At 64.4% G+C, this 56,983-nt stretch carries 49 protein-coding genes and 1 pseudogene (1 of these 50 running past the window's edge); 33 read left to right on the forward strand and 17 right to left on the reverse strand.

What is annotated here, in order from left to right:
- Window positions 1-799, reverse strand: partial view of an NAD-dependent succinate-semialdehyde dehydrogenase gene (locus F474_RS01020; protein WP_097086566.1) — the 5' portion only. Its footprint begins 635 nt before the window's first position; 799 of the gene's 1,434 nt are visible here — the first part of the coding sequence; it begins with the start codon at window positions 797-799; its stop codon lies beyond the left edge, outside the window.
- A 158-nt stretch (window positions 800-957) separates the two neighbouring features.
- Here F474_RS01020 and F474_RS01025 point away from each other — a divergent pair, with 158 nt between their 5' ends.
- Genes F474_RS01025 through hisN form a run of 4 tightly spaced genes read left to right on the forward strand, consistent with a single transcriptional unit; the run spans window position 958 to window position 4,173 of the window.
- A complete protein-coding gene (locus F474_RS01025) occupies window positions 958-1,590 on the forward strand; it encodes a metal ABC transporter ATP-binding protein (RefSeq protein ID WP_097086568.1) in 633 nt (210 codons plus the stop codon).
- Window positions 1,590-2,450 (forward strand): metal ABC transporter permease, encoded by an 861-nt coding sequence (locus F474_RS01030; protein ID WP_097086570.1) that lies wholly within the window; start codon window positions 1,590-1,592, stop codon window positions 2,448-2,450. The genes F474_RS01025 and F474_RS01030 overlap by 1 nt, the downstream gene beginning before the upstream one ends.
- Before the next feature lie 12 nt (window positions 2,451-2,462).
- Complete coding sequence (locus tag F474_RS01035; protein ID WP_097086572.1) at window positions 2,463-3,335, forward strand: metal ABC transporter substrate-binding protein; 873 nt, start codon at window positions 2,463-2,465, stop codon at window positions 3,333-3,335.
- Window positions 3,336-3,381: 46 nt separating this feature from the next.
- Entirely contained in the window at window positions 3,382-4,173 is a 792-nt protein-coding gene (gene hisN / locus F474_RS01040; protein ID WP_097086574.1) for a histidinol-phosphatase, read from the forward strand.
- Between the two features lie 15 nt (window positions 4,174-4,188).
- Here the strand turns inward: hisN and F474_RS01045 are convergent, their stop codons facing one another.
- The 4 genes from F474_RS01045 to F474_RS01060 form a co-directional block, all read right to left on the reverse strand.
- Window positions 4,189-4,701 carry a methylated-DNA--[protein]-cysteine S-methyltransferase gene (locus F474_RS01045; protein WP_097086576.1) on the reverse strand — a complete coding sequence of 171 codons (513 nt, stop codon included), beginning with the start codon at window positions 4,699-4,701 and terminating at the stop codon, window positions 4,189-4,191.
- A 77-nt stretch (window positions 4,702-4,778) separates the two neighbouring features.
- A complete protein-coding gene (locus F474_RS01050; RefSeq protein ID WP_097086578.1) occupies window positions 4,779-5,630 on the reverse strand; it encodes a cytochrome c in 852 nt (283 codons plus the stop codon).
- 1 nt (window position 5,631) lies between these two features.
- Window positions 5,632-7,215: a GMC family oxidoreductase gene (locus F474_RS01055; protein WP_256577798.1), complete on the reverse strand. Its 1,584-nt coding sequence runs from the start codon at window positions 7,213-7,215 to the stop codon at window positions 5,632-5,634.
- On the reverse strand, window positions 7,205-7,687 hold the full coding sequence (locus tag F474_RS01060; protein WP_097086580.1) for a sugar dehydrogenase complex small subunit: 483 nt from the start codon (window positions 7,685-7,687) through the stop codon (window positions 7,205-7,207). The genes F474_RS01055 and F474_RS01060 overlap by 11 nt, the downstream gene beginning before the upstream one ends.
- Window positions 7,688-7,942: 255 nt before the next feature.
- Here F474_RS01060 and tssB point away from each other — a divergent pair, with 255 nt between their 5' ends.
- From tssB to F474_RS22510, 16 genes are all read left to right on the forward strand, one after another.
- Window positions 7,943-8,440, forward strand: a complete 498-nt coding sequence (tssB, locus tag F474_RS01065; RefSeq protein ID WP_097086582.1) for a type VI secretion system contractile sheath small subunit — start codon at window positions 7,943-7,945, stop codon at window positions 8,438-8,440.
- Between the two features lie 23 nt (window positions 8,441-8,463).
- A complete protein-coding gene (gene tssC, locus F474_RS01070; protein WP_097086584.1) occupies window positions 8,464-9,990 on the forward strand; it encodes a type VI secretion system contractile sheath large subunit in 1,527 nt (508 codons plus the stop codon).
- Window positions 9,991-10,005: 15 nt separating this feature from the next.
- Window positions 10,006-11,352: a type VI secretion system baseplate subunit TssK gene (gene tssK, locus F474_RS01075; protein ID WP_097086585.1), complete on the forward strand. Its 1,347-nt coding sequence runs from the start codon at window positions 10,006-10,008 to the stop codon at window positions 11,350-11,352.
- Window positions 11,349-12,023: a type VI secretion system protein TssL, short form gene (tssL, locus tag F474_RS01080; protein ID WP_097086587.1), complete on the forward strand. Its 675-nt coding sequence runs from the start codon at window positions 11,349-11,351 to the stop codon at window positions 12,021-12,023. Before tssK ends, tssL begins: the two co-directional genes overlap by 4 nt.
- A complete protein-coding gene (locus F474_RS01085) occupies window positions 12,020-13,636 on the forward strand; it encodes an OmpA family protein (RefSeq protein WP_097086589.1) in 1,617 nt (538 codons plus the stop codon). Before tssL ends, F474_RS01085 begins: the two co-directional genes overlap by 4 nt.
- 21 nt (window positions 13,637-13,657) lie before the next feature.
- The gene (tssD, locus tag F474_RS01090) at window positions 13,658-14,149 is read left to right on the forward strand and encodes a type VI secretion system tube protein TssD (RefSeq protein ID WP_097086591.1); all 492 of its coding nucleotides are present in this window, start codon (window positions 13,658-13,660) and stop codon (window positions 14,147-14,149) included.
- A gap of 128 nt (window positions 14,150-14,277) precedes the next feature.
- Entirely contained in the window at window positions 14,278-16,749 is a 2,472-nt protein-coding gene (locus F474_RS01095) for a type VI secretion system Vgr family protein (RefSeq protein ID WP_097086593.1), read from the forward strand.
- 134 nt (window positions 16,750-16,883) lie between these two features.
- Complete coding sequence (locus tag F474_RS01100; RefSeq protein ID WP_256577799.1) at window positions 16,884-17,150, forward strand: PAAR domain-containing protein; 267 nt, start codon at window positions 16,884-16,886, stop codon at window positions 17,148-17,150.
- Window positions 17,102-18,319 (forward strand): hypothetical protein, encoded by a 1,218-nt coding sequence (locus tag F474_RS01105; protein WP_125483356.1) that lies wholly within the window; start codon window positions 17,102-17,104, stop codon window positions 18,317-18,319. The genes F474_RS01100 and F474_RS01105 overlap by 49 nt, the downstream gene beginning before the upstream one ends.
- On the forward strand, window positions 18,316-21,552 hold the full coding sequence (locus tag F474_RS01110) for an ImcF-related family protein (protein WP_097086599.1): 3,237 nt from the start codon (window positions 18,316-18,318) through the stop codon (window positions 21,550-21,552). The genes F474_RS01105 and F474_RS01110 overlap by 4 nt, the downstream gene beginning before the upstream one ends.
- Window positions 21,549-23,111 carry a type VI secretion system protein TssA gene (tssA, locus tag F474_RS01115; protein WP_097086601.1) on the forward strand — a complete coding sequence of 521 codons (1,563 nt, stop codon included), beginning with the start codon at window positions 21,549-21,551 and terminating at the stop codon, window positions 23,109-23,111. Before F474_RS01110 ends, tssA begins: the two co-directional genes overlap by 4 nt.
- Before the next feature lie 13 nt (window positions 23,112-23,124).
- Window positions 23,125-24,861 (forward strand): type VI secretion system baseplate subunit TssF, encoded by a 1,737-nt coding sequence (gene tssF, locus F474_RS01120; RefSeq protein ID WP_097086603.1) that lies wholly within the window; start codon window positions 23,125-23,127, stop codon window positions 24,859-24,861.
- The gene (tssG, locus tag F474_RS01125) at window positions 24,858-25,901 is read left to right on the forward strand and encodes a type VI secretion system baseplate subunit TssG (RefSeq protein ID WP_097086605.1); all 1,044 of its coding nucleotides are present in this window, start codon (window positions 24,858-24,860) and stop codon (window positions 25,899-25,901) included. The genes tssF and tssG overlap by 4 nt, the downstream gene beginning before the upstream one ends.
- Window positions 25,879-26,415, forward strand: coding sequence for a type VI secretion system lipoprotein TssJ (gene tssJ / locus F474_RS01130; RefSeq protein WP_097086607.1), 537 nt, complete (start codon window positions 25,879-25,881; stop codon window positions 26,413-26,415). Before tssG ends, tssJ begins: the two co-directional genes overlap by 23 nt.
- A gap of 3 nt (window positions 26,416-26,418) precedes the next feature.
- Window positions 26,419-26,871, forward strand: a complete 453-nt coding sequence (gene tssE, locus F474_RS01135) for a type VI secretion system baseplate subunit TssE (protein ID WP_097086609.1) — start codon at window positions 26,419-26,421, stop codon at window positions 26,869-26,871.
- On the forward strand, window positions 26,868-27,968 hold the full coding sequence (locus tag F474_RS22510; protein WP_165830247.1) for an OmpA family protein: 1,101 nt from the start codon (window positions 26,868-26,870) through the stop codon (window positions 27,966-27,968). Before tssE ends, F474_RS22510 begins: the two co-directional genes overlap by 4 nt.
- Here F474_RS22510 and F474_RS01155 read toward each other — a convergent pair.
- Window positions 27,877-29,340 carry an MFS transporter gene (locus tag F474_RS01155; protein WP_097086614.1) on the reverse strand — a complete coding sequence of 488 codons (1,464 nt, stop codon included), beginning with the start codon at window positions 29,338-29,340 and terminating at the stop codon, window positions 27,877-27,879. The genes F474_RS22510 and F474_RS01155 overlap by 92 nt on opposite strands.
- 162 nt (window positions 29,341-29,502) lie before the next feature.
- Between F474_RS01155 and F474_RS01160 the strand changes: the two genes are divergently transcribed.
- The gene (locus F474_RS01160; RefSeq protein WP_097086616.1) at window positions 29,503-30,720 is read left to right on the forward strand and encodes a carbohydrate porin; all 1,218 of its coding nucleotides are present in this window, start codon (window positions 29,503-29,505) and stop codon (window positions 30,718-30,720) included.
- A gap of 109 nt (window positions 30,721-30,829) precedes the next feature.
- Here the strand turns inward: F474_RS01160 and F474_RS01165 are convergent, their stop codons facing one another.
- From F474_RS01165 to F474_RS01175, 3 genes are read right to left on the reverse strand one after another with little or no spacing between them, the layout of a single operon-like run.
- Entirely contained in the window at window positions 30,830-32,749 is a 1,920-nt protein-coding gene (locus tag F474_RS01165; RefSeq protein ID WP_097086618.1) for a hypothetical protein, read from the reverse strand.
- A gap of 37 nt (window positions 32,750-32,786) precedes the next feature.
- Window positions 32,787-33,113: a DUF202 domain-containing protein gene (locus F474_RS01170; protein ID WP_097086620.1), complete on the reverse strand. Its 327-nt coding sequence runs from the start codon at window positions 33,111-33,113 to the stop codon at window positions 32,787-32,789.
- Between the two features lie 3 nt (window positions 33,114-33,116).
- Window positions 33,117-33,491, reverse strand: a complete 375-nt coding sequence (locus tag F474_RS01175) for a YidH family protein (protein ID WP_097086622.1) — start codon at window positions 33,489-33,491, stop codon at window positions 33,117-33,119.
- 167 nt (window positions 33,492-33,658) lie between these two features.
- Between F474_RS01175 and F474_RS01180 the strand changes: the two genes are divergently transcribed.
- Window positions 33,659-34,441 (forward strand): acetoin reductase, encoded by a 783-nt coding sequence (locus F474_RS01180; protein ID WP_097086624.1) that lies wholly within the window; start codon window positions 33,659-33,661, stop codon window positions 34,439-34,441.
- Window positions 34,442-34,487: 46 nt separating this feature from the next.
- On the opposite strand, the gene pseH is transcribed toward F474_RS01180, so the two are convergent.
- Both pseH and F474_RS01190 read right to left on the reverse strand, forming a co-directional pair.
- Window positions 34,488-35,042, reverse strand: a complete 555-nt coding sequence (pseH, locus tag F474_RS01185; protein WP_097086626.1) for a UDP-4-amino-4,6-dideoxy-N-acetyl-beta-L-altrosamine N-acetyltransferase — start codon at window positions 35,040-35,042, stop codon at window positions 34,488-34,490.
- Window positions 35,043-35,261: 219 nt separating this feature from the next.
- The gene (locus tag F474_RS01190; RefSeq protein ID WP_125483357.1) at window positions 35,262-35,735 is read right to left on the reverse strand and encodes a hypothetical protein; all 474 of its coding nucleotides are present in this window, start codon (window positions 35,733-35,735) and stop codon (window positions 35,262-35,264) included.
- Between the two features lie 249 nt (window positions 35,736-35,984).
- Here F474_RS01190 and F474_RS01195 point away from each other — a divergent pair, with 249 nt between their 5' ends.
- The 6 genes and pseudogenes from F474_RS01195 to F474_RS01220 all read left to right on the forward strand — a co-directional run bounded on the left by F474_RS01195 (window position 35,985) and on the right by F474_RS01220 (window position 44,711).
- Window positions 35,985-36,407, forward strand: a complete 423-nt coding sequence (locus tag F474_RS01195) for a pilin (protein ID WP_097086631.1) — start codon at window positions 35,985-35,987, stop codon at window positions 36,405-36,407.
- A gap of 184 nt (window positions 36,408-36,591) precedes the next feature.
- Complete coding sequence (locus F474_RS01200) at window positions 36,592-39,486, forward strand: autotransporter outer membrane beta-barrel domain-containing protein (protein WP_097086633.1); 2,895 nt, start codon at window positions 36,592-36,594, stop codon at window positions 39,484-39,486.
- A gap of 303 nt (window positions 39,487-39,789) precedes the next feature.
- Window positions 39,790-40,785, forward strand: a complete 996-nt coding sequence (locus F474_RS01205; protein ID WP_097086635.1) for a DNA-binding protein — start codon at window positions 39,790-39,792, stop codon at window positions 40,783-40,785.
- A gap of 168 nt (window positions 40,786-40,953) precedes the next feature.
- Window positions 40,954-41,199 (forward strand): annotated as a pseudogene (locus F474_RS23110) (bacteriocin immunity protein); the annotation flags it as partial.
- A gap of 459 nt (window positions 41,200-41,658) precedes the next feature.
- Window positions 41,659-42,378 carry a response regulator transcription factor gene (locus tag F474_RS01215; RefSeq protein ID WP_097086639.1) on the forward strand — a complete coding sequence of 240 codons (720 nt, stop codon included), beginning with the start codon at window positions 41,659-41,661 and terminating at the stop codon, window positions 42,376-42,378.
- Window positions 42,366-44,711: an ATP-binding protein gene (locus tag F474_RS01220; RefSeq protein WP_097086641.1), complete on the forward strand. Its 2,346-nt coding sequence runs from the start codon at window positions 42,366-42,368 to the stop codon at window positions 44,709-44,711. The genes F474_RS01215 and F474_RS01220 overlap by 13 nt, the downstream gene beginning before the upstream one ends.
- Here F474_RS01220 and F474_RS01225 read toward each other — a convergent pair.
- A complete protein-coding gene (locus tag F474_RS01225) occupies window positions 44,682-45,611 on the reverse strand; it encodes an AEC family transporter (protein ID WP_097086643.1) in 930 nt (309 codons plus the stop codon). The genes F474_RS01220 and F474_RS01225 overlap by 30 nt on opposite strands.
- 106 nt (window positions 45,612-45,717) lie before the next feature.
- Between F474_RS01225 and F474_RS01230 the strand changes: the two genes are divergently transcribed.
- Window positions 45,718-46,623 (forward strand): LysR family transcriptional regulator, encoded by a 906-nt coding sequence (locus tag F474_RS01230; protein WP_097086645.1) that lies wholly within the window; start codon window positions 45,718-45,720, stop codon window positions 46,621-46,623.
- Here the strand turns inward: F474_RS01230 and F474_RS01235 are convergent.
- Window positions 46,582-47,712 (reverse strand): HPP family protein, encoded by a 1,131-nt coding sequence (locus F474_RS01235; protein ID WP_097086647.1) that lies wholly within the window; start codon window positions 47,710-47,712, stop codon window positions 46,582-46,584. The genes F474_RS01230 and F474_RS01235 overlap by 42 nt on opposite strands.
- A gap of 194 nt (window positions 47,713-47,906) precedes the next feature.
- On the opposite strand from F474_RS01235, the gene F474_RS01240 reads away from it, so the two are divergent.
- On the forward strand, window positions 47,907-48,470 hold the full coding sequence (locus F474_RS01240; protein ID WP_097086648.1) for a cupin domain-containing protein: 564 nt from the start codon (window positions 47,907-47,909) through the stop codon (window positions 48,468-48,470).
- On the opposite strand, the gene F474_RS01245 is transcribed toward F474_RS01240, so the two are convergent.
- Window positions 48,451-49,353, reverse strand: coding sequence for a LysR family transcriptional regulator (locus tag F474_RS01245; protein WP_097086650.1), 903 nt, complete (start codon window positions 49,351-49,353; stop codon window positions 48,451-48,453). The two genes, F474_RS01240 and F474_RS01245, sit on opposite strands and share 20 nt — an antisense overlap.
- Window positions 49,354-49,452: 99 nt before the next feature.
- Between F474_RS01245 and F474_RS01250 the strand changes: the two genes are divergently transcribed.
- Together F474_RS01250 and F474_RS01255 are read left to right on the forward strand one after the other, a co-directional pair.
- Entirely contained in the window at window positions 49,453-50,325 is an 873-nt protein-coding gene (locus F474_RS01250) for an aldo/keto reductase family oxidoreductase (protein ID WP_097086652.1), read from the forward strand.
- 104 nt (window positions 50,326-50,429) lie between these two features.
- Complete coding sequence (locus tag F474_RS01255) at window positions 50,430-51,407, forward strand: YeiH family protein (protein WP_097086654.1); 978 nt, start codon at window positions 50,430-50,432, stop codon at window positions 51,405-51,407.
- Window positions 51,408-51,413: 6 nt separating this feature from the next.
- On the opposite strand, the gene F474_RS01260 is transcribed toward F474_RS01255, so the two are convergent.
- Window positions 51,414-52,337, reverse strand: a complete 924-nt coding sequence (locus tag F474_RS01260; protein ID WP_097086656.1) for a DNA-3-methyladenine glycosylase — start codon at window positions 52,335-52,337, stop codon at window positions 51,414-51,416.
- A gap of 109 nt (window positions 52,338-52,446) precedes the next feature.
- Window positions 52,447-54,066 carry a tannase/feruloyl esterase family alpha/beta hydrolase gene (locus F474_RS01265; protein WP_097086658.1) on the reverse strand — a complete coding sequence of 540 codons (1,620 nt, stop codon included), beginning with the start codon at window positions 54,064-54,066 and terminating at the stop codon, window positions 52,447-52,449.
- A 171-nt stretch (window positions 54,067-54,237) separates the two neighbouring features.
- Here F474_RS01265 and F474_RS01270 point away from each other — a divergent pair, with 171 nt between their 5' ends.
- Complete coding sequence (locus tag F474_RS01270) at window positions 54,238-55,143, forward strand: LysR family transcriptional regulator (RefSeq protein WP_097086660.1); 906 nt, start codon at window positions 54,238-54,240, stop codon at window positions 55,141-55,143.
- A gap of 12 nt (window positions 55,144-55,155) precedes the next feature.
- Here F474_RS01270 and F474_RS01275 read toward each other — a convergent pair whose 3' ends face one another.
- On the reverse strand, window positions 55,156-56,889 hold the full coding sequence (locus tag F474_RS01275; protein ID WP_097086663.1) for an FAD-dependent oxidoreductase: 1,734 nt from the start codon (window positions 56,887-56,889) through the stop codon (window positions 55,156-55,158).
- Window positions 56,890-56,983 lie beyond the last annotated feature (94 nt).

The raw sequence follows: 56,983 nt of genomic DNA on the forward strand, positions 1-56,983 counted from the left end.
CGTCAAGGTCCGCATCGGCGAACACCAGGGCCGGAGCGTGGCCGCCCAGCTCCATGGTCACGCGCTTCATGTGCTGGCCGGCCAGCGCCGCCAGTTGCTTGCCCACTCCGGTTGAGCCGGTGAAAGTCACCTTGCGGATCACCGGATGCGGGATCAGATAGCTGGAGATTTGCCCCGGGTCGCCATAGACAAGGCCGATCACACCGTTGGGGACACCGGCGTCAACGAAGGCACGCACCAGCTCGGCAGGCGAGGCGGGGGTCTCTTCCGGTGCTTTGACGATGATCGAGCAACCGGTGGCCAGTGCTGCAGTGAGTTTGCGCACTACCTGGTTGATGGGGAAGTTCCAAGGGGTGAAGGCGGCCACCGGGCCAACCGGCTCGCGAATGACCTTCTGCTCCACGCCTGCGGCGCGGGCCGGAATGATGCGCCCGTAGCTGCGGCGGCCTTCTTCGGCAAGCCAATCGATGGTGTCGGCAGCGCCCAGCGTTTCGGCACGGGCCTCGGCCAGCGGCTTGCCTTGCTCAAGTGTCATTAGCCGGGCGATGCCTTCGGCGCGCTCGCGCAGCAGCACGGCGGCTTTGCGCAGAGTCTTGTAGCGTTCGAAGGCAGGCGTGCGGCGCCAGGTCTGGAAGCCGCGTTCGGCGGCAGCCAGGGCTGCGTCAAGGTCAGCCTGGTCGGCTTTGGCCAATTGCCCGATCACTTCGCCGTTTGCCGGGTTGACCACTGGCAGGGTTGAGCCGGCAAGGGCAGGGCGCCATTGGCCGTCGATGTGAAGCAGGATGTCAGGGTAGTTCACGGTAGCCTCCGCAACGGTTGTGGCAAAAAAGAGTTGGGCCGCACACCGGCGCACGGGTTCCCTGGCATGAGCAGGTGCAAGGTAAATGACAAAGGATTCATTTTGTTTTGCCACGTTATAGTGTAACAATTAATGCTCTTCCAGCCTGTAAGCTCGCCATGATCCACTGCACCGCTCTGCAATGGGGCCCAGTCAACCGGCCCCTGACCCCGCCGCTGGACCTGCACCTGCCCGCTGGCAGCCTCACTGCCATCACCGGCCCTAACGGGACCGGCAAGACAACGCTGCTGAAAGTGATCGCCGGGCTTCAGAAGCCCTTGGCCGGGCGGCTGGAAGTGGACCTGGGCCGCGGCGGCCGGTTGGGCTACCTGGTGCAGCAGCAGGCCATCGACCGTCAGTTCCCCGTCCAGCTCGGCGAGCTGGTGGCTGCGGGTTTCTGGGGCCGGCGCCTGTCACGGGCCTGCCGAGAGGCGCAACTGCAGCAGGCCTTGCTGACATGGCAGTTGGAAGGGCTGGCTGGCCTGAGCCTGCAGGCGATGTCTGGCGGGCAACTGCAGCGGGCGTTGCTTGCCCGCATGAGCCTGACCCAAGCCCGGTTACTGTTGCTTGACGAGCCCGACGCCAACCTAGACGAAGCGGGCCAGGCCGTGCTCTGGGAGCAGGTGCGCCGCTGGCACGCAGAAGGCCGCACGCTGGTGGTGGTGTGCCACGATCTGGCGAGCGTCCAGCGCCATGCCCAGCACCATGTGAGCCTGAGCCCCGAGGCCGTGCACCTGAGTCGGGTGGCCTGATGCTCGAGCACCTCTGGCAGCCCTTCGTCGAGTTCGCCTTCATGCGCCGGGCCCTGTTCGGCGGTGTGTTGCTGGCCATGAGCACTGCACCGCTTGGAGTATTTCTGATGTTGCGGCGCATGAGCCTGATGGGCGATGCGATTTCCCACGGCATTCTCCCTGGCGCCGCCCTGGCGTTCTGGGTCGCCGGCCTGTCGCTGCCGGCGCTGACCCTCGGAGGGCTGGGCGCAGGCCTGGGTGTGGCCGGGCTTTCAGCCTGGGTCACGCGCAACACCGGGCTGCGTGAGGATGCCAGCCTCGCCGCGCTGTACCCCATCTCCCTGGCCAGTGGTGTGCTGTTGCTGGGGCTGGCCGGCAAGCGCCTGGACCTGCTCGGGCTGCTGTTTGGCTCAGCGCTGGCGGTTGATGCCGCCACCCTGGAGGCGATGGCCTGGGTGGCAGTGCTCAGCCTGGCGCTGCTGGCAGTGCTGTACAGGCCCCTGTTGCTCGACTGCCTGGATCCGCTGTTCCTGCGCAGCGTCAGCCGCCTCGGCCCTTGGGCGCACGGGGTATTCCTGGGCCTGGTCGTGTTGAACCTGGTCGTGGGGTTTCAGGCCATCGGCGCGCTGATGATGGTTGGCCTGATGACCCTGCCAGCAGCCGCCGCGCGCTTCTGGACCCGCCGCCTGCCACCTCGGCTGCTATTGGCCTCGCTGCTTGGCGGCGTTGCGGTTGCGCTGGGGCTGCTGCTGTCGTTCTACGCCTCCCTGCCCAGCGGCCCTGCCATTGTGGTGGTTGCTGGGGCGTTCTACCTGGTGTCCGTGTTCGTTGGGCCGGTGCATGGGGTCATGCACCGGTCTCGCTTGCCCATCCCTCTGTAAAAGGACCTTGCCATGCGCCGTGCCCTCTTGTTGCTCGCCCTTGCATTACCCTTCAGTGCCCAAGCGGCAGAGCCGGTGAAGGTGCTGACCAGTTTCAGCATCCTGGCCGACATGACCCGCCAGATCGGTGGCGATCACATCATCCTGAATAACCTGGTAGGGCCTGATTCAGACGCCCACACCTATGAAACCACCCCCGCCGACGGCAAGCAGGTGCTGGCAGCGGACCTGATCGTGGAGAACGGTTTGCAGTTCGAGCCGTGGCTCGACCGCCTGGTGGCCAGCACCGAGACCCATGCCAAGGTGATCAAGGCCAGCGAGGGTGTGCTACCGCGCACACTGGAGGAAGACGGCCAGACCATCCCCGATCCGCACGCCTGGAACAGCCTGGCCAATGCGCGCATCTATGCTGCCAATATCCTCAAGGGCCTGGACGCCGTCGACCCGGCCCATGCCGCTGACTACCAACGCAACCACGACGCCTATGTCGCCAAGATTGATGAGCTGCTGAAAGTGGCTAGCAAGACCTTCGGCAGCCTGCCGCCTGGCAACAAGCGCATCGTTACATCCCACGATGCCTTCGGCTACCTGGGCCAGGCCTACGGCATCCAATTCATCGCCCCTCAGGGCCTGTCAACCGAACGTGAAGCCACCGCCGCCGATGTGGCCGGGCTGGTCAGGCAGATCCGCAATGAACACATCAAGGCCGTGTTCATGGAGAACATCTCCGACACCCGCCTGCTCAAACAGATCGCCGAGGAATCCGGGGCACGCATCGGCGGCACCCTGTATTCCGACGCCCTGAGCGCCGAAGGGCCCGCCAGCACCTACCTTGGTTTCTACCGCAGCAACATCGAAACCCTGGGCAAAGCGCTGGCCCAATAAAGCGCTTTCAGGCAGCATGCGCGCACGATTCCACGGAGACTTCGCCATGCCTGCCACCCCCTTGCCGCTTGTCGAGTTGCGCGCTTTCGCCGACAGCCTGGCGCAAGCCGCAGCCGATGCCGCGCTGCCTTACTTTCGCACTGCCCAGGCGGTGGAGAACAAGCTCGAGGCAGGCTTCGACCCGGTGACCCTGGCCGACCAGGGCGCCGAGCAGGCGATGCGCGCGCTGATCCATGCCCGTTATCCCGAGCACGGGATCTTCGGCGAGGAATACGGCCACGAGCCAGGCACATCCCCCCTGACCTGGGTGCTCGACCCCATCGACGGCACCCGCGCGTTCATCACCGGCCTGCCGCTGTGGGGCACGCTGATAGCCCTGAACGACGGCGAGCGCCCAGTGCTTGGGGTGATGAGCCAGCCGTTCACGGGCGAACGTTTCGTTGGCACACCCGAGGGCGCCTGGCTGGGCGACCGGCGGTTGCAGACCCGCGCCTGCGAGCGCCTGGCCGATGCCATCGTGATGAGCACCTCGCCGCAACTGTTCGATGTGCCCAGCCGCAAGGCGGCGTTCGAGCGCCTGAGTGGCCAGGCGCGCATGACCCGTTTCGGCGGCGACTGCTATGCCTACTGCATGTTGGCCATGGGCCTGGTGGATGTGGTGATTGAAGACAGCCTCAAGCCCTACGACGTGCAGGCGCTGATCCCGATCATCGAAGGTGCCGGCGGGCGCATGACTGCCTGGGACGGTAGCACCGCGCAACATGGCGGGGCGGTGGTCGCTGCCGGCGACCCGGCGCTGCATGCCTGGCTGGTAGAGCAGCTTACGCCCGCGCTTTGACGCCGGGCGTGGCCGTCAGCCGTTCGGGTTTGCGAGGCTGAACGGCTCGCTACTGCATTCATGGGCCAGCAACCAGCGTTTGGCTGCCAGGCCGCCGGCAAAACCTGTGAGGGTGCCGTTGCTACCCACTACGCGATGGCAGGGGGCGATGATCGACAGAGGGTTTCGCCCATTGGCAGCGCCCACCGCGCGCACGGCACTGGGCGCGCCGATCTGCTCGGCGATGCGTTGGTAGCTGCGGGTCTGGCCGAAGGGAATGCTCAGCAACGCCTCCCATACGCGGCGTTGGAACGGCGTACCGCTCAATGCCAGCGGCAAGTCGAAACGCTGGCGCCGGCCATCGAAGTACGCCTGCAATTGGCGCCGGGCCTCGCACAGCACCGGGTGGTCGCTGGCTGCTTCCAGTGGCCCAAGGCGCACCCGGCCTTTGCGTTCCTGCTCCCAAAGCACGGCGCACAGCCCTGTGCCTTGGGCGACCAAGGTCAGCTGGCCGACCGGCGAAGGCATCAGCAGGCAAGGTAGCGGCATGGCAGGCTCCTTTGAAGGGCAAACGGGCCGGGCACGGTAGCAGTTGCTCCTGGGGTTCGGCCAGCCGCCTGCTCAACTCAGGCTTTTCGAGCACCACCGCGGCGGCGGCGCCAGCGGTGGCCGAGCACTGCACCTGCCAGGGCCAACCCGGCCAGCGTGATCAGCCACCGGTGCGGCGCTGGCACAGGGGCCTCCTGGCGCTGGCGTTTGACCTCGGCAGCGCTGACTGGCGGTGCCCCGAGCGCTGCGATCAGGCGGCTGATCTGTTCGTCATTGAGCTCATCGGCAAAGCCTGGCATGCGCGGGCCCTCGGGCGAGTCGATACCGTCGAGAATCACGTTCACCAGGTTACCTCCAGCCACACGCTGAGCCAGCAGTGGGCCGGCCAGGCCGGGCATTGCGCCGCGCCCGCTGGCTTGAGGCTGATGGCAACTGGCGCACCAGGCATCGAACAGCTGCGCGCCGCTCCACAAAGCCGTGTCGGCTGGGCGCGCACCGCCGCGGGTCGGCGTCAGGGCTGGGGTGGCCAGCGTCACCGGTGCCACGGGAGGGCCTGGCACCTGCTTGAGGTACAAAGCGATGGCGGCAAGGTCAGCGTCAGTGAGATGGCTCAGGCTTTGTTCGATCACCTGGGCCATCGGCCCGGCTGCGGTGGGGTGGCCCTGCACGCGGCCACTGCGCAGGTAGTGCTGCAGATCGTCCAGTTGCCAGTGGGCCAGGGCCGGGCCGGTAATGGCCGGCGCCTGCCAACCTTCAGCCTGCCCGCCTTGCAGCCACAGGTCGTTGCGCTCGGCCTGCAGCGCATTGCGGGGGGTATGGCAGGCGCCGCAGTGGCCCAAACCGCGCACCAGGTATTCACCGCGTTGCAGGGATGCCTCGGCCAGCGCATCGCCAGCGAGCAACCCCAAAAGCAACAGCGCAGCGCGCATGTCAGGCCTGCCGCTGCGCGGGCAGCGGGCGAATATGGTTGGCGGTGCGCAAGGCCAGCGCCACGGCTGTTAGCGTCGCGTTCATGGTGCCTGAGGTCGGCATCACGCCGGTGCCGCAGAAGAACAGATTGGAGTGATCGTGCGCTCGCCCCCAGGCGTCGCACACCGACGTGGCCGGGTCTGCGCCCATGGCCAGGGTGCCGGTGATGTGATGGTTGGCGGAAAACTTGCCTTCGGCGCTGTACTTGAGCTGGTGGCCACCCAGGCGCGCGGCGATGCGCGCAAAGTCCTCCCGCGCGGCCAGGGCCCCCAGGCGCACGTAGTCGCTGACCTGGTAATGCACCTGTGGGGTCGGCAGCCCTAGGGCATCGGTGCGGCTGGACAGCACGATACGATTGGCCCGATCCGGCAGCACCTCCAGCACATTGCGCATCGACAGTTCATGAGCGGCGCGCAGGCGCAGTTGTTCGTCGAAGCCTGCGCCGAACACGCCTTTTTGCAGCAGGTCGCTGGTGACGCTTTCAACCCGCGAGATATTGCTGAAGTCCAGCCGGTAGGCCGAACGCTCGCCGCGCCAGGGGCCGTCGCGGAACGTGTTGATGGCACTCGGGCTCTGGGGCCCTCGGCCGGGCCAAAGGGCTTCGTCGGCCTGGAACGTAAGCGACGTGCTCAAGTGGTCCATCAGTTGCTGGCCTACGCGCCCGGAGCGGTTGGCGACGTCCGACATCAACAGCAGCTTGGGGCTTTCCACGCCGTTGGCGGCAAGTATGAAGGTGCTGCCGCGTGCCTGGTGTGCGCTGCCGTCTGGCGCCAGAAAGTGCGCCACACTCACTTCGCCTGCTGCGTTTGTTTGCAGCTTGTGCACCACCGCATGGGTCTGCAGGCGTACACCGGCGGCCAGTGCCGCCCGCACGGCGAGGCCGCCGTGGTACTGCGCATCCACCGGGCAGATCGGTTGGCAGCTGTTGTTGCCGCAGCAGGCCGGCCGCCCGTCGTATGGGCGGCTGTTGCGCGCGGCGGTGTTGGGCATCACGTGGTAGTCGGGGGCCAGGCGCTCGCGGATACGGCGCATGGCCCAGGGTTCTGCCACCGGCTGCATGGGAAAAGGCTGCTGGCGCGGCGAGCCGGTGCCCTCGCTGCCGGCCACACCCATCAGTGTCTCGGCTTCCTGATACCAAGGGTCGAGGTCTTCGTAACTCAGCGGCCAGTCCACCGCGATGCCGTAGAGGCTGTTCAGCCGCAGGTCGCTGGGGATCATCCGCCACGCCTGCGCCGCCCAGTGCCAACTGGTGCCGCCCACACCGCGCAGGTACTGCACCGGCCAAGGGTCTGGGCCGGCTTGCACCAGGTAACCGTTGTCGTTGGGCTGGAAGACGGGGTGCAGCGCCCAGGGGTGCACAGGGTAGGGCGCAAGCCAGTCGCTCTTGCGCGGTGAGTCGCGAAAGGCTGCCACCACCTTGGCACGCTCGATCGGGCCGCCGGCTTCGAGCATCAGCACGTCAGCGCCGGCCTGTGCCAACCGTCGCGCAGCCAGCGCCCCGCAGATGCCGGAGCCGATCACCACGATGTCGGCATCAAGCTTCAACCGGCGCACTCCAGCTGCCATGGGCGCCATAGGCGTAGCTCGGCGGCACCAATACATCTGCCACCACCTGAGCGTTGAGGGCTTGCTCGTAGGCCACGCAACGCGCTTGCGCACCTTGGCCTACCACGCCCTGCCACCAGGCTTTTGCGATCTGCCGGGGCAGGGCGGCCAAGGGCGAGCCCTCGTCACTGAGCTGCCGGTGCACCGTCGCGGGGTCCAGATGGCGGCCTTGAACGTCGAGCCACAAGGCCTGGCAGCGCGTTGGAAAATCACCAGACTGCGCCGTGAGCGCTTCGAACAAGGGGCGGCCTTGGGCAGGGTCGAGCCAATCGCGGCCGGTGAGCCAAGCGCTCAGGGTCATGAACGCCGCCAATGCCTGGGGCTCGGCGGGGCCGGCCAGTGCTGCGGGCAACCGGCCTGCCGCGTAGGCGAGCAGCAAGCCTTGGAGCAGGGTGCGGCGCGGGGTAGGCATAGTCGGCGTCCGAGTGCGTGAAGGTTAACGGGGTATGGATTCGGTGGATGAGCAAACGTTCCCGTCGGCGGTGAGGACATTTTGGACATTCAAGCGGTGTTTAATTCTTCAAAACCCGGAAGTTGCAATAACTCGCACGAATTAAGATTTCCCCCCATATCACCCTTGCCATTCTGGCGCCAAGATTGCGCCCACTTGAACACGCCGCTCATTCAACTTTCCAGACCAGCCCGACTACCGCGGCAGGGAGAAGTCATGTCTTCAAGAAGTTTCCAGCATGAAGTGCCAAAGGCGCGGGTTAATATCAAACTCGATGTGCACACCGGCGGGGCGCAACAGAAAGTAGAGTTGCCACTCAAACTGCTGATGCTTGCCGATTACAGCAATGGTCGCGAACACCGCCCCCTGGCCGAGCGGGCAAAGGTATCGGTCAACCGCAACAACTTCGACAGTGTCCTGGCCGACTACGCACCGCGTGCACGTTTCGACGTGGCCAATGCGCTGGCGGACGGGCACGGCGACTGGGCCCTGAACCTGGGTTTCAACTGCATGAAGGACTTCGAGCCCGAGCAAGTTGCCCGGCAAGTGCCGCAACTGCGTGCGTTGCTCGCCATGCGCAATCTGCTGCGAGACCTCAAATCCAACCTGCTCGACAACGCCACGTTCCGCGCAGAGCTCGAACGCATCCTGCTCGACCCGCAGTTGAACCAAGGGCTGCGCAGTGAACTTGCCCGCCTCGAACAACGCGCGTGAACCGCCAACCAGAAGGCCCTGACATGAGCAACGAGACTCCCGCCGCTGCAGCCCCAGTGAATGTGCAGGACACAGGCGTGTACGCCGGCCTGTTCGATAAGATCAGCCTCAGCCCGGTGCTGGGTATCCCTGCGCTGGACACGTTTCAGAGCACCGAAGCACTGGCCGATACCTCCACCGAAGATCGCGTTACCGCCGCCATCAGCGTGTTCATCGAGCGTGTGGCCCGCAGCGCCGAGCCGGTGCAACGGCTGGACCGGCAATTGCTGGATGGGCACATCGCAGCGCTGGACGAGCAGATCAGCCGGCAACTTGACCTGATCATGCACCACCCGGCTTTCCAGCAGGTCGAGGCGACCTGGCGAGGCCTCAAATCACTGGTGGATCAAATCGATTTTCGCCACAACGTGCGAGTGGAGTTGCTCGACGTCAGTAAGCAGGCTCTGGTCGAAGATTTTGACGAAGCACCGGAAATCGCCCAGAGCGGGTTGTACCTTCACACCTATGGCCAGGAATACGACACCCCGGGCGGTGAGCCCATCGCCGCTGCGATTTGCGACTACACCTTCGACCGCAGCCCTGGTGATGTGGCATTGCTGCGCAACCTGTCGCGGGTAGCCGCCGCCGCGCACATGCCGCTGATCGGTGCGGTCGGGCCTGCGTTCTTCGGCAAGAAAAGCATGGAAGAAGTGGCCGCGATCAAAGACGTCGGCAACTATTTCGACCGTGCTGAATACATCAAATGGAAGGCGTTTCGTGACAGCGAAGATGCTCGCTATATCGGCCTGACACTGCCGCGGGTGCTGGGCAGGCTGCCGTACGGCCCGGACACGGTGCCGGTGCGCAGTTTCAATTATGTCGAGCAGGTAAAAGGCCCGGACCATCAAAAGTACCTGTGGGTCAGTGCCGCCATGGCGTTTGCCGCCAACATGGTCAAAAGCTTTATCAACAATGGCTGGTGCGTACAGATCCGCGGCCCGCAGGCCGGCGGGGCGGTGACCGACTTGCCCATTCACCTGTATGACCTGGGCACCGGCTATCAGGCGAAGATCCCGTCCGAGGTAATGATTCCCGAAACACGAGAGTTCGAGTTTGCGCAGTTGGGTTTGATACCGCTGTCTTATTACAAGAATCGAGATTACGCGTGCTTCTTCTCTGCCAACTCTGTGCACAAGCCGGCGCTTTATGACACTGCCGAGGCCACCGCAAACAGCCGGATCAATGCCCGCTTGCCCTATGTGTTTCTGCTCTCGCGGATTGCCCATTACCTGAAGTTGATCCAGCGCGAGAACATCGGCACCACCAAAGACCGGCGCGTATTGGAAATGGAACTGAACCGATGGGTGAGCGGGCTCGTGACGGAAATGAACGACCCCAGCGATAGCCTGCAGGCCACTCACCCGCTACGCCAAGCCAAGGTGACGGTGGAAGACATCGAGGACAACCCGGGGTTCTTTCGCGTGCACCTGTTCGCAGTACCGCATTTTCAAGTCGAGGGCATGGATGTGAACCTGTCGCTGGTCTCGCAAATGCCACGTGCCAAAGCCTGACCCGGAGCCTTGAGGATGAGAATCGACCGCCCGCTCTGGGCTGCCGGGGTGTTGCTGGCCCCGCAGCAGTTCCAGCAACAGGCTCGGCTGCATCATTGGGCGCTGGAGCAGGTGGCGCAGGTGGGCTGCGCCTATCCCTGGGGCGTGCAGGCAGTGCGCTTTGACCGCCAGAGCCTGGCCGGCGGCGTGCTGAAGGCGCAGCGGTTGAGCCTGCGGCTACCTGATGGCACGGCGATCGATACCGAGCTTGCAGATCAGTTGCCACCGGCAATGGACCTGAGCACCGTCACCGAAAAAGATGCCGTAGCGGTGTTGGCCCTGCCGCGAGAGCACGCCAACGGTTTCAACTGCCTGCTCGATGGCCAGCACAATGACCGACCCACGCGCTACCGCCAGGTCTGGAAGGACGTGGCGGACCTGTACGGCGACCACAACCAGCCGATCGCGGTGGCCGAGCCGCAACTGAGCTTACGGTTGGCAAGCGATTACAACGCCGATTACATCACCTGCGAGGTGGCGCGAGTGGTGCGCGACGACCTTGGCCATTGGGCGTTGGATGAACACTGGATACCGCCTTTGCTGCACATCGGCGGCGCTCCCCCTGTGATCGGGCGGTTAGGCTTGTTGCTGGACCAGCTAGACGCCAAACGCTGCCGGCTCATGGCCCTGCGCAATGAAAGCAATGCACGCATGGCCGACTTCGCCGTGGCCGATGTGTCGCTCTTCTGGCTGCTCAACGCCCTCAATAGCCATCGGCCGCTCCTGCGGCATTTTCTCAAACATCCCGCTCAGCACCCTGAGCGGCTCTGGCAGGTGCTGGCGAGCCTGGCCGCGAGCCTGATGACCTTTTCACTGGACCACGACCTGGACCAGATCCCCGATTACCAGCACCGGCAACTGGGGCAGGTGCTGCTGCCGCTGATGAACATGCTGGGCGAGTTGCTCGATGCCCGCTTGCCGTCCCGCGTACTGGCACTGCCGTTGGAGCAGCTCAAGCCGCAACATTGGCAGGCACGGCTGCATGACACCCGGTTGTGCGAGCCGGGCGCTGCCGACTTCTACCTGTCGGTGCGTGGTGGGTTACCGGCTGCGCAGATGCAACAGCAGTTTCCACTGCTGTGCAAAGCCTGCGCGCCAGCCGAGCTTGATCGCCTGCTCAATGCCGCACTGGAAGGGGTGCCTGTGCGGGCACTGCAACACGCTCCTGCCGCCGTGCCGCTGCGCCTGGAGAATCTCTATTTCACGCTCGACCTGGCCCATGAAAAAGGGCTGGCCATGCTCGCCAGCGCAAGCTGTGCCTTCTACGTTCCGACCACGCTGGGGCCGGTGCAACTTGAGCTCTACGCGGTGCTGCGGACATGACTGCAGGCAACCGTCAAACGCCCTGCATGGGGGATGTCGACCTGCTGCTGCACAGCACCTGGCTGCTGGCTTGCGAACTGCGCCATGGCGCGGTGCCTGTCGACGGCGAACAGCTGCATCGCCACTGTCAGGAGCAGATCGAAACCGTGCGCGCGGCGCTGTTGCGTGACGGCGCCGCTCAGGGCTGGGCCGACCAGGTGTGCCTGGTTCAGTGCGCGGTGCTCGATGAAGCGGTCATGGCCTGCACCGGTGATGCGATTCGCGATCGCTGGCAGGCCAAGCCGCTGCAGGCGCAGTACCTTGGCCACCATCGAGCAGGGGAACTGCTGTATGAGCGCATGGACCAGGCGCTGCGTGACCCTGCCACCGACCGGGCCTTGATCACCTTGTTTCACCGCGCGCTTCTACTGGGGTTCGAAGGCAGGTACCGGCAGGGCAGCCTGCCACGGGAGCAGCGCTTACAGGCGTTGCACGAGCGCGCTTTCGCGCTTGAGCCGGCGTTCGATCTCGGCCCCGAGCCTCCCCGAAACGGTTGGGCGAGGCGGGGCTTGCTGCGCCACCCGCTGTTGCATCTGGCTTGCGCCGCGTTGTTGGTCGCGGGGGTCTGGTGGCTGGCCGATGCCAGCCTGGAGGCCCGCCTGCAGGCGCTGTTCCCAGGCGTTGCTTCATGACCTCTGGGCAACGCGCGGCTTTGGCAGGCTGGGCGGTGGCCCTGGCAGTGGGCTGGGCCACTGTGGTTATCCCTGCCATCGGCCCGCGGATCGGGGCGTGGGCGGTGGCGTTGGTTGCAGCTTTGCTGGCCTTGGCTTATGGGCGAGTTTACCGCCGGCCACGCTCTGGTATACCCCTGCCGCAAGTTTCACGGCTGCCGGGCGCAGAGCACCCGCTGGCGCTGGTGTGCGGGGAGCACCTTGAGCAGTTGTTCGGCCGGCGCGGCGCCGACAGTTCGGGGTTGCGTCACGGGAAGGACTGCAGCTACCTCGCCGTTGGCCGTAGCGAGCGGCTGGGGCCGGTGGTGGCAGCGTTGATCGAGCGGCAACCTTGGCGTGCTCAGCAGTTGCGAGTGTTGTGGGTGGCGAACCCCGGGCAGATGGCCGATGCGAACGAGACTACCGTGTCGCTGCGCAACCTGCGGCGGCAGCTGGCGCAGCTGCATGAACAGGGCCTGGCCTTGCCGTTATTGATCGCCAGCTACCTGCCCGACGGTGCCGAAGGGCACGGCTGGTTCATCTGCCAGCGGGGGCAGGGCATGCAAAGTGAGCGCAGCGCCGAGCAACCCTCAGACCAACTGCGCGCGAGCTTGCATGTGCAGATGGTGACCCGGTGGTGGGCCGAGACTGTGGTACCGGCCTTATGTGACGGCAACAGCCGGTACCCGGCCTGCCCACCGGCGGCCTGTGCTGCGCTCAGTGTGCCGGGGCTGCCGGCTGAAGCGGGCCAATCGTTGTGGGCGCGCTGGGTGGCCCGGCAGGCGGGGGTACGGCCCCGGCCAGCACCACAGGCGCTGCCTACACACCTGCCATTGCCTGATCCTCTGTTGGGCCTGCACGTAGGCATACAGGTACGGCCTATGCCGGGGCATTCATGGGCTGTAGCTATTTGGATGGCCGGCGTGGCAGCGGTGGCCGCCGTGGTCGGCGTCGCTTGGCACAACCACGCGTTGGTGCGCCAAGTCAGCCATGACCTGCAACAGTATCGAGCCCAGCCCGACCTGCTGGCTGCACGTTCGCAGCTCACCGCCGATCACCAGGAGCTCGCACGATACCAACGCGAAGGCGTTCCGCTGAATCTGGGGCTTGGCTTGTATCGAGGCGTTTGGCTGCTGGACAGGATCTCGCCTTGGCTGGTGCCCGGCCCTGCGGCTCACGAACAGAAACAAGCGCTGCATTTGCCCAGCCGTGCGCTGTTTGCAAGCGGCAGTGCGGTATTGAACGAGCGAGCGGGCCCGGTGCTGTTCCAGGCGCTGATGGCTATCGCCGAGCACCACCGTGAAGGGGGGCTGATCATCGTCAGTGGCCATACCGACGACCGTGGCGGCGCGGTTGCGAACCTGCGGTTGTCCCGGGCACGGGCCATGGCTGTACGCGATTGGTTGCAGCGTACAGGCGGGCTGCCCGGGCACTGTTTCGCGGTGCAGGGGCTCGGGGCCAGCCAGCCGATGGCGAGTAACGACGACGAACAGGGGCGCGCCGCCAACCGGCGCGTGGATATACGCCTGGTCCCTGAGGCAGGGGCATGCGCCGCTGCTGGTGGGGTGCCGGGCACTCTCGGGGCCAAGCCCTGACTTAACGGCAAGGAGTGGAAAATGGCGATTCCGGTTTATCTGTGGCTCAAGGATGACGGTGGCAGTGAAATCAAAGGCGAGGTCAGCATCGTCAAGCGCGAAGGCTCTATCGAAGTGGTCGCGCTGGAGCACGGGGTCGCGATCCCAACCGATGACAGCTCAGGCGCCGTCACTGGAACACGCGTTCACAAACCCTTCGTATTCACCAAACACATCGATTGCTCCTCCACCTATCTGTTCAAGGCCGTGACGACGGGGCAAACGCTTAAAGAAGCCAAGTTCTCGTTCTTCAAGATCAACAGCGCAGGCACCGAGGAGGAGTACTACAGCGTGACGCTGGAGAACGTAAAAGTGGCGAGCGTTGCCATGGCGATGCACCACGTCAAGGAGCCGAGTGCCCAGAAAAAAGGCCACGAGGAGGTGGTCGAGCTGCGTTACGAAAAGGCGACCTGGTTCTTCAAGGAAGGCAATCTGCAGCATAGCGACAGCTGGAATGAGCGCGTCTCAGGCTGAAGGCTTCAACGTCATCCACGTGCGCGCCTGCCGGGCGCGCCATGCTCATTCGAAGGTGGCATCAATGCTTGTATCACTGCGGCGCTACGCCCGCTTTGCATCGCTGAACCCTGGCCAAGGCACCGCTCATGGCTGACTCACGCTACAGCCTGGGCCTGGCCGGCTTGCGTCTTGACGTGCTGAACCTGGAAGGCCACGAACACTTGAGCCAAGTGTTCGATTACCGCGTGCGCTGCACCAGCAGCCAGCACGACATTGGTAGGGAGCAGGTGCTTACTCAGCCTGCGGCGCTGCAGTTCTGGAGTGCATTGCCCTCCCAAGGGCTATTACGCACGGTGCACGGCGTCATCACCGGCTTCGCACACTTGCGTACCTCGGTAGACGAGACGCTCTACGAGTTCACGCTGCAGCCTCGCCTTGCCCTGCTGTCCAGGGGCCAGGGCAGCCACCTGTACCGTAACCTTTCGGTGCCGCAAATTGTCGAGCAGGTGCTGTGCCAGCGCCACGGCTGGCCGGCACTGGGCTTGCAAGCCGATAAGCTGCTACACAGTCACCCGGCATTGGAGCAGGTGATCCAGTTCGAGGAGAGCGACTTGGCGTTCATCGAGCGCTTACTCGCCGAAGCAGGCATCTGGTACCGGCTCCAGAGGCATGAAACGCTTGACTGCGAAGTGATGGTGCTGGGCGACCGTGCCGCTGAGCATTACCTGCCGTCGGTGACATTGCCGGTGCGACCGCGCAGCGGCCAGGTCACCGACCAGGCTGCGGTCTGGGGCATGCAGAGCGTGCATCAGGTCGTCGAGCAGAGTGCCAGTGTGCACCACTATGCGTACCGCCAGCGCCAGGACGAACAAGACGTGCCGCAATGGCTGCGGGTCGACGACACCAACAGCGATTTCGGTAGCCTCAGTGTGCAAGGGACCTATGGCGATGCCTGCCACCTGGGGCTGGCCTATGAAGCCAAAGGCCACGAGAACCAGGCTCGCGCGCTGTTCACCGAAAACAGCGGCTTGCGTGCCGCGCACCAATGCCACGAGCGCTACCTGAACCAGCGCACTCGACTGCGTGGCACCACCAGCGACCTGCGCATCGTGCCGGGCCGCGTGCTGAAGCTGGACTACCCACCCGGTGGGCATGCCTTGGAGCCTGGGTTGCTGCAGCCGGGGCTGCTGATAACCGACATCCACGTCACCGGCGCCCGTGATAACGACCTGGCCATCCAGTTTGAAGGCATGCCCCACGGCGCGGTCGAGTTTCGCCCGCGCGCCAGGCCCAAGCCGGTGATGGCTGGCACGTTGGCCGCGTTCGTCAGCGCCGCACAGCCGCCAGAGGCCGACCTTGACCAAGACGGCCATTACCAAGTGCATTTCGCCTTCGACCGGCGCGAGCGCACACCCGAATCAGCCAGCAAGCCGCTGCGCCTCGCCCGGCCGTACGCGGGCAAACGCTACGGCCTGCACATGCCCCTCAGGCCCGGTACCGAGGTTGCCATAGCGTTCGAGCAAGGCGACCCGGACCGGCCCTACATTGCCCACGCCATGCACGACCGCTGCCTGGCTGATCTCGTCACCCGCGCCAACCAGACCCGCAACGTCCTGCGTACACCGGCCAACAACAAGCTGCGCATGGAGGACAAACCCGGTGCCGAGCACATCAAGCTCAGCACCGAAGGCGGTGGCAAGAGCCAGCTTAACCTCGGGCATCTGGTGGGCAGCGACCCCGCTCAGGTACGCGGTGAAGGTTTCGAGCTGCGTACCGACGCTCGCGGGGCGATCCGCGCCGGGCAGGGCCTGCTCATCAGTGCCGACCCTCAAGCTCACGCCCAGGGCGCGGTGCTGGAGATGGGCGCTGCCCTCGAGCAGTTGAGCGCTTCGCTGCAGTTGGTCAAGGCGCTGGCGCACAGCGTAGCGGCTGCAGGTGCCAGCTGCGCCGATGAGCAGGCCCAGCGCGGCCTGGAAGAGGCGTTGAACATGCTGCAGGGCGCAGGGCTGATCGCCACGGCGCCGGCTGGGGTGGCGGTAGTGACGCCCAGCCAACTGCAGCTGTCGGCCGGCGGCAATCTGATCGCCACCGCCGGCGACAGCGCTGACCTCAGCGTAGGGAAACGCCTGGCGATGGCTGCCGGCGAGCAGGTCAGCCTGTTCGCGCAAAACGCAGGTATGCAGCTGGTTGCAGGCCAGGGCGATGTGCAGGTCCACGCCAAGCGAGCGAGCCTGGATCTACAGGCGCAGCACAACATCAACATCGCCGCCCACCAAGGGGAGATGCGGGTGCAGGCCGAGCAGGGCATCACCCTGTCCAGCCGCGGCGCTTATATCACCCTCAAGGATGGCTGCATCGAAATCGGTGCCCCGGGCAAGGTGGTGGTGCGCAACGACGACGTGCAGTGGGGTGCAAGCGCCGCCAAAGGTTTCTGTGCAGTGCCGCTGCAAAGCGAAACCTTCGTGCACCAGGCGCTCAATACCCGCTTTCAGGTCACTGACAGCCCAACGGGGGCGCCTAGGCAGGACGTGGCCTACTGCGTCAGCTCAGGTGAAAGCGCTGCGGCAGAAGGCCCCCCAGGCGGCGCAGCCCCAGCTGTCGCGACAGACAGTGACTGACCGAATCGTCGCCTCAAGCCCCCGCGTGAGGCTGGGGCGATCAATCGCTTCCACAGTGCCGTCGGCAAACGGATAGACCGCTCTCAGGCTGCCTGGCCCACTGCATTACCACCCACTGCATAAGGATGGTTTACGTGTCGAACAGCATCATCAGGCAATCGGACAGCCTGGCTTCCGGCGGCAAGGTTCTGGGCGGTAGCGCCTCGCTGCGTTTTGGCGGGCTGGCCGTCGCCCGTGTGGGCGACGCTGTGAGTTGCCCGATACCCGGCCATGGTTTGAATGCCATCGCCCAGGGCGATTCAGGGTTCACCGATGCGGGGTTGGCCGTTGCCTTGCACGGCCACCTCTGTGAATGCGGCTGCAGTTTGGTGAGCTCATTGCCGTGGGCTGGGCGCCGGTAATGGCGGGCCCGCACGACGGTGTTCCCGCTGCACAGCCGCTGCCCAAAGCGCCCAATGTGCTGTTGCTCGCTGCCACGACAACCGGGGCCGTTCTTACAACAGTCGGAGGGTTGACCGTCTTATGGCCCAGCGATGGCAGCTTGCCCAGCCAGACCTACTGGATGCTGGTGGCTGTGCTCACCGCAGCAGGGGGAGTGCTGCTGGCGCTGCGGCTGCTGGTGCATGAGCGCAAGCGAGAACAGGTGCTGCTATGGAACAGCTGCCGCGAACAGTGGCTGGGCCAGCGGGTGCGTGCCTGGCAACAGCCGGCGAAAGTGGTGGCGCTCGCCTACAGCACGGCGGCGGGCAACCGCTGCCTCGCCCAGGCCCTGAGGGCAAAAGGGCCGGTGCTGCAGCCGGTTTATGTAGATGCGCTGGGCGCTTGCGTGACGTTCAGCGCCCTACGGGGCTACGTGCCCACCCTGTGCCTGCAGGCGTACCGCCGGCGGCTCGCCCAGGAACTTGGCGCGGTACTGGCCCCCTTGGCACCGGCCATGGAGCACTTGGCCGGCCACCGCCTGGCTGTGCGGGTGCGGCATGACCGACAACTCGCGGATGCAGAGATCGAGCAATTGCTGGTTCGGTTGTTGCCACCCCAGGCGCGGGCCACCGCCCCGGTGTTCGCGCACCATGAAGACGGGTTCCTTTGGCTGGGGCCCTGGCTGGATGCCCATGCGCCTGCGCCCTGGCTGCTGTGCATCGATTTCAACCTGTTCCTGATGCCCCATGCTGGCCAGGCAGAAGGTGTAAGTGCCGTGTTGCTGGCGCACCCGAGTGTCGGTTGCGAGGGCCTTGCAGCGCTGCACAGGCCGATCTCCAGCCAAGCCGCTGCCGATTGCCTGGCCCAAGCCTGCGCCGCGAGCGAGGCGAGCCCGTCATCGGCTTGGCTCGCCTGCCGGGGCCAAGCGCACTCTACATCGATTGCCCTGGCCAACGTGGGCATCGCAGCCTCGCAGCAACATGCCCTCGATCTCCAGTTAGGCCATGGAGGGACTGCGATGGCAGCGCTGCTGCTGATCACCGCTTGCGAGCAGGCCCATGCCCAGGAGCAGGCGCAGCTGCTGCTATTTACCGATCGAACATTACAAGCCTGCGTGGTGCGACCCTGCGGTAAGGAGGCCCAGGCATGAGCCTGAAGAAAGCGATGTTCTGGCTGTTGGTGGTGGGCGTGAGTGGTGGGGGCATGGCCTTGCTGTGGCTGGACAACCCGCTGAACGCCGGCTGGGATGACAGCCTGCGCCAGCGCTGGAGCGTATTGCTGCTACTGACCTGCCTGGTGGCGGTAGTGATCGATGGCTTTAGCGTGCTGGCACTGGCGCGGTTGAGCGCAATGCGGTTCCTTGCGCTCTGCCAGCAAGGGGGTTCGCCAATGGCCACGCCTTACCGGCAAAACCTCGATCAAGCGTTGCCAGTGTGTGATGTCGAGCCCCTGCGCAGCCTGTTGCGGTTTCGTCACGGGCGCAGGTGGCGCAGCAAGGTGCGGCTTGTGCTGGTGGTCGGCGAACCAGCCCAGGTGCAGGCCCTGGCACCTGGGCTTGCGACCGATCAATGGCAAGAGGCCGGGGGTGTGGTGCTGCTGCATGGGGGCAGCGTGCAAACCCCTGATTGCCAAGCCTGGACGCTGTGGCGGGCGCTGTGCCGCAGGCGGCCAGTGGATCAGATCGTCTGGGCGGTGGCTGCAGAGCACCGTGCTCAGGTCGCTTTTTTGAATAACGGCTTGCGGGAGCTGGAGCAGCGTGCGCGCGCATGGACCTGGCAGGCCCCGGTGCACCTGTGGGTGATCCAGGGCGAAGCAGTGTCTGAGCACAGCCCGGATGCCGGCGCCGTGCTTGACCCCTGCCAGCCCGCTGAGCGGTGGGCCGTAACGCTTCAGGCACAGGCCACTTCACTCCTCAAACGCAGCCTGCTGTGCTTGGGCCAGCAACGAACCCAGGCCGGCCTGTATGCGCTCGGGTTAAGTTGGCACCTTCGCCAAGGCTTGGCGCAGCAGTGGTGCAAGGCGCTGCACGATCAGCAACCGCACCTGGGCGGGCGGGGCGTGCCGATTCGTGGGCTTTGGTTCAGCCAGCCCCTGCCACGCGATGCGCATTGCCAACCCAATGCCTGGCAACGCCATGGCAGCTGGGCCAGGCTGTTGGCCGATCGCTACCCCGCCAGGCGCGTTGGATGGGTGTCGGCCCGCAGCGCACGTTGGGCCGGTGTGGCGGCACTGGTTGTTGCGCTGGGGGCAGTGGCTGCCAGTTGGTCGGGCAATATGGGGCTGTTGAGCCAAGCGGGCCAGGCGCTGGCTACCAATACATTGGATAGCTTGCTGCCAGTCACCCGGACACTCACCGCCCATGCCGCCCACGGCAGCCCCTGGCACCAGCGTTTCGGCCTGGATCGTTCAACTGCTGTGCTCCAACGCCTCTGGCCGTTTTATACCGTCGCCAATCAGGCCGAGTTGGCCGGGCCAACCCTGGCGCACCTGGAGGCCGTACTGCGCGACCTGGATCAATGGCCCGCGGGCGCTTTGGCACGGCAGGTGCGGGCTGAGCGCGGTTATGAGGCGCTCAAGGCCTATCTGATGTTGACCGACCCCCAGCGGCTTGAGCCCGATTCCCTCCAAGCCCTGGGCGCCAGCCAACAGCTCAACCCCGAAGCGTGGGCTTTCTACCTCCAGCAGTTGCGGGCCTATCCGTCGCTGGCGCCGGTGCGAAACGAGGGGTTGGTGAGGCTCGCCCGGCAACGCCTGCTGGCTGAATTGGGCCAACGCAACGCCGAACAGAACCTCTACCAGGCGGCGATGGCTGAGGCGCTCGGCAGCTATCCAGACCTGGGGCTCGCGCAACTGGCCCCCAACACGGACGCCGCGTTGCTTTACCACAGTGAACAGACGGTGCCTGGCCAGTTCACTCGCCAAGCCTGGGAGGGCAGCGTGCGCCAGGCGTTAGCCCGCACTGCACGGGCCCGCCGTGAGCAGATCGATTGGGTCCTGGCCGAGCCAGACGGGCAAGCTGCGCCACCGCTGGACGCAGATGCATTGCGTAGGCGCCTGGAGGCGCGATACTGGCGGGACTACACCCAGGCCTGGCAACGGTTTCTCAATGATCTGCGCTGGCGCGACACCGATACCGTTGAAGCCGTAGCCATCCAGTTGAGCCTGCTCAGCGATGCCCACGCATCACCGCTGAGGGCGCTTTTCGACAACCTGACCTGGCATGCCGAGGCTGGTCGTGAACGCGCAGCGCTGGGCGAGAGCCTGCTGGCGTCGGCACAGGAGATGATTGGCAAGCCCGTAAAAGTGACCGGCCCTCCCAGCGGCCCACTCGATGCCGCTTTCGGCCCGCTGCTGGCACTGCGAGATGCAAGTGCGAGTGGCCCGAACCTCGCTGGTTGGTTCACTCAGGTGGCCCGGCTTCGCCTTCGCCTGCAACAGATCAGCAGCGCAGCCGACCCACAGGCCGTCACTCAGGCTTTAGCCCAAGGTGTGTTTCAGGGCAGGGAAGCGGACATCGTTGCGCCCCGGGCCTATGGCCAACTGCTTGCGGCCAGCCTGGGCGCGCCCTGGAGTGGGGCAGGGCAAGCGCTGTTCGCGCAGCCGCTCGAACAGGCCTGGCAACGCCTGCTGCAGCCGGCGGCCCAAGGCATCAACCGGCAGTGGCGCGAAGCGGTCGTGGCGCCTTGGAACAGTGCGTTGAGCGGCCGTTACCCTTTTGCAGACACCACCACCGACGCGTCTCTGGCGTTTCTGGGACAGATGATTCGCGCCGACAGCGGCCGCATCGAGCGCTTTGTACAGCAGGAGTTGGCAGGTGTGTTGCGTAAACAGGGCAACCGTTGGGTAGTCGATGCCGACAATAGCCAGGGCCTGCGTTTGAACCCAGCGTTCCTGAATGCCCTGGCCACGCTGGATCGTGTGGCGCAGGTTGTGTTCAGCGACGGCAACCAAGGCCTGACCTTCGAACTCTCAGGCCAGCCGGCGCGGGACGTGGTGCAGAGCACATTGAGCGTTGACGGCCGTCGCCACCATTACTTCAACCACAAGCCCCGCTGGCAGCGTTTCACCTGGCCAGGGCGTGGCGACCATGCCGGGGCTAGCTTGACCTGGACCAGTGTGCGCACCGGTGAGCGCCTGTATGCCGAGCATCACGGCACTTGGGGGCTGATACGGCTGCTGGAGAACGCACAGGCCACAGCGCTGACGCCTGACGAAGGCCTTCACCGGCTGGTGATTGCCACGCCCGACGGCCTAAGCCTGGCCTGGCAGTTGCGCACCGAGCTAGGCGGCGGGCCGTTGGCATTGCTGGCATTGCGTGGCTTGCGCTTGCCCAGCGAGATCTTTCTGCCGACGCCAACGGTTGCCGCAGGTGACGACACATGAGCCTGGCCAAGTTGATCGCTCAATGCCTGGGCGAAGAGCCGCCCGTGCCGCTGGCTAAGCAGCAGGCTGCCTGCTGGGAGGGCTGGGCCGTGCCCATCAGCGCCGAGGCGCCGGTAGGGGCTGACCCGGTAAGCGAAGACGACTTTCAGCAATTGCGCGAGGAGGTGAACCGCCTCAGTGGTGCCGACACCGCACAGGTGTGCCATCTGGCCGAACGCCTGCTGCGCCACCGTTGCAAAGATCTCCGTGTGGCGGGTTACTACACTTGGGCGCGAACCCAGCAGCACGGTGAAGCAGGCCTGGCCGCCGGGCTGGAACTGACCGGTGTGTTGCTGGCTGCCTACGGCCGGCAACTGCTGCCTGCCCGCCCCCAAGGGCGGATGGCCGCGCTGGAGTGGCTGGCGAGCGCTCGGGTGCTTGATGCACTGTCGCGTTTCCCGGAACTTGCCAAGGCCGAGGCCCGCCGCACGGTCGCAGCGCTTGCCTGGATCGATCAACAACTAGGGCAGTGGCCGGACGCTGAACGGCCCTGCCTGGCACCCTTGCACGCGGCATTGAGCAAGCGGCTGGCCCAGGCCGGTGGCGCCGATGCCGTGCTGCCGCAGACCTGCGCGACGCCACCCAGTCAACCCCCTGCCATCGAGGCTATAGCCTCGGGCAGGGACGCCTTGGCGCGTGCGCACGAGCTGGCAGGCTGGTTACAGGCCCAGCCCGGCGGCTGGCTGGCAGCGCACCGGCTGGTCAAGCACCTGCGTTGGGACACCCTTCAACAGCCGCCCCCACAAGACCTCAACGGGCAGACCCAGCTGGCAGCGCCCCGTGAACACAGCCGCGCTTTGCTCCGGCAGATGCATCAGCAACGGCAGTGGCAGGCGTTGTTGTCAGAGGCGCAGGGCCTTTTTTGCGAGGGGGTCAACCATTTCTGGTTTGACCTCCAGTGGTACCTGCACCAGGCGCTGCAACACAGCCCTGAACCCTATGCCGGTTGGGCCTGGGTGATCGAGCGAGACCTAGCGGTTACCTTGCACCGCCTACCGGGGGTGGAGACGCTGTGCTGGTGCGACGGCACGCCTTTGGCCAGTCAGCCGTGTCGGGAGTGGATCGCAGGTTTCGAGGCTGCTGCTCCCTGCGAACTTGCGCCCCTTGCCTGCCCCGCTGGAAACGATTCGCAGGCACTTGAAGAGGCCGCCCTGACCCTGGCCGATAGCCAGGGGCTGGAGGCCTCCCTGAAGTGGCTGGCAGAGCAGGGGGCCGGGGGCTCGGGCCGCGATCAGTGGCTGCATCGCGCGCTGCAGGCGCGGCTGGCCGAGCAGTGCGGCAAGCCACTGCTGGCGATTGATCTGTACACCGAACTGCTCGCCCGCGACCAGAGCCAAGGCCTCGCGTCGTGGGAGCCGATGCTGTTGTTCGATGCCCAGGCCCGGCTGCTGCGGCTGCTGCGAGGCCATGCGTCGCGCATCGATGCTGAGGAGAAACCGCGCTATCAGGCACGCCAGCAGGCATTGCAAGCCTCGCTCAGCGCACTGGACCCCGCCCGTGCGGCGGTGCTCTACACCTAACCGGCAGATGACCATGGATACCGACAATCCCACTTTGCGTTACTACGATGCTGAGTTGCGCTACCTGCGAGAGGCTGGCAAGGCCTTCGCGCAGGCCTTTCCCGAGCGCGCGGCAGCCCTGCACCTGGACAAACCCGGCGCCCAAGACCCCTTCGTCGAGCGCCTGCTCGAAGGTTTTGCGTTTCTGACAGGCCGCCTGCGCCAGAAACTCGATGATGATCTCCCGGAACTGACTGAAAGCCTGGTCAGCCTGCTCTGGCCTCACTACCTGCGAACGATCGCCTCGTTGTCAGTGGTGCAGTTCACGCTGAGCGGCCCGGGCCTATTGCAGCCACGCGCCCTGGCCAAGGGCTTCGAAGTGCTGAGCCGACCTATTGGGCCGCATGGCACCCGCTGCCGTTACACCACCTGCCAGGCGCTGCGGGTCTTGCCACTGGTGGTCGACCATCTGAGCCACCAGCCACTGATCGACGGCCGGTCCAGCCTGCACCTGCGCTTGCGCGCAGTAGGTGTGATCGATGTTGGCGAACTTGCCGCGCTGCGGCTTTACATCAACGCTGATCAGGCACTGGCCAGTGCCCTGTACGCGGCGCTTCTGCATCCAGCCACGGTGGTAGCGGTGGCCGTCGACGAGGGTGCGGCCCTGCCCACCCTGTGCCAGCTGGCACCGTTGGGTTTCTCGCCTGAGGAGCGGCTATGGCCTGACCAAGGTGCAGCGTTTGGCGGGTATCAACTGCTATTGGAGTACTTCAGCTTTCCCGAAAAATTCCGCTTCTTCGAATTGCGCGGCCTTGAGCAGGTTGCGTTGGCGCCCGGGCAAAAGGTGGATGTGCGCCTTGAGCTCACTCAACCGTGGCCAGCGCAGTTCGGGCTCAACGCTGAGCATCTGAGAACCAATGCCGTGCCGGTGGCCAACCTGTTTGCGCTGCAGGGCGACCCCTTCATCGCCGACCCGTTGCAGCATGAGTACCTGATACGGCCGCAGCGGCTGCAGGATGGCCACACCGAGATCTACAGCGTTGACAGTGTCTGCGGCCAGGCCGGCGAAACCTACGTGCCATTCACCAGCTTCCGCCATCGTGGCGGGCTAATGCGCCATGACGCACCAGAGCGCTACTTTCACACCCGTTCCAAGCCCGGCCCCCAAGGCCTGCGCGACACATGGTTGATTCTGGGCGGGGAGGGGTTCCAACAGGCCGGGGCCCACGCACTGTCGCTGGCCCTCACCGCGACAAACGGCCAGCTGCCTCGTCGCGCCCTGCAAACCACACTGCTCGATGAGTGCGCCGAGCCGCTGCCGGGGTTGAGCGTGCGCAACCTATGCCCGCCCAGCCTGCCGTGCTTTCCCCCTGATCAGGACCGTTTTCAGTGGCGAGTGCTGGGGCACCTGGGTTCGAACTTCCTGCCGCTGCTCAGCGACCCGCAGGTGCTGCGAGGCACATTGGCCCTTTACGACTGGCCAGCCAGTGAGATGAACCGAAGGCGCCTGCAAGCGATCATCGATGTTCGTCACGGCCTGATCGAGCGCTTTACCCGTGGTTATTTGCAACGCGGCGTCGATATCCAGGTAACCCTTGAGGCCGCAGGGTTCGCCGGGCAAGGCGACATTTTGCTGTTCGGCGAGATTCTCAACCGGTTTTTCTCACTCTACGCCGACATTCACGTGTTCACGCAGCTGACCGTGGTGGTGCTCCCTGAAAGCAACGTCCTCAGGTGGCAAGAGATGCACAGCCAGAGGGTCCCTGGATGAGTGTGGAGGCGTTGTTGGAGGCACTGGCGCCGCGGCTGTGTGAGGCGAGCCTGTGGCGGGTGTGCCAATTGATCGAGCAGAGCGCCCCCCAGGCGCCTGCATTGGGCTCCACCCTGAACCCAGCCGACGACCCTGTGCGTTTTCTGCCGTGGCCGGGCCTTGGGTTTCCGGCAGCGGAATGGCGTGGCCTGGAAACCGGTGAAGGGAGGGTGCCGGTACTGCGGACTCGGCTGCTGGGCCTTTATGGTGTGGATTCACCCCTGCCGGCTGTTTATCTGGCCGATATCAGCCAGGGCGGGGAAGGGCATGAGGCACTGCAGGGGTTCCTCGATCTGTTCAGCCACAGGCTGTTCACTCAGTTCTACCGGGCATGGCGCAAATACTCGTACCCCGCGACCTTCCAGGCTGGGGGCCAGGACCCAACCTCGCAATGCCTTTTGAGCCTTATAGGCCTGGGCACCCCCGGCAGCGCTGGAGGTATCGGTGCGCCGGCTTCGCGCTTTCTGGGCCTGCTGGCTGCCTTGCGCCTGCCGACGCGCACGGCTGAAGGCCTGAATGCGCTGGTACGCCTGCTGGCGCCGCAGACGCGAACCGAGGTCACCGCGTGCTGGCCCCGAACGGTGTGGCTGGCAAGCCCGGCAACACTGGGCGGCGCGCCTGTTTCGCTAGGGCAGGGAATGCCGCTGGGCCCGCGTGGGCTGGATGCAACCAGCCAGGTGCTGCTGACGCTTCATGCAGAGCAGGCCGCTGAAGTGCTCGCCTGGTTACCGGGTGAGCAGCGCCTGGCAGACCTGTTAGTGCTGCTGCGGATGTACTTGGGCTGGCGTTGCAACGCCAGGCTTGGGCTGAGCTTGCCCAGCGCCTGCCTGCCAGCTGCGCACTTGGGGCGGAAGTCTCTGCGCCTGGGTATGACAGCTTTGCTGGGCCCCGCAGCGCGAGCATCAGCCCGCGTGAGGATCGACCTGGGCCTCTACCAAGGCCTGCAACCTCTTCATACCGTTTCAAAGGACATCCACCATGTCGCGCCGCTGCCTTATTAAAGCTGTTTGGAGTGCCCTGTTGTGCGTCACGCTCGCTGGGTGTGGCTGGGCCCAGCGTGCCGTTGATGCTACGCGCGAGACGGCGCGCGATGCCTTCATCCGCCCTGTGACCACCTTGCACCTGGACATCACCGCGCGTACTGCCCTCAATACGCATAGCCAAGACATGCTCGGCCTGTCGGTACCCACACTGGTGCGGGTCTATCAGCTGAGCGACCCCGACCTCCTGCTGCGCGCCAGTTACGAGCAACTCCTGGATAACGCTGACCTGGCCCTGGGTGCCAGCGTGCTCGAACAGCACGCGCGGGTGATCAGGCCCGAACAGGGCGTGCGCCTGGACGTGCCGCTGGATTCAGCTGCAACGCACGTTGCTGTCGTGGCGCTGTTGCAGGAACCTCAAGCCAGCGCTGGCCAGTGGCGGCTGGTGCTGGAACGCAAGGCACTGCAGCGCAATGTACCGCGGGTGGTTGAGTTGGCTGGCCAGCGCCTGACCCTGCGCCCGCTGGAGCCCTGAACCATGCCCATTCCCAACGTGTCGCTGTATGAAACGCTGACCGGGCGGTTCAGCAACGGCCTTGCCATCGATCAGGCCAGCGAGCATGAGCAACTGCTGCTATCGGTGCTGGGCACCCTGCAACGGCTGTTTGCGAGCCGCCAGGGCGCTCTGGCTCATGTGCCAGGTTTCGGCCTGCCTGACCTGGGTCGCATGCTCGATGCGCAACCCGCTGCACGGCAGCGGTTGTGCCAGGCACTGAGCGACGCGGTGCTGGCTGCCGAACCGAGAGTACTCAATGCCAAGGCCACGCCACTTGCCCAGAGCATACCGGGGCAATTGAGCCTGGAGCTGACCCTGGAACTGGCAGATGGGCGCTGCCAGGCGGTGTCGGCAGCGTTCACCGCGCACAGCCCCGTAGTGCTCGCTGCGTTGTGCGACCACGGCATGCAGGGCCCGGCTGGGAGGCCGCGGTGACCCTGCCAAGCCCCTTGACACTAGGTGCAGATCCGCGACGCACACCGGAATTCGGCCAGCTTCGCCAGGCCTTGGCACCTCTCGCACATCCTGCTTGCCCGGACGTGAACTGGCCGCAGGTTCGTGCCTGCGCTCAGGCGTTGCTGCGCGCACACGGCGCCGAGCTACAGGGCCTGAGGGCGTTGGCACTGGCCCATCTGTGGTGCGGCGAACCGCAGGCGGCTGCGGCGGTCATCCGTTGCGTCGCGCACCTTATCGTCGAGCATTGCGCCAGCCTGTGGCCCACCGAGGGGGGGCAGCGGCAGGCGCTGATCGATCAATGGTGCACGCAGGTGCTGGTGTGGTCGCGGTGCGCGGCGAGCGAGGACGTCGAAGTGATCTCCTCAGCGCTGGCAACGTTGCAGCGGGCGCTTGAAACGACGTTGCAGGTCACGCCGTTGGCGCTGCATGCCTTACTGAGGCGCCGCGGCCAACAGCAGGTACCGATCCCCGTGCTACCCAGTGGCGACTTGCAAGCGACGCGTATTGGCGGCGGCCAGGGCAACACCCCACGGCACTCCCGCAGCAGAAGCCTGCTGCTGCGATTGGCAGGTGCCATGATCATTTGCATTGCTTCAACCTTATGGATGCAGCCAAGGCCGCAATTGCCACCCATCGATGTAGCTGAGCTGGCCCTGTTCGATGCGGGAAGCGCACAGTTGGGTACACAGGCGCTAGAGCTTCTCACCTCGCTCGTTGGCCTGGTAGCTCACCATCCAGGTTGGCTGATTGAAGTTCGGGGCCACAGCGATGCCAGCGGCTCGGCCGAGCATAACCACTCATTGGCCAAGGCCCGGGCGGCCGCCGTGGGCAGGTGGCTGGCCGCACACGGCGTGCCCGCACAGTGCATTCGGACCCTGGGCGTCGGCGCCGACCGGCCCTTGCTGGCCAACACCACAGCGGCGGGGCGCGCGGCGAATCGTCGGGTAACGATCCGCCTGACGCACACTACGCCGCCATGCCCATTCACGCAGCCTGCGACAACGGCCGCGCGACCTTCTCCAGCGACTGGCGCTCTGCTGCCACGCCCCAGCGGGCCTGAACCGCACCGGCGATGATCATCAGTGCCGCGCCAATCAGGTAGCCGATAAAGACGTTGGTGCGGTCATGGCTTTCGATCAGCGCCCCGAACAGGGTAGGGCCTATGATGCCACCCAGGCCCGTGCCGAAGGCGTAGAACACCGCGATCGCCAACGCGCGGATTTCCAAAGGGAAGGTTTCGGCTACCGTGAGGTAGGCCGAGCTGGCGGCGGCTGAGGCGAAGAAGAAAATCACCATCCAGGCAATCGTTTGCTGAACGACATCCAGCATCCCTTGTTGGAACAGGTATCCACTCAGCGCCAGCAGTACGCCGGAAAGCATATAGGTGCTGCTGATCATGATGCGCCGGCCGACCACGTCGAACAGTTTGCCCAAGAGCAATGGCCCGCAGAAGTTGCCCAAAGCGAAGGGCAGCACATACCAGCCGATGTGGCCGGAGGGCACGTTATAGAAGTCAGTGAGCACCAAGGCGTAGGTGAAGAAGATCGCATTGTAGAAAAAGGCCTGGGCTGTCAGCAGGGTCATGCCTACGAACGCACGCCGCCGGTGCATCACGAACAGCGAGCTGAAGACCTCTTTGAGCGGCGTGTGGTCCCTGGCGTGCAGGCGTAATGACGGCTCGGTAACCGGCGGCAGCTCATGGCCCAAGTCATGTACGTGCTTTTCAATGTTCTCAACGATACGCCGGGCCTCATCGGGTTGGTCGTGGATCATCAGCCACCGCGGGCTCTCAGGGACCCACAGGCGCATGAACATGATAATGAGGCCCAGCGCCGCACCGATACCGAAGCACAGCCGCCAGCCCAGATCGCCGCTCACCACGTTGGGGTCCAGCAGCACGATCGAGCCGAACGCGCCCAGTGCTGCACCTACCCAGAACGTGCCATTGATGGTCAGGTCGACCCAGCCGCGAAAGCGCGCGGGGGTAAATTCCTGAATGGTGGAGTTGATTGCGGTGTATTCGCCGCCGATCCCGGCGCCTGTCAGGAAACGAAACAGCAGAAAACTCCAGAGATTCCAGGAAAACGCCGTCAGCGCTGTAGCGCCGATGTACAGGAACAGGGTGATGAAGAACAGTTTGCGCCGGCCCAGGCGGTCGGTCAGCCAGCCGAAAAACAGCGCCCCGAGTACCGCGCCGGCGATATAGGCGCCGCCTGCCAGGCCAATATCCGTGTTGCTCATGCGCAAGACGGGGCTGTCCTTCAGCGCACCGGAGACGGCCCCCGCTAGGGTCACCTCCAATCCGTCGAGCAGCCAGGTGATGCCTAGCGCAAATACCAAAAGCGTGTGAAAGCGACACCACGGTAAACGGTCGAGTCTTCCCGGCAGATCGGTTTCATAAATGTGTTGCTGCGAGTCATCGCCGGCGGGCACTTCGCGCGTGGTCATGGCACGTTCCTTGTTGTGTAGGCCTATGGCTGTGAAGCGGTGAAGCTTGCGTAAGTTCAACCGGCATGCCCCAATGGATCCTTTTTCGCACTTTCAGGGCTGTCGAGGGTCTGCCTCGACAACGAATAACGACAGTGCACCAAGGGATGGGGGAGCAGGCTCATGGCTATCGACTACAAAACAGGATTGGGCGTGGTATTGCCGCTGGCATTGGCTTTGCCGCTCAATGCCTTCGGGCTCGAGTTCAAAGGTTACGGCCGCATTGGCAGCGGCGGTGCCACCAGTGGTGGGACGCAGCAGTGCTTTCAGCTGCCCGGCGCGCCGATGAAATACCGGTTGGGTAACGAATGTGAGACCTATTGGGAACTTGAGCTGGATCAGGACCTGTATCGCGGGGACGACGGCACTGTGCTGCGGGTGGGGGGCATGGTCAGCCTCTACGACAGCTACAACCACTTCCCCACCTTCACCGGCGACGACGGCCGTGTGCGGCTGCCGCAGGCCTGGGCCGGCTGGCAGTCGCCGCTGTTCAACGGTGGCACGCTGTGGGCCGGGCGCCGTTACTACAAGCGCCACGATATCCATATCGGTGACTTCTACTACTGGAACCCGAGCGGTGAAGGTGTAGGCATCGAGGACGTGCGGATCGGCGAGCATCTGTACAGCTATTCGATCACTCGCGAAGACAATACCGAGCAGAAAGACAAAGCCACGCGCCACGACTTCAATGTCGGCGATTTCCAGGTCAACACCAACGGTTTCATCGAGCTGGGCGCAAGCTACATCCAAAAGCCCGGGCAGGTCGAAGGCAGCCACAGCGGATGGTCACTCACCGCCGAGCACAACCAGGAAAAGTTCTTCGGCGGGCAGAACCGCTTCGTGGTGCAGTATGGGGAAGGCCCGGGGATCGGCCTGGGGCAGACGGGCGACCTCACCGCTTCCAGCAACACCCGCACCTGGCGCGTGATCGAATCCCCTCGCTGGCAGATCACCGACAATTTCGGCGGGCAACTGATGGCACTGGCGCAAAAAACCAAAGCGCCTAACGATCAGGGCCTGCTGTGGACCTCGTTCGGCGTGCGGCCGTCCTATGCCTTCACTGAGCAATTCAAGCTGCTGGCCGAGTACGGCCACGACCAGATTCGCCCGGATGCTGGCGGTACCCGGAAACTCGACAAATTCACTATCGCACCCACGTGGGCCATCGGCGGTAAAGGGTTCCTGTCACGGCCTGAGGTGCGCTTGTATTACACCTATGCCAAATGGAACCGTGCCGCGCAGCTGGCGGCTGATGACGGCACGGCGCTGTCTGAGACAGGGGCCTACGGTTCGGCCTTGCACGGCTCCAACGTCGGGGTACAGCTCGAGACCTGGTGGTAACGCGCACCGCTGCCCGGCCAACGGATGCTGAGTACCTGCAGTTGGGCGGCGGGTAAAGCGTTGCGGCGCAGGGCCTGCGCTGGCACGCCGAAAGCGTGCACCGTTCGCGTTACGCTTGGCCAAAAACCAGGGCGCGCTGCAACTCACTGTGATTCGCCGGCAGATAGAGGCAATGGCGGACCCGCGTGATCGCCGTGTAAAGCAGCGCGATACGTTGGGCCCGCGCGCGTTCGGTCTGGGGCGTGGGCCCTAGGTACAAATCATCGGACAACGCCAGCCGGTCGAACTCGAAATTGCGTACATCCCGCACCAGCGCTACGCGATAGCCACCGGCCTCGGTCAACCGCGCCGGCGTGATCAGGCTGTACCAAGGGCGCAGATGGCTATGGTCGCGCTGCCCAGCCAGCCACTGCGCTACACGCAAAAAGCTAGGCTCCTGCGCTTTGGCCGCGTGCAGCTGGTCCCAGGTGCGATAGCGGGCGAGGTCCGGGCGGTGCGAGCGCACGTCGCTGCGAAACAGCCGGGCAGCATCCGGCACCAGGCTGAGCAGCTCATCGGGGCCAGCGGTGACGACTTGGCAGTGAATTTCGGCACTGGCCAATCGCTGAACCCAGTCCCACAGCCCCCAGATATCCTTGACCAGAATCAACGTTGGTTGCTCGGGAATGCCCTGGGCCGGGTAGCCGATCACCTCGGTATGACGGGTATGGTTGCCCTGGAACGGCATGTCCAGGCTACCTGGATAGGCGTCTATCAACGGGTTGACCAGATCTTGCAACGCAGTGCCGGCACGCAGCGACAACCGCATCTCACGGTGGCGGATGTGCGCGGCGTGCGGGGTGCCAAAACCCGCCAGGTTTTGGTAACGATCGCCGAGTGTAATGACTGCCTGGGGGCCCCGATCAAGGATCTGCACCAACGGTGGCGTCAGGTCATGGCCCTCATCGATCAGCACATGGCTGAAGTCGCCGGGTATGTTGGCCCCAGACAGCGCCATGAACTTGATCCAGTGCATGGCCCGGATCGGCAGGGTCACGCCCGCTTGCGGCGGCTCGAACAGCGCGGCCCACATCTGCTGGGCCAGCCCGACCAGGCGCTGGCGTACCGGCTCTGCGAGCCATTGATAAGCCTTGGGAATGTGCGCAAGGCCCAGCACATCGTGGTTGGAGGCGCAAAACTTGATGACCGTGCCCCGACAGATCGCTGCCACCTGGGCCGGAGTGTAAGGGGTGAGCTCAGGCAAGTTCAGCGATTGCGCGACCTCGGCGGTGCTCACGCCGTAATCGGGGCGGCTGCGGTAGGGTGCGAACCCCCAGCCCAGCTGGCGCTCCACGCAGCTGGCGGCCATGGCCAGAAAGGTGCTGGCTGCCGCTTCGGGAAAGCGCTGGCGAATGGGCACCAGTTTCGATTCGGTGTCGGCCAGAAACAGGCAGCGCCGCTCGCCCAGATGCTCGATGATCGCACTGAGCAGGTGCGTCTTGCCGGTGCCGGCATGTGCCTGCGCTTCCACTGACTCGCCGGGGTTGGCCTTGAGCGTCTGCAGTAGCCGCAGTTGATGGTCGGTGACCTTCACGACGCGCCCATCGGCGACCGGATACAGATGGCGCAAGGGCGTTTCACGCTCGGCGTAGAGGGCACCGTGGTTGAAATCCCAGGTGCCGTCCGGCAGTAGGTAGCCCCTGCGGTCTACCCCCGACTGGTCCATCAGCCCGATACCGCAAGCCGCCGTCAGCATCAGCCCGCGGCTAAAACTGGCGCGGTCAAACTGCGTGGCCAGTACGGTCTGCAACTGTTCGGTGTGCTTGAGCAACAGCCCCGCGAACTGACGCTCCAGTTGCAAGGGCGCAGGGGTTGCGTCGTTGAGCACGGGCAGGTGCTGCAGAAACAGCACCGCCGCGATTTCGGCGCGTGATAACCGTTCAGGTACCGGCACTTCGCCTTGGGCGAAGGTGGTCGCAAGCGCATCGCTCAAGGGCAAGTACCAAGCGGGTGGGGTCACGTAGCGGGTCTCACAGGCAAAAGTGCACATGGTGCAGAGCCGTAGCGGCTCAGGCAAGGCCGGCGTGCTAGAAGCGCACGACCACGTATATTCCAAGCCCCCCCATGCACATGCAAGCCAGGCCCAGTGCGAGAATCTGCGCCAGCGGCGCGACAGCACGGTTCTCCGAGATGCCCCGAACGCTGGCCCGGTAGCGCCCCTGCAGCCCCAGCCAGATACCGCCAGCAGTGCACAGCGCCAGGGCAACCAGCGCGTAGGCGAACACCCCATGGTGGGGCACCCACCTGAGGAACAGCAGGCTTGCGCCGGCCAGCGACAGCAGTGTACGCCGCCACGCCAGGAGGGTGCGCTCCGGTTGCAAGCCCAGGTCAGCGTGGCCGCGTTGCAGGGCCATGGGTCAGTGCGGGCGCAGAATGACAAACACGATCAGCACCGCTGTCACCAGCGCGCCACCGATCGACAGCACCGGCACCAACAGCGGCAAGGGCAGGGGCGCCTGATTGCGCATGGCCCGTTCGACATTGAGCCATCGCACACAGGCACTGGCACTGAGCAACAGGCCCAGCAGCAACAAGGCGATGGCCAGCAATTTCCTGACGTCTGGCAGGAAAATGTCGGCGGTGAAGGCTTCTACAGCGATGCCCCCGGCCATCAACGCCAGGGCGGTGCGAATCCAGGCCAGAAAAGTGCGCTCGTTGGCCAGGGTGAAGCGAGGGTCGGGTTCGCTGCCACCGGGCAGCAGTCGTTGGGCGAGTTTACTGCGCGTGTGCATGGGAGGGCCTTGGGTGGAGGTGATGCCTTAATTACCAGAGCGGTGTACAGCGATGCAAGCCGAGACGCTGAGACAAGCGGTCTCAAGCATGCATGCGGCGCAACCGCCGCTGGACGCGTGCAACCCAGGCGGCACGATGGGCACTCTACCCACCCGAGGAGACCTTCATGAGCACCCAGGCAACACGTATCGCATTGGTTACAGGCGCCGGCCAAGGGATCGGCCGCGCCATCGCCCTGCGCCTGGCGCGGGATGGCTTCGACCTGGCGCTGGCCGATATCGCGCCCCAAGGCCTGCAACAGGTCGCAGACCTTGTGCAGTCAATGGGCCGCACAAGCCAGGTGCTGCACTGTGATGTCAGCGACCGCAGCCAGGTATTCGAGGCTGTGGCGCAGGCTCGCCAGCACCTGGGCCGGCTCGACGTGATGATCAACAACGCCGGTATCGCCCAGGTGGCCCCGTTGCTCGACGTACGCCCAGACGATGTGCAGCGCCTGTTGGGCATCAACCTGCAGGGGGTACTTTGGGGTATCCAGGCGGCAGCGGAGGCGTTCAAGGCACAGCAAAGTGGCGGCAAGATCATCAACGCCTGTTCGATCGCCGGCCACGAAGGCTTTCCCTTGCTGGGCGTCTATTGCGCCAGCAAGTTCGCGGTACGGGCGCTCACCCAGGCCGCGGCCAAAGAACTGGCGCATGCCGGGATTACCGTCAACAGTTACTGCCCAGGCGTGGTGGGTACCGACATGTGGGTGGAAATCGACCGCCGCATGGCCGAAGTGACCGGGGCCAAGGTGGGCGAAAGCTACGACCGCTTCGTGGGCAACATTGCATTGGGGCGTGCCGAAACGCCTGACGATGTAGCCGCCTTCGTCAGCTATCTGAGCAGCGAGGATGCGAACTACATGACAGGGCAGTCGGTGATGATCGACGGTGGCCTGGTGTACCGCTGAGCCTTGGCCCACAAGGGTACTGGCCATCTCACGGCCGGCAAAAGCGTTAAGCCCGGCGCGCCAACCGATCCAGCAGGGGCGCCATGGCCGCACGCCGCATTTGCCACTCATCACGGGTGATGCCTAGCAGCACCACGTCCAGCCGCTGCCCGTCACGCTCGATCTGGGCGCGGCGGGTGCCCTCGATGATGAAGCCGAACTTCTGGTGCAGGGCGATTACGGGTGTGTTGAAGGCCAGCACCTCACAGTTGAGTTTTTCCAGGCCTGCCTCACCGAAGGCATAGTCAAGCAGGCGCGCCTCGACTTCACTGCCCAGGCCCTTACCCTGCAACGTTGTGTCCAGGTAGAACGCCCAGTCGGCGGTTTTGTGCTGCAGGTTGATTGCCGAGAGCGACACCACGCCTATGGCCTGGTCATCGAGCAGCAATGCGAAGACCCGCATCCGCCTGTTGCTTACCAGCGATGCGAGCCAGGCGCTATGCTCCTGCTCGCTGATTTCATGGCAGGTATACATGTTGTGCCGCACGGCCGGCTGATTGCGCAGCTCGCGCACGCGGGCTTGCTGAGAGGGGGAACAGTCGAGCAGGGGGCGCCACTGCATGGGGGTCTGGCCGTCGCGAATGAATGGGCGACAGTGTAGCGGGTTAAACCGCCAGCGAAGTCACGAACTGAACCACCAGCAACGTCCAGACGACGGCTACCGATACGACGAAAACACTGAACAATTCGGTGGGTTCCACACCTACGTCTCCCCTGACGACTCATGAGACGACACTAACAAACCCGCTGGCGCAGTGACACCATTGGGAGGGTTTACCTATCACTTTAGGGGGGTAAGGCCGATGGAACCTTTGGGAAATAGCGCAAGAAATTGCGCCTGGCCAATGGGGTCGCCCGCCTCGGCAGCGCGGGCCAACCACATCACGGCGCGGCATGGCAGCAAGGGCAAGTGATGCATCGCCAGCAATTGCATGGCGCCTGCATGGCCTTGCTTGGCTGCTGCTTCCCACAAGGCCAGCGCCGAACGCGAACGGCCGGCCAGTACAAGCCACTGGCCGAGCTCGACCTGCGCCTGGGCGTTGCCTTGGTCAGCTGCCAGTAAAAGAGCGGCGTCGAGGGGTTCCTGGGCATCGGGCAGGCATGGCCATAGGCTTGAAAGCGCCAGCCGAGCACGGCCCCGGGTGTCGTTGCCCGGCAAGCGCCGGGCCTGGCCTCGTGCGAGGCGCCGCCACCAGGTCCGCAGGCTGTGGCCGCTGAGCAGTTCGGCAAGCTCCAGGCTGACACCTGCTTCCATGGAAAAGCCTCCCAGGGTTCGAAGGCCGAAACTGTGCCAAGGCAGCCCGCCCACGGCGAGCAGCAAAGTGCTTCAAGCTGATACGGCACGTTGGGTAGCGTGCCAGCGGCTGAATTGGCATATCACCCGGTATGCCAGCTCGCGAGGCTCCCCGTCGTGACCGGCGCCCGCTCATACCGCCCGGCGTTGGCCCGCCTCTTGCTCCAGGCAGTGGGCAACATTCTGCCCACTGTCCAAGGAGAGGACTCCATGCAAAGTATCCAACGTGGCTTCACCCTGATCGAACTCATGGTCGTGGTGGCCATTATCGGCGTGCTATCGGCCATTGCGCTGCCCGCTTATGGCAACTACCAGGCGCGCGCCAAGCTTGCGGCGGGGGTCGCTGAGCTGTCTGCGCTGAAGGTGGTAGCCGAAGATGCGCTGCTGGCCGGGCACGCCATCGACAGCATCAGTGACCTGCCTAACGTCAACCCAGGCTCCCGCCACTGCGAACTGGGTGCCGCCTTCGACGCCGCCGGCAGCGGCAGGTTGGTGTGCACCGTGGCGCAGGGGCCGTCTGCGCTGCGGGCGGCCAACGTAACGCTGGAGCGAGGCGCTGACGGTCTGTGGTCATGCTCTGTGAGTGGGGTAAGCGACCCCGCACTCGCGCCCAGCGTCTGCCCAGCTTCCTGAGCCTGATCCCCCACCCTGGCCGGGAAAGTCGCGCGGCGCAACACCCTCCGCTATTGCCCCTGTGAACCGATGCATCGGGTGACAGGGGTAACTACGGAGGGGTGCTAACAAACCTGAATTTTTTGACACATTACGCTTGGCTGCCTATACCTTCGGCTCCACCACTCAGCCACAGGGTTGCTCTATGGACAGCCAATACCCTGGCCAGCGTCGGCAGTCGGCCTTCTTGAACCTGCACATCCCCTACAGCCTGCTGTTGGCAGCCAGTGCGCTCTGCGCCGAGGCGGCCAGCGCTACCGGCAGTTGCAATGGCCCCAATACCACCCTCAGCACACGCAACACCCTCGGCTGCGCCCTCGGCCCGGCGGAGCGGGTAACGATCACTGCGCAAGGCAGTATCGAGGTGCAAAGTGGCCCAGCCATCGACATTGCGCATCCCGGTGAGGGTGCCAGTAGCGTAACCAATGCGGGCCTGCTCAAAGGCAGCCAAGGCATCCGCCTCCAAGGGACGCAGGCCAGCGGCCAGCTCTACAATCAGGCCGGCGGGCAGCTCGTGGGGGCGGGCGAAGCGCTATTGCTCGACAATAGCCGTTACACCGGCGATTTCCGAAACGAGGGCAGTGCCCAAGGGGGCACGGTGGGTGTGCGGTTCGTCGACAGCACACTGGCGGGCTTTCTCATGAATTACGGCAGCATCCAAGGTGAGGACGCCGGCATCAGCATCGAGCGCTCATCAGTGGGTTACCTGATCAACAACGGCACGGTATGGGCGCGTGAGGTCGGCAGTGCCGGCGTGACGGTCAACGCGGGGCGGATTACGCGCGAGCTACTCAATAATGGGCAGATACGATCAGGCGACCAGGGTTTTGGCCTGTCGCTGACCGGGGGCACTGTCGTGGAAGGCCCGGTGGGCAACACGGGGCAAATCACCGGCCATACGGCGGTCTACCTCGACAACGTTATCGTGCAAGGGGAGTTCTATAACACCGGCCGCATTGCGAGCACTGCAGTGGATGTGGGCGGTGACAATGGCCAGATTGCCGTGGACATGATCAACGCCCAGATTGGCGGAGATTTCACCAATGGCTCCGGAGCGACTATCGAAAAAGGCTACCAGGGCGTATCGATGCGCCGGGTAACGGTAGGCGGCGACTGGACCAACGCAGGTTCTATCCAGGCCGAGAATGGCGTGCGCCTCTATCGCACACGTATCGAAGGCAACTTCGACACCTTCGGCAGCATCAGTGCCTTGTATCGCGGTGTGAACCTGATCGATAGCAGTATCGGCGGGCGCTGGATCAACCGAGGTCAGGTCAGCGGGCGCGAAGCGCTCAGGGTCAGTGGCACAGAGCTGGGCGGTTTCCTCAACAGCGGGGCGCTGCGCGGGCAGGCTATAGGCGTGAGCCTGGTTGACGGTGCAGAGGTTACAGGCAACTTCAACAATGCCGGGCTGATCCAAGGCAAACAGTATTCGCTGTATGTAAGTGACGATAGCCAACTGCCCAACCTCAACATCGCGGGCGTCGGTACCGCCCGATTCGACGGCGCGGTTTATGCCCCCAACACCCAGGCCACCCTGTTCAGCAATGCGCAGTACCAGATGAAAGGCGGCGATCAGTGGACCGTGGCGGGCTTCACCCAGCGGGGTACCCTGGTGCTCGCGGCGCCCACCAAGCGAGAGACCCCGGCGATGATCACCGGTGATTACCGGCAGGCCGCTGGCGCTGTGCTACGCACCCAGGTGCTGGATCAAACCCACTACGGCCAATTGCGGGTTAGCGGCACAGCGACTTTGCCAAGCCAGGCACGGATCGATGTCGATGTCACTCGCGCAGACCAACCCTTTACCCTAGGGCGCCTGCAAGGGGTGATCAGCGCAGGCACATTGGTGTCGGACGGTACCTTCAACGTAACGGGCAATTCGGCGCTGTTCGATTTCGCTGCAGTGAAAAACGGCAATGCCGTCGACCTCACCTTGCAGCCCAAGCGTGCCGATGGCGTGCGCCAGGCCAGCGCCGCGGTTGCGGGCGGGCAAGGCGCCGCCCGGGTGCTGGATGCGGAGCTGGCCAAAGGCAGCGCCAGCCCACTGTCGGCGTATTTCGTGGGTGCTGCCAGCCAGGCGCAAGTCGCCAACCGGGTCGCTCAAGTGTTGCCACAGGGTAATGAGAGCCTGCGAGCCAGCCAGGCCATGCTGGGCGACATCAGCCAGGCGCTGCTGGACCATGCCGGCACTACCAATGCCGTCTCACCGGCCGGCGCCTGGGCGCAATCGTTCAATCGCCTGGCCAGCCGCGAAGGCGGTGGCAGCCTGGGCAGCAGCGGAACCTTGGTAGGTTTTGATACACCAACCGGGCAAACCACCAGGGTCGGCATGGCATTTACCTCTGCCAGCGGCGGTAGCGGCGGGCTGGGCGAGGGCTCAGCGCGCGGTAGCCAAACCCAGCTGTGGCAATTCACAGGCTATCGTGCTGTAACACTGGCCCCCGGAATGCAATGGCTCACCTATGCCGGTGCCGGCCGCAGCACCCAACGTGTTACGCGCAGCCTGGCCTTCGATAGCGTGGGTGGCCAGGCCCGCGCCGACTACGCCAGCCATGTCGCAACCTTTGGCAGCAGCCTGAGCCAGAGGCTGGAGGTCGGCCCAAGCACGCAACTGACGCCATCGCTGCGGTTGGACTACAACCATATCCGTGACGAAGGCTATCGGGAACGGGGCTCGGCAAACCTGGCGCCGATGCTGCTGGAGGTGCAGGCGCGCCAGAGCGATCAACTGATCGCCGGCCTGGACACTCGCCTGGATCACCGGCTAGGGGAAAGCGGGGCCGCGCTACATGTGAGCGTTGGTGTGGGATATGACCTGATCAACAGCGACAACCCCCAGCTGGCCCGTTTTTCCGGCGCATCTGAAGCTGCCTTTGAAACTTCAGCCAATCCCGCAAGCCCATGGTTGGCGCGGGCCAGCCTGGGGCTGAGTGCGCCCCTGCCAGGCGGGGCGCAACTGGCATTCACTTACAGCACGCAAAGCCGTAGTGACTACGCCGAGCAGCAGGCTCAGCTGGCTATCACCAAGGCCTGGTAGCGGCCCGCTACCTTACCGGCCTTTCTAAGCTGCGCGGCGGTTCGAGAGGATTCGCCGCGCGGCTTGCCTCTATAGCGATCCTGTGGGGTGATGGCTCATTGAGATCGCCGCTACTGTTTGCCCCCCCATTTTCCTTACGTATCGCCTATTGGCCCCGATAGGGCGCTGTGCATCCAAACCGACTATTAGATTCGATAACGCTGCATTATCCCTTGCCAGAATATATGAATCTTCAGTGGATAAACCGTCGTTTATGGTATGTAATTACGGCCTACGTAGCACGGTACATATTGAGATTTCAAAATGGCAAGAGTCGGGATCAGCAAGGCGGCGGTTCAGAAGGCCCGCGATGCGTTATTAGAGCGTGGTGAGCATCCGAGCATCGATGCTGTACGTATCGAACTTGGCAACACGGGCTCCAAGTCCACCATCCATAGGCACCTGCGTGAGCTGGAGGAGGGTGATGCGTCACTGGCGGCTGGCCTGGGTTCGATCAGCAAAGCCTTGGGCGACCTAGTCACTCAATTGGCGCAGCAGCTGCACGACGAGGCGCAAGCCCGCATCGACAAGGTCGCTCAGGAATGCGAGGCACGTTGCGAGGCCCTGGGTGAACGGTTGCAGGTGGCCGAAAAAGAGGCCGAAGCTTTGACCAAGGCATTGGCTATTAGCCAGGCGGCCTTGGCGGCCGAGAGCGAAGCGCTGGCGACTAGCCAGGCATCGTTGCATACCGAGCAAACACGCAATGCCCAACTCGGCCAGGCCAATCAGGACCTGCAAGCCCGGCTTGAGGACAAGCAGGCACAGGTCGCCTCGCTCGAAGACAAGCATCAGCACGCGCGTGAGGCGCTGGAGCACTTTCGCGAAGCGGCCCAAACCCAGCGAGAGCAGGAGCTGCGCCGGCATGAAGGGCAGTTGCAACAAGCCCAGGCCGAGGCGCGGCAGCTGCAGCAAGCCTTGGCAGTGCGCCAGGAAGAGCTCACGCGCCTGCACCGCGATAGCGACCGGCTGGCGATGCAGTGTGAGCAGGCTCAGGCTCAGCAGGCGTCGATGGTTGAGCAGGTACAGGCTGCAGAGCAGGCAAAAACGGCGCTAGTTCAGCAACATGCACAAAGTGAGGGGGCACGCTCAGTGCTGGTCGCGCAGTTGGCAGAGGCGAAAGCCGAGCTGCAGGCCGAAGGCGAGCGCTACCGAGCGTTGGCGGCCCAGGCCGGCGAAGCTTGGCAGGCGCTGGAAACCGCGCGCGCCGAGCTCAAGGCGTTACGCGAAGCTGCCGAACGAGGTGCTGAGCCGGGTGCCTAGGCGCCACATTCTTTCAGCCATTTGCCCCATCAGAACGCACGTGGCCACAGCGGCCTGTCTCGAGGTTATCGTGGCGCGTGCTAATTCGATGGGCCCACCAGGACAATACTGCAATGCACAATCGCAGAAAGTTAGAGGGCTTCACCGAAGCCGACTTTTCTCCGATACGTCACTGCGGTCTTCGAAGCGCAGGGCATGGCCGAACAGGCGCATAACGCCCTCATCGAGGAATTCGTCGATATCGTGAACAACCCCTCCGATAACAACTTGATTTTCTATCCCGCTTCGCCCCGGCGTCGAAGATTCGACCCAGAGCGTACTTGCGGTGATCCGCGACTGAGTATTGGAGAACAACCAGGGTTTCAAGCCCTCTGGGATTTAGGCAAAACGACCGCGTCAGGTAGGGCTTTCTGACTTGGGAAGTGCAAGCGCCTGCGTAGAATGCAAAAAAAACCACCGCCCCGAAGGGAGGTGGTCAATCAGTATCACCAAAGGACTGAAGTGGAAACGGCCTCAGCATTCAGGCGGCGGGGGGATGCCAGGACACTGAGGCAGATTCGTGCTTCGGGACCAAGGTTAACATTGGCCCTGGCCACCAGGGCATTAGTGCTATCGATAGGCATTATCAAGGCAAAACATGAAACTATTGAGCTGGCGGGTAAGGCTCTGAATAAAAGGTTTCGGAGTGTTCCTATAGGGGTATGAATGGCGTTCATATAGAGTTCGCAACTGTTTCGCCTTGGCGCCCCAAACACTGGTACAGGCTGCATCAATTGAATTTTTCGGCCACTGGCTCAGTGAAAATTTGATTGCGGGCGGCGAGCCCGGGGTGAGGGTCGACTAGGCTAGGTTCAGTGTAGGAATGAGTCCACCATGAACGCCAAAATTCATCATCCTCTCATCCGTGTCGCATTGCTCGATGACCACGAAGTCGTGTTGTTCGGCATGCAGCAACTACTGGCCGCCGACTCGGACATCGAAGTTGCTGCCGGTTTTACCCGTATTCAAGCTTTCTTGGATTACCTCAAAAGTGACCCCAGCATCGATGTGGTGATCGTCGACTACAACCTGGTGCCAGGCGAGGACGACGGCCTGAACCTGATCCGTCGAATTGATCGTTATTTTCCCCATATCAGTATCCTGGTGGTGTCGAGCCTCTATATTCCGGCAACGGTATCGCTTGCGCTGCAAAACGGAGCCCTCGGTTATCTGGGCAAAGCCGAAGCGATCGGCCACCTGCCGGCTGCGGTAAGAATGGTCCACAAAGGGGAGCAATGGCTGGAGCCGCGGATGCGTGAAAAAATCACCCAGGCGCCGGTGGTGTGCACTCCGCTCGAGCATGACATGCCCGGCGAGATGATGGGGGTGCGCTCCAGCCGAAGCGCTGACCTCACTGCACGGGAACAGGAGGTGATCCGCGGGCTGCTTGAAGGCAGTTCAGTGACCGACATCGCGCTGAGCTGCCACCGCTCCATCAAGACCATCAGCGCTCAGAAGCAGTCTGCCTTTCGTAAGCTGGGCGTGCGCAATAACAGCGAACTATTCAAATACCGCCGGCATATCTTCGATGATGGCAGCGCATGCTCGTCATGACACCTATCAAGGCAACGCTATGCGCGTTGCTGTTATCACCTTTCAACCTGGCCCTGGCCCTACCCCTGACCGAGCAGGAGCAGGCCTGGCTCGCAGAACACCCCGTGGTGCATTACAGCATGCAACCCAACTGGCCCCTGGACTACGTCAAGGCTGGCCAGCATCAAGGGCTGAGCCGCGCATACCTGGACCGCATCTCGGCTGCCACTGGGCTGAGGTTCGTTTATCGGCCCACCGATCAGCTTGACCAGGCGTTACGCCAATTGCGCAGTGGCCAGCTCGACATGACGGTGGCGTTGTCGGCACGCTTGGTGGGTGATCGCGTGCTGCAGCAGGTATTACTCAGCGACCCGTACTTTGCCGGCTCCACGGTCATTGTGGCCCGGGCAGACGCACCGCTGATGTTCAGCCCTCAGAAGCTGCGCGGGCAGGTGGTCGCCATTCGCCGCAGCGGCGGCTACGCGAACTATCTGCGCCAGGTATGCCCGGACATCACGCTCCTTGAATTCGATCATGCAGAACAGGCGCTGGCAGCCGTCGCCACCGGCAAAGCTTTCGCGACAGTCGGGCTGGACCTGATCCTGCAGCCGGTGATGCGCCGCGACTACCGCCACGAGCTTCGCGTTGCAGGCGTGCTGGCAGACATGCCGGTGGTGCTGAGCATGGGTATCGCCCCGGCCGATGCTCCGCTGCAGGGGATCGTCGACAAAGCGCTCGCCAGCTTGAGCGTGAACGATCGTGCAGCAATCGAAGGCGACTGGGTCGACAGTAGCGTACCTGACCGGCCAACCTTGTTGGCCATCATGAAGGACCGCTGGGTCGAGGCAAGCGTTCTGGGGCTGGTATTGCTGTTACTGATGTTGATGGCACGCCGCGCCCGCCTGGCCCAGCGCTCGGCACAGGCCAGCGAGAATGCCAAGTCGGCTTTCCTGGCCATGATGAGCCATGAAATACGCACCCCAATGAACGCAGTGCAAGCCTCAATCGAACTGCTACTTCGCTCCCCCCTCGACACCCAGCAGGCCAGCCTGGTGAACCTGGCCAACGACTCTTCGCTGGCGTTGCTGGAAATGCTCGATGACGTGCTGGACATTGCACGGCTCGATGCGCAGCGAGTGGCGTTGTCCGAGGAGCCGACGGACCTGGCCAGGTTGGCTGAATCAGTGGCCGACATCTACCGCCTGCGCGCCCAAGGCAAAGGCCTGGAGCTGAACCTGATACTTGAAGGCTTTGACGGCACCCCTATTTGGGCCGTCGACGCTGTGCGCTTGCGCCAAGTGCTGTCGAACTTGCTGTCCAATGCGGTCAAGTTCACCGAGCAAGGTTGGGTGCAACTTCGCCTGCAACTGCAACACCGCGAAGGTGGCCAGGCCTGGCTCAGCGCTACGGTGCGCGACACCGGCATAGGCATCGCCCCGGAGCAGCAACAGCGCTTGTTCCAGGCCTTCACTCAGGCCAGTACCTCCACCACTCGCCATTACGGCGGCAGTGGGCTAGGGCTGTCGATCTGCAAGCAATTGGCGACGCTGATGGGCGGCCAGATCGAGGTACGCAGCCAGGCAGGCCAAGGCTCGCTGTTCCACGTGCTGATTCCCCTCAAGCCTGCATCAGCGCCTGTGGTCGATGTCGAACTGCCGCCAGCGCCGGCCAATCCTCCCGCCGCGCCACGTTGCCGGGTATTGGTGGTCGAGGATCACCCGGTCAATCGCCAGGTGCTGGGGTTGCAGCTTGCTAATCTTGGGTACGAGTGCGACATGGCCGCTGACGGTCGTCAGGCACTGGCGATGTTCGAGGAGCGCGGGCCATGGGGGGTTATATTGCTCGACTGCTACCTGCCCGAGGTCGACGGCTACCAGATCGCCCGGCGCATACGCCAGATCGAGCAACGCAACGGTACGCCAGGTGTGCCGATCATCGCGATTTCAGCTGCCACCGATGATCAACACCGCCAACGTGCATTGGAGGCCGGCATGGATGCCATTCTTACCAAACCGCTGCGTATAGAAGCTCTGGGTGCAGCGTTGGCGGAGCATTCCATCGTTGCCTCTGACCCGCGCGCTCAACTGCTGGGTTTGTTTATAGAATCCGGTGAACGCGACCTGCTGGCGCTGCGCCAGGCCGTGGCTGAGCAGGCGTGGGGCTCTGCGAAGCACCATGCCCATCGCCTGCATGGGGCGGCGCTGATGGTCGGGGTGAGGGAGGTCGCCGCGCTGGCCGGTGATATGGAGCAAAACCTCACCGCCGAGCCGCCGCTGGCGCCATCTCAAGCGCAACTGGAGGCACTGGAACAGGCGCTGCGCGCCTCAGGCACCCAGCCAGTAGAGGCACACTGAAAGGCTTAGCAGCGACAGCACGGTGGAAATCAGGATCGTGCGTGAAACAACCCCGGCTTCACGTTGGTAATATTCCGCAAGCATAAAGGGCCCGGTGCCGGTGGGCAGCGCGCTGAGCAGCAGCGCTGCATGGGCCCACACCGGCGGCAGATGAAACACCCTGATGGCCAGAAATGCAGTGAGCGCAGGTTGCACTGCCAGCTTGATCACCACTAATGGCCACGCACCTGCCTGTCGCCCCGGCTGTTTCTCGGCCAGAAACAGCCCCAATGATATAAGCGCGCAGGGCGTAGTGGCTGCAGCCAGCAGATCCAGCAAGTGCATCACCGGCGTAGCGAGCCCCAGCCCGGTGCAGGCCCAGGCGGCACCAAGCACGGGCGCTGCAACCAACGGGTTCTTCGCCAGCGCTTTGAGCACAGTGGCAACCGCCCGCCCCAGGTGCCGCTCCTGTTGCAGCCCTACCTCGATACACACCACAGCGACCGCAAACAGCACGCACACCACGATCAGCGTCGAGATCAACGCAGGCTCAAGGCCGGGCTCGCCCAGTACCAGCAGGCACAGGGGTATACCGATGTAGCCGGTATTGGCATAGGCCGCGCTGAGCCCGTCGATGCTGGCATCCACAAGAGGGTGGCCCATCCGCAACCGCCAGAGGAGGGTAAAGGCGAAAGTCAGCAGGCAACCGGCACTGAAAGCGATCACGAAGCCAGGTTGCCAGATCTGCGCCCACGTGCTGGTGGCAGTGACCTTGAACAGCAAGGCCGGCAAGCAGAGCCACACCACCATACGGTTGACTTCCGACGCTGCTGATGGGCCCAGGCGATTGCTACGGCGGCACAGGTAGCCCAGCAGGATCAAAGCGAATATGGGCAGAATGACGGTAATGACGGTATGCATGGAAAGCTCTGGGGCGAGGGTTTGAACGCCAGTGAGCCTAACGTTGACGAGCGATACCGTCCAATGCTTACTTGAGGCTCGATTCATTCCTTAGAGGTATCACTCAGTGGAATTGAGGCAGGTGCGCTATTTCCTGGCAGTAGCAGAACACCTTCACTTCGGCCGCGCAGCTCAGAGCCTGCATGTGACGCAACCGCCGCTGAGCCGCCAGATCGCGGCACTGGAGCAAGAGCTGGGCGTAATGCTGTTCGAGCGGCATTCGCGGGCTGTCAGGCTAACCGCAGCCGGCCAGAGCTTCGTTGATCAAGCGCGTGCGTTGGTCGGGGGCCTTGACCAGGCGGTCCGCGGTGCACAGGCCAGCGCCAGGGGAGAACGGGGCGAGCTTCGTATTGGCTTCACCTCCATGGCCGCGTGGGCCTTGTTGCCCGGGTTGCTCAAGCGCTACTGCGATCATTACCCCCAGGTGCAGGTCAATCTGAACGAAGTGCTTCCACGAGACCTGAATGCATTGGTATACGCCGGTGAAGTCGACCTCGCGTTGTCGATCCCCACGGCGGAGCCTACAGAGCTTGCCTATCACCCCCTGGCGCAGGAGCCGCTTTGCCTGGCATTGCCCTCCGATCACCGGCTGGCCAACGAGGAAGTGATAGCCCTGGCGCGACTGGCCGATGAGCCGTTCATAGGTTTCCCACGGGCCACAGCCCCTGCCTTGTACGAGGCGATCATCGCCTGCTGTGCACAGGCCGGTTTCGAGCCACGGGTGCGCATGCGTACCCATTTGCAACAGACGATCGTCAACCTGGTTGCCGCAGGGCTGGGTTGGGCATTGGTGCCCGAATCGATCAGCCGGCTGGCCTTGCCCGGTGTGAGCTTCAAGCGCGTCTCGTCGAGCCCGCTTATCACCTATGGTGCGTGCTGGGTAGCAGGCAACCGCCACCCCTGCCTGTTGAGCTTTCTGGCGCTGGCCGGTTTACCCGTGAACGGCCTTGAACAGCGCTTTGATAAGGTCTGACTGTGTGATGATACCGACCAGCCGGCGTTTGGCGTCGATGATCGGGATGTGCCGATGGCCTGCTACTGAAAACACGGGCACCAGGTCCATCAGCAGGCGGTCGCTGCTGGCAACCCGTACATTACGGGTCATGATCTGGCCAACTTGGCTGTCGCCCCCGGGGGCCTTTGGGCGCAACAGCGAGCGCAAGCGCCAGGCCACGCCTTCGTGTACGTCCATGTCCACTTGGCGCATGAAATCGGCCACGGTAACGATACCGACCAGGTGCCATTGGCTGTCGACTACCGGCAGGGCCTTGACTCGGTGCTTGCGCATCAGGGCCCAAGCCGCCTGCAGCGCCGTATCGGTGCGCGCCACCACAGGGTCCGGCGTCATCACATCCTGGCATCGCAACACGCCCATGGTGCGCTGGTAAGCCGCTGCTTCTGCCTGCTCCAGCAGGGCCTGAAGGTCATCCCGGGAAATGTCCAGCACCTGGTTATAACGCGCAAGCGCAGCGTCCAGATCGCTTTGCTGCAGCCTCGCTTCGGCGCTGGGTGGGCGTTGCCGATGGGGCCAGCGGTGACGGGTCAGATTGTTGTAAAGCAAGCCGGCAACCACCATCAGTACGGAGTCCAACAGCACTGGGTGCAAGGCAATGCCGAAGTCGCTGGCCCCGGCCAGCACCATCAACAACGCCGCGGCCCCACCCGGTGGGTGCAGGCAGCGCAGCGCCATCATCACCACGATCGCCACGCCGACTGCCAGTGCGGCCGCCAGGGTAGCGTCGGGTATCCAGCGAGAGCAGGCAATGCCCACCAAGGCCGAGAGGGTGTTGCCGCCGATGACTGACCACGGCTGAGCAAGCGGGCTGGAGGGCAGCGCGAATACAAGCACGGCGCTGGCACCCAGCGGCGCTACCAGCACCAGCGCCAGCAGGGGCGAGGTGTGGGCAGCCAGCCCCTGTGACCACCATGCTGCGCCAAGTGCAGCGAGCAGGATGCCCAGGGCTGCGCCGATGCTAGCGCGTAGCTTTTCCTTCGGTGTGATCGTGAGTGGGGCAGGTAGCAAAGCCTTGAGCCAGGCCAGGCTATCGGGGGTATGGGGCATGGGGAACCTTGGCAGAAGAAGAATGAACGCCGGCATCGCCAGTGGGCTGGCTGTCAGGGCAGGGCGGTGCCATGTTAGCCCCGTGACCCGGTTGGGATAAATCCCTTGGCACTACACAGCGCGATACAGTTGCGCGATGGGATGCTCTCGGTAACGAACCTATGCTTGGCGCGTTCAACCGCCAAGGAGCTCACATGCAACCGTTACCCCCCGTCAAGCGCGTAGTGACCGGCCACGATGCCATCGGCAAGGCCGTAATCACCGAACAGGGCCCCGCGCCCGCCCAGTTCCCTATACCGGCCGTCCCGGGCATGCACTTTCAGGAGATCTGGAACACCGGTGCCCTGCCAGTGGCCCTGGACAATGCTGCCGACCCCACCTTGCGCCCACTGCAGCTGGCACCGATGCCCCACAGCGGGCTCATTCGAGTGGTCGATATTCCGCCCGACAGCATCCAGAACCAAGCCAGCGATGAAGCCATCGCCGCAACCCTCGCCGCTGTCGGCGCACCCGCAGCCGAGCCGAACGGGCGCCACAAGCTGATGCATCGCACGCAAACCCTGGATTACGGCATCTTGGTGCAAGGGGAGCTCTGGCTGATGCTCGATGACGAAGAAGTTCGCCTCAGCCCAGGCGACGTAGTCGTACAACGGGGTACTCGGCATGCCTGGAGCAACCGTACCGAGCAGGTGGCACGCATCGTATTCATTCTTCAAGATGGCTATTACGCAGAGGGGGTCACGCCGCGCCAGCCCTGATGTAATCGATGAATGCCCGCAGCGGGGCGGGCACCAGGCGCCTCCCGGGGTAGTAGAGAAAAGGCCCGGAAAATTCGAGCCACCAAGGTTCAAGCACCGGTACCAGCTCGCCCCGCTCGAAATAGGGTCTCAACCAATCTTCGAAGAGGAACACCAACCCGGTGCCAGCCACCGCCATGTCCACGAGCAACTCGGTGGCACCGCCGATCTGCACCAGCAATGGCCCGCCGGGGTCGACATTTACCTCCACACCATCACATTCGTATTCCCACGGCGGTTGGGTGCCGCTGGCGAAGCGCCCGCGCAGGCAGGCGTGCTGCAGCAATTCATCGGGGTGTTGCGGCACGCCGTGCCGTGCCAGATAGGCCGGCGCCGCGGCCGTGGCGTAGCGTTGCCGCCTCGGGCCGATGGGTACCGCGATCATGTCCTGCTCCAGTCGCTCCTCATAGCGGATACCGGCGTCATGGCCGCTTTGCAGAATGTCGACGAAGCTGTCCTGGGCGGTGACTTCTACACGGATGTCGGGGTAGCGCGCGAGAAAACCGGGCAGTACAGCGGGCAGCACCAGGCGGGCGGCCACTATCGGCACGTTCAGCCGCAGCGTACCGGCAGGGCGGTCGCGGAACCCATTGACCACATCCAGGGCGGCGTGCACTTCGCTGAGCGCCGGCTCCAGGCGCAGCCGCAGGCTGGCACCGGCTTCGGTAAGCGCCACACTTCGCGTGGTGCGGTGCAACAGCCGTACGCCCAATTGCGCTTCCAGGCGGCGGACCGCGTCGCTTAAGCGAGAGGCGCTGTCGTTGCCTTGGCGTGCGGCGTCGCGAAAGCCACCGGCGCGGGCCACGGCGAGGAAAGCCTGAAGGTCGTTGAGATCGTTTGGCATTGTTCTGAAAACCGGACGAGGTGTGCGAACTGTAGCGGATTGTCGTGCAGCGCGCCCACGCCTAACGTTGTGCGCATGCCCACATCACGGAGTTTCGCCATGAGCCCACTCGAACACTGCCCTACCGCCCGCTTGGGTGATCGCGAGGTAAAGCGCCTTGGCTACGGTGCGATGCAACTGGCCGGCCCTGGGGTATTCGGGCCGCCGAAGGACCCCCAGGCCGCGCTGGCAGTGCTGCGCGAGGCCGTCGAGCTGGGTGTCGACCACATCGATACCTCGGATTTCTACGGCCCGCACATCACCAACCAATTGATCCGCCAGGCGCTGCATCCCTATCCCGACCACCTGACCCTCGTCACTAAAGTCAGTGCCCGGCGCGGGCCCGACGGCGCCTGGCTGCCGGCCATGAGCCCTGCTGAGCTGACCACCGCCGTCGAGGACAACCTTCGTAACCTTGGCCTCGAATACTTGGAGGTGGTCAACCTGCGCAGCATGCATGGGTTGCATGCCCCTGCCGAAGGCTCCCTTGAAGAGGCCCTGACCGCCTTGGCGCAATTGCGCGAACGTGGCTTGATCCGCCATTTGGGCGTGAGCAACGTGACCCCCACGCAAGTGGCCGAGGCACGCCGGTTAGTGCCGATCGTATGCGTGCAAAACGCCTATAACCTTGCCAACCGCCACGACGACGCACTGATCGATGCCCTCGCAAAGGACGGCATCGCTTATGTACCGTTTTTTCCCCTCGGCGGGTTCACGCCCTTGCAGTCAAAGGGGCTTGACCTCATCGCTGCGCAACTCGGCGCCACACCCATGCAGGTAGCGCTGGCCTGGCTACTGCAGCGTTCGCCCAACATCCTGCTGATCCCAGGCACGTCCAACCCGGTGCATTTGCGGGAAAACCTGGCCGCGGCTCAGCTGACACTGCCACCCCCGGTAATCGCTCAACTCGACCAATGGAAGGCTTTGGCGTAGCCATTGGTATTCGGTTTTTCCGAACAGTTATATCGTTATAACCCTTTTTTATTAGCCCGCAGCCGACGGTAACGTGGAATGGTCACTACAGAGGAGACCGCTCCATGTTCCCTGGTATTGTGCTTTGTCTGGCGCTGGCCGGCGCTGGCTATCTTCTGGCCCATCTACCTGGCCTTGCCAGCCTGGGCCTTAGCCCATTGGTCTATGCGCTGCTGCTTGGCGTAGTGGTGGGCAATCTACCGCGCGTCGGTGGCAGGCCTGGGGTGCAGGCTGGCCTTGGGTTCTGTGCACGGCCGTTGCTGCGCCTGGGCGTGGTGTTGTTCGGCCTGCAACTGACCCTCAACCAAGTCTTTGCATTGGGTTTGCCTGCCATTGGGCTGGACCTGTTAGTGGTGTGCAGTGTGATGTTCATCGGTTACGCCGTGGGTACCCGGCTGCTGGGTTTGGCCCCGGACGTTGCCTTGCTTACCTGCGCTGGCAGCGCAATATGCGGCGCGGCAGCGGTGCTGGCGACGGAGTCGACCATCCGTGCCAGGCCTGCGGCGACGTCAATGGCGGTGGCTACAGTGGTGTTGTTCGGCTCCGCGGCCATGCTTGTGTACCCGCTGCTGTATCCGCTGAGCGGCTTGGGCGAGCCGCTGTTCGGGGTCTACATCGGCGCCACCGTGCACGAAGTGGCCCAGGTGGTCGCGGCCGGAGGAGCGGTAGGGCCGGATGCCCTGGCCAGTGCGGTGGTGGTCAAGCTGGTGCGGGTGATGTTGCTGGTGCCGTTCTTGTTGCTCGTTGGGCGCTGCTGGGCAGGCGGTGTGGAAGCGCCCGGCAAGCTTACGGTGCCATGGTTCGCCTTCGGCTTTGTGCTGATGGTGATCTTCAACAGCTATGTACCTATCCCCCCCAGCCTGCACAGCGGCTTGGCCCAGGCCGGCCAGTGGGCACTGGCCTTGGCCATGGCAGCGCTGGGCTACCAAACCCGCTTCGCCCTGCTCAAGGCGTTGGGCTGGCGGCCGTTCGCGCTGGCACTGATGCTGTTCGCCATGCTGACCCTGGGCGGCCTGCTCGTGGTGCGCACGTTCTTGGCGTGAGCCCACTCAGCCACCGCGTGCGCCACCGGCGGCATCGGCGACCGCGTTCCACACATGCAGCGCGGCATACGCCCGCCACGGCCGCCACGCCTCGCTGCGGCCGCGCCACTGCGCGGGCTTGAGCAACTCGGGGTGTTGGCGCTGTATCTGCTGCAGCAGTATAAGGTCGGTGCCCGGCCAGGCATCGCTGTCGCCCCATGCACGCATTGCCACGTATTCCACCGTCCAGGGGCCGATACCGGGCAATGCGAGCAGGGCGGCGCGCTGGTCGGGCAGGGGGGCCGCACCGCGCTCCAGCGGCAGGTTGCCTAGCGCTACTTGTGCCGCCACCCCTTGCAGCGCCGCGACTCGCCGCCCGGGCATGCCGATGTGGTCGAGGTTGGCAGTGGCCAGCGCCTGTGGCTCTGGGCACACGGCGCTCAAGGCTCGGTTGACCACGCCCGGCACCGCGCCTGCAGCACGTTCGACCAGCCGGCCCATCAGAGTGGTGGCGGCTTTCACGCTGACCTGCTGGCCTACCACGGCTCGCACGAGTAGCTCGAACGCTGACCAAGCGCCGGCAACCCTAAGCCCGGGCGCCAAACGGCTAAGGGGGCCCAGCCAGGGGTCCTGGCCAAGGTGTGCATTGATCGGAGCGGGGTCAGCCTGCAGGTCGAACAGCCCGGCCGCCCTAGGTAGCCAGCTGTCCAAGTGCGCGGCGGCGGGGCCGTACGCGCGCAGCAACAGGCGCCCGGTGGCCAGCGGCGTTACCTGGAACTGCCCGGGCAGCCCCTCCCAGAGCAGGTTGCGCCAGTAGCCGTCCGCCAGGCTGGCCAGCTCCACGCCCGCGGTGGCCCGGCCATGCAGGAAGCGGATCAGCCGCGGCCAGTCCAACGGTGGGGTGTAGGGCAGTTCGCAGTCTTGCTGGGCGACACCGGCGACAATCTTCATTCTCGAGCCTCACGCTGACCAAGCCCCAGCGTGCCTGAAGCCTCAGCCAGCGCAACCCGTTTATTGCACCTTCTTCATCGGCAAGGCCGCCCTATGTGTGGCCTGCGGCTCAAGGGGCTGCCTGGCACGTGAAACTCGGGGCCCGGTCGATGTCGCCACCCTGATACCTGGCCACCTGTGGCCAGGGGCAAAGGGGCCGCGTGCGGGTCAGCCGGTCGCCTTCATAGGCCGCTGCCACCAGAGTGGCTGGGGCCTGCCCGGCGCTGACCCAGGCGTCCAGCGAGGCGATCACATCGCTTTCGGGGGCACCTTGGGCAGGCGCTTTCCAATCGACCTGGCCGAACTCGTCCGGGCCGGTACCGCCAGAGCAATGGTCCATGCCCGGCACTAGGTACAAGCGGCTGAACGCATCGGTGCTGCTGCTGCCCATCGTGGCTTGCAGCTTGCGGTAATAGTCCACAGAGCTTTGCGCGAAGATATTGGCATCGCGCAGGCCATGGAACAGGATCAACTTGCCGCCCGCGCGCATGAATGGGCCCAGGTCGGGCTGGCTGGGTGCCAGCGGGGCATAGGCCGCCCGGGCCGCTTGCGCATCAGTGTCGAAGTCGAAGCTCGACCAGCGTTGGGCGCGCCAGCCTTGGCCCAGCACCAGAGCCAAGGGGCCTGGGCTTGCGTCGATGATGGACGTGCCGGTGTCCAGGTGTGCGATGCGGGCCCGCGCGCCGCCCGCATTCTCTGCTCCAGCCGGAAAAACCGGGTAATAGCGTTCGCCACTGCGGGGGTTGACCGGGCCGTTGCGCAACGCCACGAGCGCGTCAAGCTGCGGGCGGGTGAGGCACTGGTCAGTTTCGCTGCCTTGGCAAAGCAGCGGCTCAAGGTCGACCTCGCACCGTGAGGGGTCGTCGATCTGCCCGTCAGCCAGGCCGTCGCCGGCATCGCATTGCTTGAGCACCGCCGCCTCGATAGCAGGCAACTTGCCCGGCCCTATGGCGGCCGCGGGCGAAGCCTGCGTTTTGGCGTAGCTGAAGCCCTGAAACAGCCCGACGCCGGCGAAATCGATACCGGGGGCGCCGGCCACGATGCCGTCGTAGTCGCTGGGGTAATTGAGCGCTTCGGTCATCGCCTCGAAGCCGCCGCTGGAGCAGCCCGCAAACAACGCGTAGCGTGGCGCCCGCTGGTAAAACGCCGCCGCGACCGCTTTGCCCAGCACGGTCATCTGGTGAACCGCCCGCTGATGGTAATTTTCTACCCGCTGTGAATGGCCGGCCATCTGGATGAAGCCGCTGTCGGCATGGGTGCCTACGTCGGTGTTCGCTACCGCGTAACCGCGGGTCAGGCCATTGGCCAGGGCACTGTAGACGATGCGCCCAGCGAAGCCACCGTTGCCGGTGCCAAGGAATCGCCCGTTCCAGGCGCTGCCAACCGGCAGCCACACTTCATGATTGATGCTTGCACCGAGTGCCGGTGTGGCGGTCAGGCGCACGCGGCAAAAAGGGATGCTGAAATTCGTTGGCACTGCGCGCAGCGTCGCAGCGCTGGCGGAGGCCACGAAATCGGCGGCCGCCACCTGCCCCTGTTCAAGCTTGAGCGAGGTGAGCGCCGCGCAGGCCTGAGCGTCGGCCAGCCAGGCCAGCTCTGGTGGCTGGGTGACGGCAACCTTGGCGCTGCTGGAAACACAGGCGATGGCCATGGCCATTGCAGCCAGCGCAGGAAGGGCAACGTGCTTCATCGATGCCCTCCGGCGGCGATCGAAACGAGGTGGGTAGCTAACCCTGAATCGGCGTGCTGCTGGGTTTCTTTAGGCACCTGTGGCGCTGCTGCGGCTGCCGGGCAGGGCATTGTGCATTTGCTCGGAAACCTAAAAAATGAGCGCCCCAAACGTGCCCGCGCCGAGACCTGAATGCTTCGCCTGGATGATGTGCAGATCTTCGTGCTCGCTGCCGAACAAGGCAGTTTCTCCAATGCCGCGCGGCAATTGAACATTGCCCCGGGCCTTGCCAGCAGCGCTGTGATGCGGCTGGAGGCTGCACTGGGTGCCAGGTTGTTCGACCGCTCCACGCGCAGCATGCAGCTGTCGGAGGAGGGCGAACGTTACCTGCCGCACGCTCGCGCCATGCTAGAAGCTCAGCGCGGCGGCCAGCAAGCGCTAGCCAGAGGCCAAAGCACGCTGGCCGGCCCGCTGCGCCTATCGGCCCCTTCAGACCTTGGCCGTAATGTGCTGTTGCCCTGGCTCGATGAGTTTCAAGAGCAGCACCCTGGGGTGACCCTACAACTGCGCCTGAGCGACCGGGCTGCCGACTTGCTGCGCCAGCCTCTGGACGTAGCGGTTCGCTACGGTGCGTTGAGCGATTCCTCTCTGGTGGCGCTGCCTCTGGCCGAGCAGAACCGCCGCGTGCTGTGTGCAGCGCCGAATTACCTGGCCCGCCAGGGCCGCCCACTGCAGGTGGAAGACCTGAAACAGCACAACTGCCTGCGGTTCATCTGGGGCGAGCAGGTTCACGAACGCTGGCGCTTCACGCTACCTGCTGGCGACCGCGTGGTGGCGGTGTCTGGCGATCGCGTAAGCGATGACGCCGACGCGGTACGGCGCTGGGGGGTGAGCGGGTTCGGCATTTTGTATAAGTCACGCCTGGATGTGATCGATGACCTGCGGGCGGGCCGCTTGGTGGAGCTGCTGCCCGCCGCGCACTGTGAGCCGGCGCCGCTGAACCTGATCTGCGCCCACCGCAGCCGGCTGACGCCGCTGGTGGTTCGGTTGCGCGAATTCCTTCAGGCCCGTTGCACCGAACTGCTGGCGGGGCCTTGACCTGCATGCACTTCAAGCCTCGCTGGCGTAGCCTTCCACCCCCGCCGCATGCCGCCCGGCGATGTAGCCGAAGGTCAGCGCCGGCCCCAGGTTGATCCCGCCTGAAGGATAGAAACCGCCCATCACGCTGGCCATGTCGGTGCCCACCGCGTAGAGGCCGGCAATGGGCGCACCGCTGGCACCCACAACCTGAGCCTGGGCGTTGGTCTTGAGCCCGGCGAAGGTGCCGAAGCTTCCAGGGCGCACCTTCACGGCATAGAAAGGCCCGGTTTCGATGGGCGCTACGCAGGGGTTTGTGGCCTTGGTCGAGGGGTCGCCCATCTTGCGGTTGTAGGCCGTGGAACCACGGCCGAAGGCCGGGTCACTGCCGTGCCGGGCGTGCTCGTTGTAACGCGCCACGCTGCGCTCAAGCCCCGCCTGGTCGATGCCACAGGCCTGGGCCAGCTCGGCGAGCGTGTGACCACGGAGCAGATAACCACTGCGTAGCACCGGCCCCAGCGGTACCGGAAAAGGCCGGGCGTAGCCCAGGCCGAAACGGCGCAGGCAGCGGTGGTCACACACCAGCCACGAAGCCACCTCCTCGCCTTCGGGGCAGGCGGCAATCATGGCGGTGGTGTAGTCGTAGTAACCATCAGCTTCGTTGCAAAAGCGCTCACCGTTTGCCAGCACACCGATCACGCCGGGCTTGGCGCGGTCGATGATGTGCGGAAAATGCCCAACCGTGCCGTCACCATGCTGTACGCGCGACACCGGCGCCCAGGCGGCGGGGCTGGCCAACCCGGTTGCGATCACGCCCCCCACCGACTCACCCAGGCGGATACCGTCGCCGTTACACTGCTCAGGCGGCAATGCCAGGTGCTCATTACCGGTGGGTGTTCGAGGAAACAGCGCCTGCCGCCGAGCGATGTCGTGAGGGAAGCCGCCAGCGGCCAGCACCACGCCCTTGCCGGCGTTGATGTGCAGCGGCCCTTGCGGGGTTTGTACCCATGCGCCGGTCACCCGGTCGCCGTTTTGTAACAGGGCCTTTGCCGGGGCGGATTCGATCAGCAGCACGCCCTGATCCTGCGCAGATTTTGCCAACCGCGCAGCAAGGGCCACACCGTTGACCAAGTGCATCGCCCGCCCGTGCACTGCCAGGTCGCGCAAATGCCCGAGCACGCGCCGCGTGACGTGCCAAGAAGACCTGGCCGAGCGGGTGAGGGTCAGGAACGCCGAAAGGTCGGCACCGGCCATGATCGGCATGCCGAGAAATGCCGTCTCGCGCATCGTCTTGCGCATGCGCTTGATCAGCTTCCCCATCCGCCGGGCATCGTAGGGGGCCGCGATGACCTGATGGCCACCAGTGGCCGCGCCAGGTGTGTGGCCATGGATGTCCGGTATGCCGTTGCCGTCGGCCCACTGCAGTTCCGTGTGTTTCTCGAAAAACGCCACCATGTGCGGGGCGTTGTCCAAGAAGGCATCGACGCGTGCCGGGTCGTACTGCTCACCCAACTCGTTGCGCAAGTAACGACGTGGCTCAGCTGGGTTTTCATCGATGCCCGCGCGGCGGGCCAGGGGGTTGCCGGGCAGCCAGGCCCAACCGCCAGACCACGCTGTGGCGCCGCCAAAGTGGCTGTGCTTTTCAACCACCACCACCTTCAGGCCGTGCCAGGCAGCGCTGACCGCCGCGGCCAGCCCTGAAGCGCCGGAGCCGATCACCAGGAGGTCACAGTCGATCGTGTGTGAAGGAGAATGAGGAAGTGACATAGGTGAGCCCATTCGATGAATTGGAACAGGGTTCCACTAAATGAATTGGCTTGTCAAATTGAGGGGTGAAAGCCGTCGAGGCCGGTGGGAAACC

The sequence above is a fragment of the Pseudomonas sp. URIL14HWK12:I12 genome (assembly GCF_003097135.1).
Classification (GTDB): Bacteria; Pseudomonadota; Gammaproteobacteria; order Pseudomonadales; family Pseudomonadaceae; genus Aquipseudomonas.

What these genes read in the sequence shown, in the direction of transcription:
- F474_RS01200 (WP_097086633.1), top strand. Translation starts at nt 36,592, where the DNA reads ATGGACAGCCAATACCCTGGCCAGCGTCGGCAGTCGGCCTTCTTGAAC.
- tssC (WP_097086584.1), top strand. Translation starts at nt 8,464, where the DNA reads ATGAGCAACGAGACTCCCGCCGCTGCAGCCCCAGTGAATGTGCAGGAC.
- F474_RS01170 (WP_097086620.1), bottom strand. Translation starts at nt 33,113, where the DNA reads ATGGCCCTGCAACGCGGCCACGCTGACCTGGGCTTGCAACCGGAGCGC.
- F474_RS01110 (WP_097086599.1), top strand. Translation starts at nt 18,316, where the DNA reads ATGAGCCTGAAGAAAGCGATGTTCTGGCTGTTGGTGGTGGGCGTGAGT.
- tssG (WP_097086605.1), top strand. Translation starts at nt 24,858, where the DNA reads ATGAGTGTGGAGGCGTTGTTGGAGGCACTGGCGCCGCGGCTGTGTGAG.
- tssE (WP_097086609.1), top strand. Translation starts at nt 26,419, where the DNA reads ATGCCCATTCCCAACGTGTCGCTGTATGAAACGCTGACCGGGCGGTTC.
- F474_RS01265 (WP_097086658.1), bottom strand. Translation starts at nt 54,066, where the DNA reads ATGAAGCACGTTGCCCTTCCTGCGCTGGCTGCAATGGCCATGGCCATC.
- F474_RS01025 (WP_097086568.1), top strand. Translation starts at nt 958, where the DNA reads ATGATCCACTGCACCGCTCTGCAATGGGGCCCAGTCAACCGGCCCCTG.
- F474_RS01105 (WP_125483356.1), top strand. Translation starts at nt 17,102, where the DNA reads ATGCGGCTGCAGTTTGGTGAGCTCATTGCCGTGGGCTGGGCGCCGGTA.
- F474_RS01275 (WP_097086663.1), bottom strand. Translation starts at nt 56,889, where the DNA reads ATGTCACTTCCTCATTCTCCTTCACACACGATCGACTGTGACCTCCTG.
- F474_RS01225 (WP_097086643.1), bottom strand. Translation starts at nt 45,611, where the DNA reads ATGCATACCGTCATTACCGTCATTCTGCCCATATTCGCTTTGATCCTG.
- tssA (WP_097086601.1), top strand. Translation starts at nt 21,549, where the DNA reads ATGAGCCTGGCCAAGTTGATCGCTCAATGCCTGGGCGAAGAGCCGCCC.
- F474_RS01060 (WP_097086580.1), bottom strand. Translation starts at nt 7,687, where the DNA reads ATGCCTACCCCGCGCCGCACCCTGCTCCAAGGCTTGCTGCTCGCCTAC.
- F474_RS01165 (WP_097086618.1), bottom strand. Translation starts at nt 32,749, where the DNA reads ATGTGCACTTTTGCCTGTGAGACCCGCTACGTGACCCCACCCGCTTGG.
- pseH (WP_097086626.1), bottom strand. Translation starts at nt 35,042, where the DNA reads ATGCAGTGGCGCCCCCTGCTCGACTGTTCCCCCTCTCAGCAAGCCCGC.
- hisN (WP_097086574.1), top strand. Translation starts at nt 3,382, where the DNA reads ATGCCTGCCACCCCCTTGCCGCTTGTCGAGTTGCGCGCTTTCGCCGAC.
- F474_RS01030 (WP_097086570.1), top strand. Translation starts at nt 1,590, where the DNA reads ATGCTCGAGCACCTCTGGCAGCCCTTCGTCGAGTTCGCCTTCATGCGC.
- tssB (WP_097086582.1), top strand. Translation starts at nt 7,943, where the DNA reads ATGTCTTCAAGAAGTTTCCAGCATGAAGTGCCAAAGGCGCGGGTTAAT.
- F474_RS01245 (WP_097086650.1), bottom strand. Translation starts at nt 49,353, where the DNA reads ATGCCAAACGATCTCAACGACCTTCAGGCTTTCCTCGCCGTGGCCCGC.
- tssL (WP_097086587.1), top strand. Translation starts at nt 11,349, where the DNA reads ATGACTGCAGGCAACCGTCAAACGCCCTGCATGGGGGATGTCGACCTG.
- F474_RS01175 (WP_097086622.1), bottom strand. Translation starts at nt 33,491, where the DNA reads ATGCACACGCGCAGTAAACTCGCCCAACGACTGCTGCCCGGTGGCAGC.
- tssD (WP_097086591.1), top strand. Translation starts at nt 13,658, where the DNA reads ATGGCGATTCCGGTTTATCTGTGGCTCAAGGATGACGGTGGCAGTGAA.
- F474_RS01050 (WP_097086578.1), bottom strand. Translation starts at nt 5,630, where the DNA reads ATGCGCGCTGCGCTGTTGCTTTTGGGGTTGCTCGCTGGCGATGCGCTG.
- F474_RS01220 (WP_097086641.1), top strand. Translation starts at nt 42,366, where the DNA reads ATGCTCGTCATGACACCTATCAAGGCAACGCTATGCGCGTTGCTGTTA.
- F474_RS01160 (WP_097086616.1), top strand. Translation starts at nt 29,503, where the DNA reads ATGGCTATCGACTACAAAACAGGATTGGGCGTGGTATTGCCGCTGGCA.
- F474_RS01195 (WP_097086631.1), top strand. Translation starts at nt 35,985, where the DNA reads ATGCAAAGTATCCAACGTGGCTTCACCCTGATCGAACTCATGGTCGTG.
- F474_RS01235 (WP_097086647.1), bottom strand. Translation starts at nt 47,712, where the DNA reads ATGCCCCATACCCCCGATAGCCTGGCCTGGCTCAAGGCTTTGCTACCT.
- tssJ (WP_097086607.1), top strand. Translation starts at nt 25,879, where the DNA reads ATGTCGCGCCGCTGCCTTATTAAAGCTGTTTGGAGTGCCCTGTTGTGC.
- F474_RS01250 (WP_097086652.1), top strand. Translation starts at nt 49,453, where the DNA reads ATGAGCCCACTCGAACACTGCCCTACCGCCCGCTTGGGTGATCGCGAG.
- tssF (WP_097086603.1), top strand. Translation starts at nt 23,125, where the DNA reads ATGGATACCGACAATCCCACTTTGCGTTACTACGATGCTGAGTTGCGC.
- F474_RS01085 (WP_097086589.1), top strand. Translation starts at nt 12,020, where the DNA reads ATGACCTCTGGGCAACGCGCGGCTTTGGCAGGCTGGGCGGTGGCCCTG.
- F474_RS01190 (WP_125483357.1), bottom strand. Translation starts at nt 35,735, where the DNA reads ATGGAAGCAGGTGTCAGCCTGGAGCTTGCCGAACTGCTCAGCGGCCAC.
- F474_RS01180 (WP_097086624.1), top strand. Translation starts at nt 33,659, where the DNA reads ATGAGCACCCAGGCAACACGTATCGCATTGGTTACAGGCGCCGGCCAA.
- F474_RS01095 (WP_097086593.1), top strand. Translation starts at nt 14,278, where the DNA reads ATGGCTGACTCACGCTACAGCCTGGGCCTGGCCGGCTTGCGTCTTGAC.
- F474_RS01045 (WP_097086576.1), bottom strand. Translation starts at nt 4,701, where the DNA reads ATGCCGCTACCTTGCCTGCTGATGCCTTCGCCGGTCGGCCAGCTGACC.
- F474_RS01240 (WP_097086648.1), top strand. Translation starts at nt 47,907, where the DNA reads ATGCAACCGTTACCCCCCGTCAAGCGCGTAGTGACCGGCCACGATGCC.
- tssK (WP_097086585.1), top strand. Translation starts at nt 10,006, where the DNA reads ATGAGAATCGACCGCCCGCTCTGGGCTGCCGGGGTGTTGCTGGCCCCG.
- F474_RS01270 (WP_097086660.1), top strand. Translation starts at nt 54,238, where the DNA reads ATGCTTCGCCTGGATGATGTGCAGATCTTCGTGCTCGCTGCCGAACAA.
- F474_RS01205 (WP_097086635.1), top strand. Translation starts at nt 39,790, where the DNA reads ATGGCAAGAGTCGGGATCAGCAAGGCGGCGGTTCAGAAGGCCCGCGAT.
- F474_RS01255 (WP_097086654.1), top strand. Translation starts at nt 50,430, where the DNA reads ATGTTCCCTGGTATTGTGCTTTGTCTGGCGCTGGCCGGCGCTGGCTAT.
- F474_RS01215 (WP_097086639.1), top strand. Translation starts at nt 41,659, where the DNA reads ATGAACGCCAAAATTCATCATCCTCTCATCCGTGTCGCATTGCTCGAT.
- F474_RS01035 (WP_097086572.1), top strand. Translation starts at nt 2,463, where the DNA reads ATGCGCCGTGCCCTCTTGTTGCTCGCCCTTGCATTACCCTTCAGTGCC.
- F474_RS01155 (WP_097086614.1), bottom strand. Translation starts at nt 29,340, where the DNA reads ATGACCACGCGCGAAGTGCCCGCCGGCGATGACTCGCAGCAACACATT.
- F474_RS01260 (WP_097086656.1), bottom strand. Translation starts at nt 52,337, where the DNA reads ATGAAGATTGTCGCCGGTGTCGCCCAGCAAGACTGCGAACTGCCCTAC.